The organism is Neoluteolibacter marinus (assembly GCF_014904755.1).
Lineage (GTDB): Bacteria > Verrucomicrobiota > Verrucomicrobiia > Verrucomicrobiales > Akkermansiaceae > Haloferula > Haloferula marina.
The window spans coordinates 1-57,671 of the sequence record NZ_JACZFQ010000100.1 but is presented as its reverse complement, the minus strand read 5'-3'; the positions used below and the strand labels follow the sequence as shown (position 1 = coordinate 57,671).

Here is a 57,671-nt window from a genome sequence, read left to right as displayed (position 1 = left end):
ATGACGAATGGGGAAATTCCGAATGACGAAGGAAGTGTGAGGAAGAATGGCTTTTTCAGAACCCGCGCGAAGCGCCACGGCATTCGACATTCGGAAATTCTGAATGCGTCATTCGCTCAGTAGCCGGATGAGTCGTCGCTGAAGGTGTAGGGTGCCTGATAGGCGCCGCTGCGCTGGGTTTCGAGCTGGCGGAGCAGGTCGTTGAGTAGGGAGGACGCGCCGAAGCGGTAGCGGGTGTTGTTGAGCCAGGCGTCGCCGAGGGTTTCCTTGACGGCGACGAGGAATTGCAGCGCCTGCTTGGCCGACTTGATGCCGCCGGCGGGCTTCATCGCGATTTCGGTGCCGGTGTCGAGGAAGTGGTCGCGGATGGCATCGAGCATGACCTGGTTGTTGCCGAGGGTGGCGTTGCCGGAGGTTTTGCCCGTGGAGGTCTTGATGAAGTCGCCCGGCCGCAGGACCCGCATGGCGAGGAAGGAGGCGGCGCGGATGTGGTCGTAGGTTTCGAGCTCGGAAGTCTCGAGGATGACCTTGAGGGTGGACTCGCCGCAGGCCTCGACCACGGCGGCGATCTCGTCCTGCACCAGGCCGAGTTCCCCGGCGAGGAAGGCGCCGCGGTTGATGACCATGTCAATTTCATCGGCACCGTCGGCGACCGCCTGGCGGACCTCGGCGAGGCGCGTCTTGAGCGGGGCCTGGCCGGAGGGGAAAGCAGTGGCGACGGAGGCGATGCGGACGCCGCTGCCTTTGACGTGCCGCGCGGCGTGCTTGACCATCGACGGGTAGACGCAGACGGCGGCGACCCGCGGGATGTCGTCGCCGGGATGAGGACAGAGGGCTTTTCGGCAGAGCGAGGCGACCTTGCCCGGCGTGTCCTTGCCTTCGAGGGTGGTCAAGTCGACCATCGTCACCGCGAGCTTGAGGCCGAAGACCTTCGACTGCTTCTTGATGCTGCGGGTGGTGTATTTGGCGACCCGTTCCTCGATGCCGGTGGCGTCGACGGGGCCGATTTCATCCAAGAGGCGGCGGAGGGCCGGGCGTGTCATCGCCACGCAAGGTGACCGGTCGCGCACGAGGCGACAAGAGGGAAGCGGCGAATCGCGTCCGAAGGTCGGGGGCGGCTACTTCGGGGCGAGGTAGGGGGCGCGGTCGAAGTCGTCCTGCAGGCGGGGATCGTGATTCTCATTCAGCTCCCTCATCAGCCTGCCCGCGAGTTCGGAGAGCTTGCCCTGGTGGTCGTTGTCCCCGGCGAGGTTGTGCATCTGGAACGGATCGGTCCGCAGGTCGTAGAGCTCCTCGGCGGGCCGTTTTTCCCAGGCGAAGGCGAGGAAGGGTTTCACGTCCGGCTCGTCGCGGTGGCGCACCAGCCACGCCTTGGCCGGGGAGGCGTCGATGTCGGCGTAGGCGGCGTAGGTGTCGTTGGCGAGCTTGTTGAAGTTGGGCATGTCCCGCGCGGGATCCGGGGGATCTCCCATCGGGGTGCGGTCGGGTTTGAAATTCCTCACATAGAGGAAGTCCGCCGTGCGCAAGGCACGGACCGGATAGGGGAGCTGCGTGTCGCGGGCCCCGCGCACATGCACCTCGCGGCCGATGAGTGCCCAGCCGCGGAGCGCGGCGTCGCTGCCGCCGGCGGCCAGGGCGGGCAGCAGGGATTCGCCGTTGGGTTCGTCCTTGGATTCCAGTCCGGCGGCGGCGAGGAAGGTTGGCGCGATATCGACGAGCGAGACCGGCGCTCCGACCACGCGCCCGGCGGCGATTCTTCCCGGCCAGGACATGCCGAGCAGCACCCGCGAGCCGAAGTCGTGGACATTGCACTTGCCGCGCGGGAAGCCGGGCGCGCCGTGGTCGCCGCTGATGCAGACGAGCGTATTCGAGCTTTCGCCGAGTGCCTCGAGTTCATCGAGGATCACCCCGCAAGCGGCGTCGAAGGCCATCGCTTCGCCGAGGTAGTCGGCGAAGTCCTCGCGGAACACCGGGTTGTCGGGGAGGAAGGGCGGGAGCTTGCCCTTCAGGCGTTCGGGATCGAGCCCCCACAGCGCCTTGCCGGAGCCGCGGATCCACTTGCGGTGGGTGTTGGTCGGATTGAAGGAGTAGAAGAAGGGCTGGCCTTCTTTCCGCTTGGCGAGGAAGGCGCGGAAGTTGCCGCGGACCTCGTCGAGGATGGCGGCTTTCGCGGCGGCGGGATCCGGGGCCTTGGAAACGACCTGGGAAAACTGGTTGATGCGTCCGCCGCGCGGCGAATACTCGTTGGACTTCCCGCCGATCAGGCTTTCGCGCAGGTGCCACTTGTGGCTCCAGCCGATGTGATAGCCGGCCGCGGCCAAGGTGTTGGGCATGCCGGTCACCGTGGCGAAGGGGTCCGGCGCGTCGCCCTGCCACGGGTTGTGCAGCTGGGATGCGGAGCCGTTGCGGAAGAAGTGGCGACCGGTGTAGAGCGAGCCACGCGAAGGAGTGCAGGACGGTGCCGAGACGAAGGCGTTGTCGAAGCGGGCGCCGGACGCGGCGATGCGGTCGAAGGCCGGCGTGCGGATCACGTCGTTCGGCGACGGGTGCTGCGGGTCGGCGTAGGCGGAAGCGTAGCGGCCGAGGTCGTCGGCGAAGAGAAGGAGGATGTTGGGCCTTTCCGCGGCACCCAGGTGCAGGGTCAGGAGGGCGAACAGGAACAGGGTTTTCACGCGGTGGAGGGTTCGCGACCGGGACCGCGATTCTTTCGGATCACAGGACGACCCGCTGGATTCGGCCCGGCGAATGGGCGAGGAAACGGCGGGCGAGATCCTCGAACTGGTCGGAAAGGTCGGTGAGGTGAAGTTGCAGCGATCCTTTTCCGGTCGTGTCCGAAAGCAGGTCGAGCTTGGTGAGTTCGCTGCGGACCAGTTCCGCGCAGGTGGTGGCGGAGTCGACGATGCGCACTCCTTCCGGCAGGAAGTCCCGCAGCACGGGAATGAGCAGCGGGTAATGGGTGCAGGCGAGCATCAAGGTGTCGATGCCGCGGTCGAGCATCGGGTCGAGGTAGGTGTGGAGCACGGCCCGGGTGGCGGGATGGTCGAGCCAGTTTTCCTCGATCAGCGGGACCAGCAAAGGGGCCGGGGTGGCGTGGATGATCAGGCCGGTGCGGCGCAGGGCGAGGGCGTGCTGGTAGGCGTGGGAGCGGATGGTGCCGCGGGTGGCGATGATGCCGACGCGCTGCGCGGCGGGGTCGGCGAGGACGGCATCGACGCCGGGCTCGATGACCCCGATGACCGGCACCTGGTAGCGCTCCTGGAGCGACGGCAGGGCGTGGGCGGTGGCGGTGTTGCAGGCCACGATCACCATCTTGACCTCGCGGTCGAGCAGGAAGCGGGTGTCCTCGTGGGCGAACTGGCGGATGGTTTCCGGGCTCTTGGAGCCGTAGGGGACGCGGGCGGTGTCGCCGAGGTAGACGATGTCCTCGGCGGGCAGGAGTTGTTGGACGGCATTGACGACGGTCAGGCCGCCGACACCGGAGTCAAAGAAGCCCAGCGGGGCGTTGCGCATGGGCGGGACGATGAACGGCGGAATCCGAAGGTCCAATCCCGAACTGCGGGAAGCGTATTCGACTTTGCATGCCAAGGCGTTCGTCGCTACGGAAGGACGCGTGAAGCGAAACATCGACGTTGCAATCGTGGGCGCCGGCCCGGCGGGATGCACCCTGGCGGCATTGCTGGCTCAGCGCGGGATCCGCACGGTGGTGTTCGACGATGACAAGCGTCCCGACCTGCTGGTGGGCGAGTCGTTGTTGCCGACGGTGATCGGCCTGATGCGTCGCCTCGGGATCGAGGAGCGGGTGGCAGCGTTTTCAACCTACAAGCCGGGTGTCGGTTTCCTCTCCCGCGACGGCAGCCGGCTGGACTTTTTCTTCCCGCAGAAGGCGATCAAGGGGATGCCGAACTACGCCTACAACATCCCGCGGCCGGAGTTCGACAACCTGCTGCGGGCGCGCGCCGAGGAGCTCGGCGTGGTCTTCGTGAAGCAGCGGGCGAAGCTCGAGATCGGCAGCGAGGGGCGGGAGATCCAGCTCGCCGCGGAGAGTCTTGAAGCGGCGCCCGAATTCGCGGGGCAGCATCCCAAGCTGCTGGTGGATTCCACCGGGCGGGCCCGGGCCTTTGCCCGGCTGCTGGGCGTGGGGGCCACCCGCGGCACCCGCAACGATGTCGCCTATTTCGCCCATTTCGAGGATTTCGAGGATGAGTCGGCGCGCGACGGCCAGGTGGTGATCACCACCTTGAAGCGCGGCTGGAGCTGGCGCATCCCGCTGCCGGGCCGGCTGTCGGTCGGGGTGGTGATCGACAAGTCCGCGCTCAAGGGGCACGGCGAGACGGCCGAAGATCGGCTGGAGTCGATCATCGATTCCGAGCCGTCGCTGGCGGCGGCTGGCAAGAACCGGCGCCGGGTCACCCAGGTGATGACCTACACCAACTACCAGTTGATCTCCGAACGCGGCCATGGGCCCGGATGGGTGGCGATGGGCGATGCCTACGGCTTCGTCGATCCGATGCTGTCGCCGGGCCTGTTCATGGCCATGCATTCGGCGGACCTGCTGGACAGCAAGGTCTTTGCCCAAGGGCAGGGGATCCTCGACCAGCCGGAGAAGATGGCGAAGGGCTTCGACAAGATCTTCCGCGAGCTGCGCGATTGGCACGAAGCCTGGGGCGAGATGATCGAGTACTTCTACGACGGCCGGATGTACGCCCTGCACGCCGCGGGGGAACAGCTGTGCCAGAAATACGGCGAGCGGGCGTTGCCGCGGATGATGGAACGGCACCTGACCTCACAAATCACCCGCTTGTTGTCCGGGGTGGCGACGCGCAGTCCCTATGGCCGGAACCTGCTCAAGTTCTCGGTGAAGCATCTGGTCTGGGACGTGGCCCCGCCGGAGGAATACGCCATCCGTGCCTGACACTCAGTGGATCTCGTGCCAGCTGGCCTTGGATCCCCGTGGGTAGCCGTCGATCGGGAGATTGGATGCCTGCAGCACCGTCCATTCGACGGAAGGGCGGTTCATTGAAAACGTGTGGGCCAGGCGGGTCGGGAACAAGGCGACCGAATAACGGTGGGTGCCGTAGATCGTGGCCGTGAGCTGGCGGCGTGAACCTTTGCGGGAAATGCCGGTCACCAGGAGCCGCGCTCCCGAGGGCGTGTAGATTTCCTGTCCGACCGGCGAGTGGATCGGCTCCCGCGGCACGTCAACGGTGATCTCGTGGCGCCCTTCCACCTGTACCCCCACGGCGGTGGCGACGTAAAATCCGGCGGAAACCAGCAGGCTGAAGGCAACGATGGCGAGGATAGGCTTGGTCATAGGCTGCTAATGTGTGCCGATTAGCAGCCCATGTTCCAAAGCCCGCCGGATCGCGCAGATTCTGATGTGGATCCGTCGATCGGCGGGGTGACGGGGCGATCAGTCCGGTTTCTGGATGTAGTTCCAGATCGCCTCGAACTGCTTGGCGGCGTCGCCGTCGAACTCGGAGCGCTGGGACTCGCCCTTCTCGCTGTAGCGCGGCATTTTCGAACCGGGGGTGACCGAGACGGGGTTGTCCATCCAGCGGACGAACCACTCGTGGCGGAGCCGGTCGTGGGCGAGGGCGAAGTTGATGCCTTCCACCTCGAAGGCCGCGGTCGGCTTCATGTCGCCGACGCCGTGGCAGGTGGTGCAGCCGAAGCCGTCGGAGCTGATCAACAGCTTGCCGACCTTGGCGAGTTCCGCATCCGGGGTGGCCGGTGCCGGTGCGCCCGGTTCGACCCCATGGATCCGGGCCAGGCCGTCGGCCAAGTCTTTCGCGTAGCTGGTGAAGGCGGGCATCCGCATGTCCAGCCACGGCCGCGGCCGGCCGCCCGTCGGGTTGCCGCCGAGCATCGACTCGATGTACGACGAATGCAGCATTTCCCCGATGTAGGTGAGGTGCGGGCGGGACTGGTCGAGCTTCTCGTTCTCGCCCTCGACGTGGGCGACGAGCGACTTGGAGTCGAGGTGGACGGAATCGAGCAAGGACGGGGTGCCGTCGATGCCGTGGCAGCTGGTGCAGTGGAGCGATTCCAGCCTGGCGGCGGCGGATTCGGCCGGGACGTGGCGGCCGAGGGATTCGGCGCCCTTCTTGGCGAATGCGATCAGGGCGTCGCGTTCTTTGTCGCTGAGTGCCAGGGTCGGGGTCTTGCCGCCAGGGGTGGTGGAAACGCAGCCTGTGGTGGCCCAGTCCTTCTCGAAGATCGCCTGGAGCGGCGGCAGGGTGGCGTTCAGGATGCCGCTGCCGGCGTGGCAGGCGCCGCAGTTCAACTCGTTGGCAAGCGCGGCACCCTTGGTGGCGTCGCCTTTCGGGAAGGCCGCCGGCTTGTGTTCGACCTTGCCGGACGCGTCCAGTAGGTAGGCGGCGAGGGAGTTCGCCTCCTCGTCGCTGAGGGCGAAATTGGGCATCCGGATGTGGGGATACAGGGCCTCAGGCTTCTTCAGGAAGCCCGCGAGGGCTCCCGGCTGGAACTTGAAGGCAACGTTGTCGAGGGAGAGCCGGCCGGCGGCGTGCTCCGCACCGGGCAGGGTGTGGCAGGCGACACAGCCGAGGCGGTGGAAGTGCTCACCTCCGGCCTCGGCGAGGGCCTTGTCGGGGGCGGGCGGGACCTCGCCCATTTTCATGGTCATCAGCCAGGCGGCGAGGTCGGCGGCCTGCTGTTTGCCTTCCGGTGTCGAGCCGTCGACCAGCGCGGGCATGCGGGTCTCAGGGCGGTGGGCGGCGGGATCGGCGATCCAGGCGGCGACCCATGCCTCGTTGAGGCGCGAGCCGGTGGCCGGGAGCAGCGGGCCGTACTCGGTGAGCTCCGGCATCGTCGCGGCGCCGATGTGGCACTTGCTGCAATGGTTTTCGGCAAAGGCCATGCGGCCGGCTCGAGCCGGGTCGGCGGGCACCTCGGCTTGGAAGACGGTCGGCGGGACGCTTTGTTTCGGGAACGAGCGTTCCTCCCAAAACAGGCGGAAGCGGCCGGAACCGTCGGGCTTGGATTGATAGGTGACGGTGAAATCGTGCTCACCCCGGTTGAGGCGGGTGCTCTTGGAGGCTTCGCTCCCGAGTGTGCCCTCTTCGGACAGCAGTTCCTTGCCGTCGATGGTCAGCGTGGCCTTGCCTTCGCCTTCGAAGGAGAAGGAGAGGCGTTGGCGGTCCGACAGCACCAGCTTGCCGCTCCAGGTGACGCCGAACTCGCCGGCCGGAAGGAACGGGGTGGGCGCTTCACCTGCCTTGACCAGAAGGGCCGGCAGGCGGTCGGCGCGGGTGTCGGTGGCACCGCCGGAACTGAAGGTGGCGGCGAGATCGGCCCGGGCGATGCCGGAGGCGAGGGCCAGGGCGGAGAGAACAGGGGGAAGCGCTTTCATGGCGTCAAAAGGAAAATCTGCGGGAGGTTACCCTCCCGCAGATCATCGATAAGGTCGAACGTTTTAGGCTTATTTGCCCATCTTGCGGACAGTGGCGTGCAGGTCGCCTTCAAGGATCTCGCCGTCGGCGTCCTCGAGATCCCAGCCCACCTTGAGGGACATCGACGGCTTGTGGCCTTCGAGGTCGATCTCGACGGTCTTGCCGTCTTCCAGCAGGCGGGCCGCGCTGATGGTCACGTCGTCACGCTTGTGCTGGTCCTTCGACTCCTTCTCCAAGGCCACCTTGCGGGCTTCGGCATCGACGTTGTCGACGGAGAATTCACCCGAACCGTACTGCGGGCCGCGGACGTAGTCCCAGCGCTGGGCCGAGTAGCTTTCCGGGTCGGTGGCAAGTTCCTCGTCGAGTTCGGTTTCGAAGCGCAAGCGGACGCCGGTCGCGGTGATCTCGAGCTTGTCGGGGATCGGGATGGTGGCACCGGTGTAGCGGATGCGCTGGAAGCCGCTTTCGTTGGCGGCATTGGTCTGCCAGCCGCGGAAGCCGGAGACATACAGCGAGCCGTCGGTGTGGAAGCGGGCGCGCATCGCCGAGGAGGCGAGCTTCACCGGCAACTTGACCACGCCGCCCTGCAGGGTGTCGTCGACGGAGGCGTCGAGGACGCGGTAGATCGAGGAGGTGCCGTAGGAAAGGTGCAGCATTTCACCCGGTTTGAGGCCGAACTTGGTGTCGCCCTTGGGCACCCAGACCTGGGAACCGCTGGAGTTGTCGACATCCATCGGCAGGTAGCAGAGGGGCTCGGTGTAGGGCGAGTCCTTCAGCGCGTGGCGGCTCGGCTCGGTGCCGAAGAACATCGGCCGCTGATCGGCCTTCATGAAGTTGATCTTGCAGCAGGGCTGCCAGCTGCCCTCGTTCTCGCCGGTGGTGATCTCACCGTTCGGGCCGACGCCGAGGCCACCCGGGGCGCGCAGGCCGGTGGCGACGACCTCGAAGCTGGAGGCGTCCTTGGAAAGGCGCATCACCGTGCCGTGGCTCGGGTAGATCGTGTCGAAACCGCGGCCGCCGGGGCGGACCGGGGAGGCCTTGGAAAAGTAGAAGTTGCCGTCGGTGTCGGTCTGCAGCTCGAAGGCGAACTCGTGGAAGTTCGGGGACACCGCGACGCCGTTGAAGAAGCACTCGAAGTGATCCGCTTCGCCGTCGCCGTTGAGGTCGTGGAGCTTGGTGATCTGGTCGCGGCCGTGGACATAGATGACGCCGTCGACGACCTTCAGGCCCAGCGGTTCGAAGAGACCGGCGGCGTAGCGCTTCCAGGTCACCTTGTTCCAGTTGCCCTTGAGGCCCTTGACGACCCAGACGTCGCCGTTCCAGGTCGTGATCGCGGCGGAGTCCTCGCTGAGGAAATCGAAGCCGCAGAAGCGGATGTTGGACTTCCACGGGTTGTCGTCGGGCAGGCCGAGGGTGTCGGTGACCCAGGGCGACTTCTTGTCGTTGGAGACATCGCACTTGGCCGAGATCTCTTTCTTCCAGAGTCCTTCGCCACCCTTGGTGGCACCGGCGACGTTGAAAGGAGCAACCGGCTTCGCCGCGCCGTCGCGGCGGTAGGAAACGGTGAAGGTGGTGGTCTTGTCGGACGGGGCGAGGGTCGCGATCAGGCGGCTGGCCATGTCGCCGGCGACGCCGAGCGCCGCGCCGGATCCGCCGGTCGCGACGGACAGGCCGGACGCCGACTTGGCGCTGCCCTTTTCGACGGTGAAGTCGGACGAATCGTCGGCGGCCAGCATGACCAGCGGCTTGGCGTGGGCGGCGACCTCGAAGTGACGGACGAAGCCGTCCTTGCCGGCCTGCAGGTGTTCGAGGACCCGGGTCCCGTTCACGGTGTACTCAAAGACGATCCGTTCACCGTGGCGGTAGAAACCCTTGTACTGGGCCTGCGGGATGTTGCCCCAGGCCTGGGCGTCGTTGCCGATGGCCTTGCGGGAATCCGCGAAGGAGCCCGAGGCATCCGCCCAGCCGGGACCGGGCACGGTGTTGAAAATCACGTCGTTCTCGTTGGCAATCCGCACCAGCTGGCCGTGTTGGCCGGTCCATGGCGTGCCGCCCCAGTGAAAGCCGCCCTTGTAAGCGCTGACGATGCGCATCGTCTCCGTGTCGAAGAGCGCGTGGGCGCCATCGCCGAGATCAACCAGCACGCCCTTGACCGCGGCGGTTTGCTGCTTCCCGTCGAAGGTTCCGGCGAAGGAATTGCTCCAGGCGGGGCCGATTTGCATTTCTTCATACCATTCGGCGGCGGAGACGACCGCCGGCATGGCGGCGGCGAGTGTGAGGCAGGGAATAGACGGGTGCATGGAGTTGGTTAACGTCGTTGGAACGGGTCTGGTTTATCGCCCGGGTGCAGAAGCACGCCGGTATGACAGAATCGTCTGGCTTTTAGCGCCGGAGCGTCGCGATTACGTTCACCTTCGCGCTGAATTTGCAAGAACCTGCAGGCGGGAAAGCCTCGACCGGAGGGCGTTCGCGCCTATCGTCCCGCCGCGATGTGGGAAATGATCAGCCAGTGGAGTGGTTGGGGCTCCGTGGGATATGTCATGGCGTGGATCATCACCGGCTCCCTCTTGCTGGCCGGGTTGGCAGGCTGTGTCATCCCGGTCCTGCCGGGGCACTTGATCCTGGTGTTGGCGGCGATCGGTCACCGCCTGATGCTCGGTCGCGAGGAGTCAGGCGTGGAATGGTGGACCTTCGTGGTCCTGGTCCTGATGCTGGCGGTTTCCCAGGCCTTTGAATTCGCGGCCGGCGCGGCGGGCACCCGCTGGTTCGGCGGCACCCGCTGGGGCGCCTGGGGTGCCTTGCTCGGGGGGATCGTGGGGATGTTCTTCTTTCCCTTCGGTCTGCTGATCGGGCCGTTGGTGGGCGCATTCGCGTTTGAGCGGGGCTTCGCGAAAAAAGAGCTCAAGCCGGCCGCCTATTCCGGGGTCGGCTCGGTGGTCGGCACCCTGGCGGGGATGGGCATGAAGGTGGCCGTCGGCGTCGCCATGATCCTCTGGTTCATCATCGACAGCTTCTGGATCGGTTGAAGCTGGCGTCAAGGGGCTCCGTGGGAGGGTTCCGCGGGATTTTCGCTTATTGGCACTTCCCAAGCCGGGGGATTCCGCCGCAGGCTCGCCGGGCCGCTCTCCGGGCGATCGCGGCCTTGCTTGCAAGGTCGAGGAAAGTCCGGACACCGCAGGGCAACGCGCCTCGTGAAAACGGGGGATGGCCGTTTCAAGACGGCTGGACGGAAAGTGCAGCAGAGAGCATACCGCCGATGGCCCGCAAGGGATCAGGTAAGGGTGAAAGGGTGGGGTAAGAGCCCACCGCGTGTCCGGGCAACCGGCGCGGCACGGCAAACCCCGCGTGGTGCAAGACAGAACAGGGGAATGGGTTGCCCGCCCGTCGTATCCCCGGGTATTAGTCGCATCCCGCGAAAGCGGGAAGGTCCCTGGCAACAGGGAGTTAGAGAAATGATCGTCACCGCGGGAGGCAGGCTCCCGCGGCACAGAATCCGGCTTACAGGAGAGCGGCCCGCTTCCTTTTTCGGGGGTTCAGAACTTGGAATCCAGGTCGGTGGGTTTCCGGGCGAGGGTCCTCAGACCTTGGATGAGGGCGGGGATCCCGATCAGGAGCAAGATCCAGCTCGATCGCCCGTCGCGGAGCCAGCCGATGGTGTAGACGAGCCAGGGCAGGCAGCCGCAGATGCACCAGATCGCTCCCAAGCGCCGGTTCCTGCGGAGATTCCGCTGGATCAATTCCCGGGCCCGGCCGACCGCCTCGGCCATCAGGTCGGCACGTTCATCGGCAGTGAGTCCGGATTGTGGCAGGCAACGGGCCGCTTGCCTTGGGGTTGCGCCGGCAGCCAGCTTCAACGCGGCATGCTCGATGGCTGCGGCGTGCTTCTGTGCGATGGTCGGGAGTTCGGATGCCGGGAATTCCATCCCGGCAACGAAGCCCCGGAACGGGCACAAGTCCAGCGGGTCGTGACGCCTGCGAGCGGAGGATTGGCCTTTTTGATGGAAAAATCTCGAGTTTGGGCTTGCACCGGTTCGCTCATGAGCTATTCACCGCGCCCCGAATTATGGCTAAGAAGAGCTGGATTGCCCGCAATGAGCGCAAGGCGCGCACCGTCGCCAAGTATGCTGACCTCCGTCACAAACTGAAGGCGGAGAAAGATTATATTGGTCTGACCATGCTGCCGCGTGACGCCAGCCCGACCCGCCTCGTGAACCGTTGCGAGTACTCCGGCCGCCGCCGTGCGTTCCTCCGCCGCTTCCGTCTTTCCCGGATCAGCTTCCGCGAGCTTGCCTCGCACGGGATGCTTCCCGGCGTGACGAAGTCGAGCTGGTAACCCGGCACGCCGTCCGCTACGTTTGACGGAAGGCGGTAACCGCCCGACCTTCCGTCCTATCGATGCCTATCTACGAATATCTTTCCGAGAGCCCCGAAGATCCGGAGCGATCTTGCCGGATTTGCCGGCAGGGGTTTGAATTGCGTCGACCAGTCGACCGGCCTGCCCTTGAGCAGTGCCCGCTGTGCCGATTCCCGGTGCGCAAGGTGATTTCCAAGGTCAACACGCCGCGGATCGCCAAGCCGCTCTCCGTGAGCGATGCCAAGTCCGCGGGTTTCACCGTGCTTGAGCGCCGTGACCAGGGCGTTTACGAAAAGCTGTGATCAGGAATGAGCATTCTTCCTGATCTCCTCGTGCTGGCGTCCACCGGTGGTGAACCGACGACCCATTTGCCCTCGCTGGGGGCCAGCTTGCTCTACCTGCTGGGCATCGCGCTGTTCCTGCTGTTGAACGCGTTCTTCGTTGCCTCCGAGTTCGCCATCGTCAAGGTCCGCCACAGCCAGCTCGAGGCAGTGGACAAGGAAAAGCCGGGCCGCGCCACCACGGCGCGCCACGTGGTGAACAACCTCGACGGTTACCTCTCCGCCAACCAGCTCGGAATCACCATCGCCTCGCTGGCCCTTGGTTTCCTTGGCGAGCCGTTCGTGGAGGCCCTGGTTTCCCCCTTGCTCCTGATGGCCGGGGTTCCGGTCAGCAGTGAATTCTGGGGCATCACCATCAAGCCGGTTTCGACCATCTCGTTTGTCCTCGCGATTGCGTCGTTCACCTTCCTCCACGTCGTGGTCGGAGAGCTGCTGCCGAAGTCGATCGCGATCCGCAAGGCGGTCGAAACGACCCTGTTGCTGTCGGGTCCGCTGCACCTCTTCTACAAGGCGTTCCACGGCGCCATCCGGATCCTCAATGGCACCGCCAACTGGCTGCTGAAGCACCTCTTCCGCATCGAGCCGGTGGCGGAGGGCGAACATTTCCATTCGGCCGATGAACTCGCGCTGTTGGTGGCAGAAAGCGAACGCGCCCAGGAAGTCACCGAGACCGAGCGCGAGATCCTGATCAACGCCCTCGAGCTGAACGAGCTGTGGGTCCGCGACGTGATGACGCCGCGCCAGGAAGTGGTCGTGCTCGATGCGGATGATTCCTACGAGAAGGCCCTCGAGATCGTCCGCCGCAGCAAGCACACGCGCTTCCCGCTGGTGAAAGGCGGCCACCTCGACAATGCGATCGGCCTGATCCACATCAAGGATGTCCTGAAACTCGTCGGAACCCCGGATCCGGACCTGATGCGGATCAAGCGGGAGCTGAAGATGGTCCCGGACACCATGCCGCTGGACGTCCTGTTGAAGTTCTTCCTGCTCGAACGCGCGCACCTTGCGATGGCGGTCGACGAGTTCGGCACTCCGGTCGGGATCGTCTTCCTCGACAACGTGATCGAGGAGCTGGTCGGCGACATCCAGGACGAGTTCGACAACGAGAAGCCGGAGTCGAACTGGATCAACGAGAATGAATTCGTGATCGAGGGCTCGATGACCCTCAACGACCTCCAGGGCATCGACGAGGAGCTCGAGCTTGAGAGCGGCGAGGTCACCACGGTGGGCGGGTACATCACCCAGCAGCTCGGCCGCTTCCCGGAAGTCGGAGAAATGATCGAGATCAACGGCTGGGAGGCCAAGGTCACCAGCACCGACGGCCGCCGGGTGGGTCAGATTCATTTCCGTCGCCTTGAGCCGGCGGCTGCGCCGGAACTGGTGGAGGCGGAAGATTAAGCTTATCGCAGGGAGCGGGATCGACATGAGACTCCTCGCTTGGTTTGTCGCCGTTTCAGCGCTCGTTCTGGGAGTCTGGCTGATCTGGGGCGCAAGTTGGGAAGCGCGTTTCACCCTGGCCGGTTCGGTCGCATGGATTGAAGGCGCGGGTCCGTGGGCCTGGGCCGCGGGCATTGGATTGTTGGCGGTGGACCTGTTGCTGCCGGTGCCGGGAACGGTGGTCATGTCGGCGCTGGGGTACATCTACGGAACCGTCTTGGGTGGAGCGGTGGCGGCCGCCGGGTCGATCGTCGCCGGACTTTGCGGATACGGGCTGGGGCGCTTGATCGGGGAAAAGGCGGCGCGGAAGCTCCTGGGGGACCACGATTTCGAGCGGGGCAAGCTGTTGTTTGCCCGCGGCGGCGGTTGGATGGTGGCGCTTTCTCGCGCTCTGCCGATTCTGCCCGAGGCGCTGTCCTGCACGGCCGGACTGGTGAGGATGCCGTTCGGGCGATTCCTCGTCGCGCTGGCTTGTGGCAGCCTGCCGGTGGGGTTCTTGTTCGCCTGGATCGGCGCGGCGGGCCGCGAAGCGCCGGGTTGGGCCATGGTCTTCAGTCTGGTGGTGCCCGGTGTCCTATGGTGGCTGGCGCGGCACTTACACCGTGGGTAGCGGCTGCATTCACGTTTGCCGCGGGGAGTTCCGGTGGTCTAGCGTCGGACATGACGAGAAGTTTTTTCGGGGTGGCGATCATCGCCGGCTGTTTGGCGGGCTGCGGAAAGAAAGAGAGCTCCGGGAGCGCGGAGGTGCCCGCGGTGGAGGAGGCACAGGCCGTGCTTCCCGCCGTGGCGACGCATCTCGGATTTGCCACGCGGGTTCCCGCCGACGCCGATTTGTTCGTGGCCGGCTACGGGGCGGCCGACTGGTTGAACGGGCTTTCCGATACGCTGGAAACCATCGGGATCATTGAGCGGCAAACTATCGTGCTCGGGGACCCTGATGCGGAGGCGCCGGAGCCACTGGAGGACGCCGAAGAGCCCGCCGGGGATCTGCTCGCAGACATGGCCGGCTATGTGGGGGATGAATGGTTCGTCTTCGTCGGTCCCGGGACGGCCGGGCAGTTGCAGATGGTCGGGGCGAGCTATCGCGAGCTGTCGGCGGCGTGGGGTGGTTTTGCCATCGGGCAGATGCTGGACATGGCGGCCGACAAGGAATTCGACCTCTCCGAACTGGAGGACGGGCTATCCGGGGACCTCCTGGACAGGTGGGTGTCGGTGCTGGAGAAGGATTCGCAACTCCGCGTGCCCGCCGTGGTGATGGGCTGGAGGCCGGATGCGGCGAAGTTGGAGGAATGCCGCGATACCCTGGTGAAGGGCATCCGCTCGGACTCCGGGGAAACATCGGAAATCCGCGAAGTGAACTTCGAGGCATGCGGCTGCGAACTTGCCGGAATCGAGATTGCGGGCAGCGACGTCTTCGAGGAGTTCCTGACCAAGATCCGCGCGGAGATCGCCGCCCAAGGGGCCGGGGCGGAAGCCTTGGAGATGATTTCCCCTGAACAGATGGAGCGTCTCCTGACCGCGCTGGAAAACGTGAAGTTCACCGTTGCGGCGGGAACGGTCGATGGTCGCGTCGTTCTCTACCTCGGCAACGGCGCGGAGGGATTCCAACTGGCCGGAACGCCGGAGGCATCGCTGGCGGCCACCCCGGACCTGACCTGGACCAGCGACTTCGACAAGGACCCGGGCACCGTGATCTACTTGTCCGAGCCGATGGTCCGGGCGGCGCTGCCGTGGCTGGACACCTCCGACTACTGGGACGCCTTGTCCGCGGCGGTCCGGCCGCCGGTCCGCGAACAGCGCGTCTTCCGCGACCTGTTGTCGGGCATCGCTTCAACCGGCCGGGAGCTCGCACGGCGCGACGCCTCGGCCTGGTCGGCGGTTTTCATGCAGGACGACGGCTGGCGCCTGGAGTCGCGTGGCGGCTGGCCGAATCCCGATCTCGACTACGAGACGCCGCTGAAGATGACCGATGCGGCGAGCTCGCAGGAGCCGGCGATCCGCGCCCATTGGGTTCAGAAGCGCGATCGCAAGGATCTCGGCTGGCGCCAGGTCGAGCAGTTCGGGCTGCTGGCCGATGCCACTTATGAAGAAATCAAGGCGAACGCCGGCGAGGTCACCGCGATGATCCCCGAAGGCGTGGTCCCGCGCCTGATGGAGGAGGTCCGCGGATTCAACCGCACATATCGCGAGGAGTTCCGCGCCGGGGTGGGCGACGAGATTGCCGTGGTGGTGGATTTCAAAGGGGAAATGCCGCCGGTGCCCGGGCTGTCCGAGGAAACCCTGAAGGACGCCAAGGTGCCGCGCTTCATCGTCGCCCGGCCGGTGACGGATCGCGCGAAACTCGATGCCGCCGGCACGTCGCTCGCCGAGCGCTGGAAGGGGCTCACCGCCTGGGCGTCCGAACTTTCCGGGGAAGAGCTGCCGCTGATCCTGCCGCAATCCGTGGAGTCGAACGGGCTCGTCACCTGGTATCCGCCCTTGCCGTTCATCGGTGGAGATTTCCTGCCGGGCGTGACGCTGAACGACGAGCTGTGGATGCTCGGTACCTCGCGGTCGATGGCCGGCGGCTTCTCGAAGTCGATGGCCGCTGCCAGCGAGGGCGGGGAAACGGGGATGATCGTCGAGATCGACTTCGAGCCGGTCCGGCAATGGCTCCGCGACCTCTATCAGCGCAATGAAGCCGAGGCCGAGGGGCTAGCCGGGGACGCGCCGGATGCGGTGAAGGGACTCGCCAGCGAGGAGAATCGCGAGAAGCTCGCCCAGGCCGCGGACCGGCTCAAGGGCCTGAGCTACCGCCAATGGCTTGCCGACGGCACCCCGCGGACGAGCCTGCGGGTCCACGTCGAAGCCGCGGAATGAGCGTTCTTCGGGTTTGCAGGGCTCTTGCCGCGCTACCTATGCTCGCCGCATGTCCCAGCCGCGCTTCGTCATCAAGGTTTTCCTCTACCAGATCACCCCGCAGATCTGGCGGCGCCTGTCGGTGCCGGCGTCGTTCACCTTCCTCCAGCTCAACGACGCCATCCAGGATGCGATGGGCTGGGAAAACAAGCACCCGCACGAGTTCCGCCACGGCAAGGGCAAACGATTGACCGACGTCATCGGCCCGGTCGGCCTCGCCGACCAGGTGCCCAAGGGCGGCGAGTTCCAGGACGAACTGAAGCTCACCGTCGCCGAGTTCATCGGGAAGAAGCGCCTGCCGATCCGCATCCTCTACCGCTACGACTTCGCCGAGGACTGGCTGCACGAGATCGTCTTCGAGAAAAAGGAGGAAGGCGACGACGAGGGAGCCGTGATGATCGATGGTGCCCGCGCCTGCCCGCCGGAAGATTTCGGTGGAGCATTCCAATACATGGAAGCGCTGACCGGACAGATCGGCTGGTATCGCGGTGAATACGACCCCGAGGCCTTCGATATCAAGGAGGTCGTCTTCGGCGGCAAGAAACGCAACCCGAAGAAGCGGAAGCTCCTTTGAATCAAACGAATCAAAACGAGGCGCCCAGATGGGGGAATCCTGCTGAATTCCCAATGACGTGATGTAGCGTTCCGGTGAATCTTGGCGAGCGGTCACAGAATTGACAGACATCGGACGGTGGAGTAAGGCGACCCGGTAAACACGGTAATGCCCTTCTTTCTTGACGGGAGTGCCGAATGGCGTGGATCGACCCATTTCATCCGGGCCGATTCTTTCGTCCCCTCGGAATGAGCCGTCTCCAATAACTTCATTTGAACCATGATAGTCCGCCACCTCGTGCGCCAAGTCCTCGGTTGCCTCCTTGCTTTTCCAGCCGTTGCGGACATCAGCGACCTGCCCGCCGCCGACGGCCTGGAATATGACGTGATGGTCCAAATCCATGAAGACGCGCTTGCCGCCGTCGACCAACCGCTCACCAAACTCGGCGACAATTACAGGGCTGCCATTGTGAGGCGCAGGGCAGCGGCCCAAGCTGCAGGAGAACTCAAAAACGTCATCGAAGCTGATGCCGCACTCGAGTCCTTTTCTGCCGAGAACCTTCCCACCGGCACCTCCGCCGATCCCGAAATCGCAAGACTCGGCAAGCTCTACCTTGCCGAGCGCGAAAGAATCCTGACTGCCTTGAAAGCTCCCCGGGCCATCGCATGGAAAAAGCATCGGGCCGAAGTGGAGGCCTTTGTGATCCGCCTCACCAAAGAGGACAAGATTGAAGAGGCCAAGATCGTAAGCGAACAAATCGGCGTAATTGATCAAACGATCGCCGCCTTGACCGGTAAGGCGGCGCCTCCAGCTTCAATGCTGTACGACACCAAATGGAAGAACACCGATGATGGAGCCACCATCACTTTCAATAAGGACGGAACAGCGAAGGGATCATGGGGAAGAACAATGAATTGGAGGTATGATGGCGGCAGCAAGGTAATGATAACATTTGATAAGGAGGAAGATTGGAAGTTTGGTCCTGATTTTAAAATGATGACCAATCCTGCAGGGGTCAAATGGAAGCGTGTCAATTGATCTTCATTCCTCTGTAGTCATGATCCTTTCGCTCGCCCGCTGAATGCACCATGAAGTCATGGCGTTTGAATCCCGTGTGTCATGCTTTCCATGGAGCGGACCTCGACGCATTGCTCTTGAATCTCGTCATATTCCATCCGCAACAGCTTGAACGGGTTCAGGTCCGGGTATGGTCCTTGGTTCGTCCGCTGGCCACTGGGATCTGGGCCCGTGGACTTCCGTCGGTTTCGACCTAGGGAACCGTCGGTAAGGGTGCGAACGTTCCTTCTGCCAAGCTCGCCGAGCGTCGCCACCTGAGGGTGGTCTGTAAGGAAAGCAAAAGCGCGACAGGGGGCAATTTCATGACCTCCAGCGATATCCGAGTCGCGAGGCGAGTCCGGCCTGGCTGTTTCCCGGCATCACGGGGTGAATCGTCATCGACGCGGCCTGGCTTTTCCCCAAGCCTTCCGCCATGGCCCACATCGGCGAACGCGCCTCCCTGACCATCCTCCGCGAGCAACCCTTCGGTCTCTTCCTCGATGCCGGCGACGAGCTGGGCGAGGTGCTGCTGCCGCGGCGTGAAATGCCCGTGAAGTGGCAGATCGGCGGCGAGGTCGAGGTCTTCCTCTACCACGATTCGGAAGACCGGCCGGTGGCAACGATGAAGCATCCGGGGGTGATGCCCGGGAACTTCGCCTACCTCGAATGCCTCGCCATCACCGGCGTCGGGGCTTTCCTCGACTGGGGCTTGCCGAAGGACCTGCTGCTGCCCTTCCGCGAGCAGAAGGAGCGGCTCGAGCCCGGCAAGTCCTATGTCGTTCATGTGCACGTCGACGAAGCCAGCGGCCGCATCGTCGCCACGCGGCGGCTCAACAAGTTCCTGGGACCGGCGCCCGCCGGCAGGTACCAGGAAGGGCAGGAGGTCGAGCTGATGCTCTACGGTAAAACCGAGCTCGGCTACAAGGCGATCGTCGATGGCAAGCACGGCGGCGTGCTCTTCGCCAACGAGGTCTTCCGCCGACTGCGTGCCGGGGAGAAGACCAAGGGCTACGTCGTCCAGGTCCGCCCCGACGGCAAGATCGACCTTTCCCTCTACCCGCCCGGCCGGGCGCGGATCGATGACCTGGAGACGCGCATCGAGGAGGAACTCAAGGCCCGTAGTGGCTTCTGGGCACTCAGTGACAAGAGCCCGGCCGAGGAGATCCACAAGGCCCTCGGGGTGAGCAAGAAGGCCTTCAAACAAGCGGCCGGCGCGCTTTTCAAGAAGCGCAGGATCGAGCTCTCCGACGAGGGGATGAGGCTGGTCGATTAGCTCATTCCAGCACGATGATCCCGCCCTCCGACGGGAACTCTTCCGGGTAGCGCAGGTCGAGGCGGAAGAACTCGCGCGGCTTGTCGATGCGGTAGAAACGTCCGGCGGGCTCGCCGAAGCCGACGCCACCGTCGGGCGAGGTGTCGGTCCAGGTCGACAGGTTGGTGCTGGCCTTCATGCGGTAGTGGAGAAGCGTGACGGAGTAGGGCAGGGAGGGGGGCGACCACTCGAGCGCCGGCCAGGAAGTACTGCCATTGACGTAGGTCGTGCGGTTCATGGCGAAGGCCGGGCGGCTGGCGGCGGACATCGGGTCGCCGCCGAGCCCGAACTCGGTCAGGTTGTCCTCGCCGTCGCCGTCCGGGTCCTGGGACGGCAGCCATTCGGTGAAGGCCGCTCCCTGCGAGGCGGCCCAGGTTTCGTAGGATCCGGAACGGACCACCCGGACCGCGCCGGTTCCCGGGCCGCGGTCGCTGGCGCCGGGCAGGCCGATGAAGCTGTGGATGCCGTTTGCCCCGACGGCCGTCCCGGCGGCTTCGCCGCTCGCACCGCTGTCGCTGTGATAGAGGCCGAGCACGAAGGGCGAGCCCACCAGGCCATAGGTGAAGGTGGTGCCGCCGCTGCCGGTGGCCGGGGCTCCGACCACGACCCTGCCCAGTGAGGTCGCGATCGAACTGCCAAAGCTCGGACCTTCGCCGCCGGTGCCAGTGGTGGCAAAGACCTGCATCCAGCTGTTCGTGTCCGCATCGAAGAAGTAGAGATAGGCGCGGCCGTTGCCGCTGGTGGCCGTGGCCCCGATCGCGAAGAAGGGGATCTCGGGCGAGGCGGCCAGCGACGAGGGGAAGCCGGCGGGCGCCCCGGCCGGGGCCGCGAGGATGGCGAGATGGCCCCAGTTGTCGCTGCCACCGGTGGAGCGCTCGTAGAGGAATACCTTGCCGGTCGAGCCGGCGGCCGGCCGGGTGGCGGCGAGGTGATTGGTGGTCATCGCCACCGCCGTGCCGAAGCCGGTGCCGGTCTCTCCGGCGGGCATCAGGCGCTTCGCCCGCTGGCCCCAATTGAGGGTGCCACCGAGATCTTCCTCGAAGAGATAAACCGCCCCGGCGTTCGCCGCCGATTCGTCGTCACCCGGTGCACCGACCGCCAGCCGGGTCTCGCCGGCCAGCGAGACCGAGCTGCCGAAGGCATCGTCCGCGTCCAGTCCCACAGGCGCGATGCGGATCGGTTCCAGGACGCTGCCGATCACCCGGACCAGATGGAGGTAAACCGCGCCGCTCCCGCCATCCTCCCCGGGAGCCCCCACCGCCAGCCAGAAACTGGACCCGCTGCTGTCGGCGGGAAGGAGCGAAAGGGACGCGCCGAAGCGCTGGCCGGCGCCTGGGTTGGGGGCTTCAAAGCGGCCGACTGGCAGCCAGGTGGAACCGTCGGCGGCGGGGAACTGCCACCACAGCATCACCGCGCCCGATTGCGCACCGTGGCTGCTTTCGTCCGGCATGCCGACCGCCACCACGGGGCCGCGGGCGGCCATCGTGCTGCCGAAAGCCAGCGGAGCGTCCGGGCCGGAAAGCGATTGGGCCAAACCCCAGGCACTGGCGCCGCCGGTGCCGCGGCGGTGGATCGAGGCTTCCCAGGACGATGCGGTTGGGGTGGCGTCGCCGAGACCGTGCAGCAGGTCGTTGCCGCTGAGGGCCAGACCGGGCAGGGTGAACCCGTAGCCGGCGAGTGGCCCGGCCGTCCCGGAATACTCCTGGATCCAGCTGCCGGAGGAGGTGGCAAAGACCTTCAGGGTCGTGGTTGCCGAAGGCACCATGACGGTGAACTGGCCGGGTCCCAGTGCCGCGAGCCGACCGGTTGCCGGGTCGGCGGTCAGCTGGAATGCGGTCGGTCCACCGCTGCTGGCGGCAATCAAGGTGGCGGCGTGGCCCCAGGCATTCGCGCCGCCTTGGTTGCGGTTGAAGGCCTGGATCTCACCCGCCGCGCCATTGCGCGAGGAAGCGGCCAACTGGTCGCCGTCGAGCGCCAGCGAAAGCCCGAGGTCGTCCCAGTTGGCCGGGTCTCCGTCGATGCTGGCCACGGTCCCCCAGGCGTCCGTGCCGCCTTGATTGCGTTCGTGGATCTCAATGAGATTCTCGGAGGAAGCTGCGATTGCCAGCCGGTCGCCTTGCAGGTCGAGGTCGTTGATCACGCTGTTGTCGCCGCCGATGATGACACCACCGGTCGCGAGGATGGCGAGTTCCCGGGTGAGGTTCCAGGTGCCGCTGTTGTCGTAGATGCGGGCGACTTCGCCTTCCAGCGCCCCGTCGTAGGGCTTGTCGACGACTGCCGCGATCCGCGTCCCTTCCATGTCGATCTTGCGGGGGATCTCGTCCAGAGCGACGGGCGGCCCGGTCAGCAGGACATATTTCGTCGGGCTGAGCCGCTCGTAAATCGTGATGCGGCCCGGATAGCCGACAGCGATGTAGGGCGGGCTGACCGCGACACAGGTGTAAGGGAACTGCCCGAAATCGTAGGTCTGGGACCAGATCCCGGCCCCGTCCCGCTCCCAAGCCGTGGCAACCGGCAGACCGCCTCCCGTCGGCAGGACCATCACCGCCAGTGTGCCCTCGGCGTCCAGCAGCACCGGCCGGTTTTGGCCCGCGGGCAGCAAACGACCATCCGCAAAGGGCCGGGCCACCTGGGCGGCGAGGGGGAGAATCGAAAGCAGGATCGCCAGAATTCCTGGAAATAGCACGGGCGATTTCATGATTAGAGAATGCGAATTACTTGGATACCCCAAGTTTGTCGATCCAACAGCGTCATTAGGAAAGATCACGGATGCCCGCCACGTCCCATCGGTTCCCATGAAAACCCTGGCCTGCTCATTCCTGCTCACGCTCACGCCCTTGTTCGCCGAAGGGCCGTATCCGGTTGATCCCGCGTCGGTGCGGCAGGAAGGGGTGCCGAAGGGCAAGGTCGAGAAGCACGATTTCAGGAACAGCAAAGTCTACCCGGGGACGGAACGGACCTACTGGACGTATGTTCCGGCCCAGTATGATCCGGCGAAGCCCGCCTGCCTGATGGTGTTCCAGGATGGCGGCAGCTACGTGAACGAGGGCGGTGCCAGCAAGGTTCCGATCGTCTTCGACAACCTGATCGCGAAGGGGGAGATGCCGGTGACGATCGGGCTGTTCGTCGATCCCGGCGTCGTGCCGGCGGCGAACGACCAAAGCCAGCCGCGTTTCAACCGCAGCTACGAATATGATGCCTTCAGCGGGGACTACGCGAGGTTCCTGATCGACGAGCTGATCCCGGAGGTGGCGAAGGATTTCAATCTCAGCGACAACCCCGATCACCGGGCCATCTCCGGCGCCTCGTCGGGCGCCATCGCAGCCTTCAATGTCGCCTGGCAGCGTCCGGACGCCTTTCGGCGGGTCTATTCGATGATCGGCACCTTCGTCGGCCTGCGGGGTGGCGACGAGATCCCGACGATGATCCGCAAGACCGAGCCGAAGCCGCTGCGGGTGTTCCTGCAGGATGGTTCGAACGACAACGACATCTACTGCGGCGACTGGTGGATGGCGAACCAGGCGATGGAGCGCGCGCTCGTGTTCTCCGGCTACGAGGTGAACCACGAATGGGGCGAAGGCCAGCACTCCCACCAGCACGGTGGCGCGATCATGCCCAAGGCGCTGCGCTGGCTGTGGAAGGACTTCCCACAGCCGGTGGACGTTCACTACGGCGCCTGTCGTAGCCGGGCGGAGGAAATGCTGGTTCCGGGCGAAAATTGGCAACTGGTCAGCGAGGGTCACGGCTTCACCGAGGGGCCGGTCCCCGGTCCGGATGGCAGCGTCTATTTCACCGACATCCCGAAGAACCTCATCCATCGCATCGCCCCCGATGGCGGGGTGTCCGTCTTCCTGGAGAACACGCGCGGAACCAACGGCCTCGCCTTCGGTCCCGACGGTCGCCTCTATGGCTGCCGCACGGGAAGCGGCGAGATCGTCTCGTGGGACATCGGGACCAAGGAGGAGAAGGTCCACGCCTCCGGTCTGAAGGCGAACGACCTGGTGGTCGCGCACGACGGCACCATCTATGCCACCGAACCTGACAAGAAGGCCGTGTGGATCATTCGTCCCGGCCAGGACAAAGTGCTCGGCACCGACAAGTGCAATGGCGTGAACGGCATCATCCTCACTCCCGACCAGAGCCGGGTCGAGATCGCCGATCCCGGCGGCCGGTACGTCTGGTCTGCCGTCCGTGCCAAGGACGGCTCTCTAACGCACGTTCAGCCCTATCATCACCTCCATCTTCCGCCGGCCGATCCCGATCCGCGCAGCCGGGCCGACGGCATGGCGATGACCCGCGACGGCTGGTTGCTGGTCGCCACCGCGCTCGGCGTGCAGATCTTCGACCAGCCCGGCCGCGTGAACCTGATCCTGCCGGCGCCTCCCGGGGCTCGGTTTCCATCAAACCTCTGCTTCGCGGGGGCCGACATGACGACGCTTTATGCCACCGCCGGCGACAAGATCTTCAAGCGCAAGACCAAGCTCACCGGGGTAAAGGCCTGGGAAAAGCCGGTCATGCCGCCGAAGCCGGGATTGTGAATTCCGTCTCGTCTGGCTTTTGAAATGCGTCAGCATCCCTGCATGAAGATCCCGCTCGTCGTGCTCGCTTTGGCTGGCTTCGTGACTTTCGCCAAGGAAGCTCCCGCACCCGGAACCAGCGTCAAGCCGGGGATCAATGAGAACTTCCTCGATCCCGACCTGAAGGTCGACGAGTGGCTGCAGAAGTTCGAGGTCGAGAGCCGGGAGGTGTTCCACCACCGCAAGGAGCTGCTGGCCGCGTGCGGCGTAAAGCCGGGCATGACTGTCGCCGACATCGGTGCGGGGACCGGCCTCTACACCCGGATGTTCGCCGGGGCGGTCGGCGCGGGCGGCTGGGTCTACGCGGTCGATATCAACGGCCGCTTCCTCGAGCACATCCAGGCCCGTGCCAAGCAGGAGGGGCAGGGGAATATCACCGCGGTTTTGTGCCCGCAGGACTCGGTGTCGCTGCCGCCGGCTTCAGTGGACGTCGCCTTCATCTGCGACACCTACCATCACTTCGAGTATCCGGCATCGACGCTGGCCTCGCTGGTCGCCGCGCTCAAACCCGGTGGCACGGTGGTAGTGGTCGACTTCGAGCGGATCGAGGGCGTTTCCAGCGACTGGATCATGGGCCACGTGCGGGCCGGGAAGGAGGTCTTCCGCAAGGAAATCGAGGACGCGGGGCTGAAGTTCGTGGAGGAGGTGGAGATCGACGGGGTGAAGGAGAATTACGTCCTCCGTTTCAAGAAGGACGGGGACTGATCCTGGCCACGGGTTGCGCCGGGATGTCAGGGCGTCCAGGGCTTGAACTTCGAGAGCGCTTTCCGGGTCGCGGGGGTGACGTGGAAGTGGACGCTTTCGAAATAGGCGCAGACGTCGCGCTCGACGGTTTCCCCGAAGCGGCGGACCCATTGGTCTTCGCATTCCTCGGAGGTAAACTTCGGTGCGTCACCGCTTTTCGCGTCCTTCTCCCAGTAGAGGCGGAACATCCGTGTGAGGCTGTCCATGCCGAACTCGTCGATGAGCGGGAAGAAGACGGCGAGGTTGGTCCAGGCGTCGGTTTCGCCGGCCATGCGCTTCTTGAGCAGGGCATCCGGGTCGGCCAGCGCGCCGTGGCCGAGCTTGGGATCGCGCTTGGGCAGGATCGCCGACTGGGCGGCGAGGCTGAAGAGGTTGACCGTGGATTCGCTGAAGCCCTTCGGCGTGATGCACAGGGGCTGGTGGTTGTGGCCGATCTCGTGGAACAGGCCCCAGCTGCCCCTTTCGGAGATCAGCTTGAGGTCCAGCGTCTCGGCGGCTTGCGGGAGATGGACCATGATCGGGTAGCCGGAGTGCATGAAGCCGGCGCTGATCTGACGGTCGAAGCTGATGCGCATCGGGGTGACACGGGGACCGGTGTAGCCACCGAACTTCCACTCCGCGTCCATGACCGTTTGCCAGAATTCGGTGAGTCCCTGCGGGTCCTTGGCCTTCCTGGCGATGTCGGCCGGGACGCAGAGACAGAGCGTCCCGAAGTCCATCTCGGCCCACGGGGCGGGCTTGGCGAGTTCCTTGCGCCAGTCGGCAGCGGCCATGCCGGGCCGCCACCACGGCATCTCGACGGCGCCGGCGATGACGAGGGTCTGCGGATCCGGGGCTGGGGCCTTGGCGAAGGTGCGGATCACCATGCCGTGGGCCGGGACGCGGAGGTCGCCAGTGTTTTCACCGACCGGAACGTCGATGTAGATGGCCCCGCCGAAGGGGTTGCCGACCGTCACGCGGCCGTCGTCGAGCGGGAAGGAATTCGAGATGATGGGGAATCGCTTCAAGCCCTTGGCGGAATTGCCGCTGGTGCGGGAAACATTGTCCGTCTGGGCGCCGATGCGCACTTGCAGGCCCTTTCCCCGCAGCCGGCTGGGAACGCGCAGCGTGATCGCCTCGCCGGGCACGGCGTAGAGACCGGTGGCTTGCCAGCGGGCCCGCGCGAGATCGATCTGGACCTCGCGCTCCACCCGCGGGGCCTTGTCGGAGACCTTGCCCGGCAGGTCGGCGGACCCGGGGTGGGGCAGCAGGACCTCGGCGGGAAGGTTGAGATAGGCCTTGGCCCGCTTGGTCCATTCGCTGGCTTCGGATTCCGACTCCGCTTTGATCGGGGTTTTCTCGCCGGGATTGAACTCGTGCGCCCAGCGGACCAGCTCCTGGACGCTGTCGAAGCCCGCGAGATCGACGTCGCGGCCGGTCTTCGGCAAGTCGTCGATGGCGACCGCACGCGCTTTCGGTTCTGCACCGGCAAGCGGTTTGTTTCCTTGGCGGATGTCGAAGATCATGCGCCCGAGGGTCAGGGCGTTCCCGGTGGTGGAAGGGTCCTGCCCCTTGGCAAAGTGAGTGAGAAGCTTGGTGATCTCCTCGTCACGGGCCAGGGCCTCGAGGGCCGCGTCCTCGACCGGACCGCCGGTGGCCGCGGCACCGAGGAGTTTGACGTAGGTATCGGTGAGTTCGTAGCTCCGCGAGCGGTTCTGGATCTTGATGCCCGGGGTCTCCGGCAGGGTCGCGCCGGGGCTTTCCTCGATGCGTTTCCAAAGGTCGCCGAGCAGTCCGAGCAGGAGCTCGGGATGCGACTCGCCCAGCGTGCCGCCCGGCGTGCGGCCGTTGCGCGGGGTGTAGAGCCCGCGGAGGAAAGCGCGGACTTCGGACTCCGCTTGGGCCGGATCGCCGGAGATTCGTTGATGGGTTTCGGCCAGGATGCGGTCGATCTCGGGTGCCGCCGCTGCCAAGGTGAGCGCTTTCCCCGCGGGCTCGGGATTCTCCATCACACGAGCGGGTGCCGGAGGCTCCGCCGCGGTGACGATTGTTTCCTCCGGCATGAGCGGTTCAACTGCGGGAGCTGGAACCACGGGGGCGGGAGCCGGGGCCGCGCTCGCCTCGACGACCGCCGGGGCCTGCGCTTGCGGCTGCGTGACGGGGGCCGGCCCTTCTTTCGAACCGGTGTCCGGCAGCAGTGCTTCCCGCCAAGCGGGGACCAGGGTGACCGCGGCGGTTCCGATGACCAATGCACCCACGACGAATCCCGCGACCGCTCCCGAGTTCGACTTCACCGGCACCGGGCGCGGCAGAGGAGCGATGACGGCCTGGGATTCAGATTGCGGTGGGATCCCGGCCTCAAGCACGGTGATCGCGCCGGACTCCTCCACCAGACACTTGGAATTGCATTCCCCGCAGCGGATTTTCGCCGGAAAGCGCGGAATTTCGACGGCGTGCGGGTGGGCGCAGATCGGGCAGGTGAGGAGCATCAAGATGTCGGGCTGTCTTCGAGAAACGATACGTAGAGAAACCGCAGGTTTTGGCTCGAATCCAGTCGAAAAGCGCCATTTCGACGAGGCCGGCCGCCTTTTGGTCATCACGCGGCTTCGACCGGAGTCCGTGCTGCCACCGTCATCGGTGGGCAAGATTCACCGTGCGACCCGCAAGATAGGCCGCAGCAAGGCACTCAACGCCGAAGGCTAAGACTCCGAGCACGGGAAGATTCCGGACCCTTAATCCTTCTTCTTCAGCAGCGGGAACAACACCACGTCGCGGATGGTCGGGGCGCCGGTGAGCATCATGATCAGGCGGTCGATGCCGATGCCGATGCCGCCGGCCGGGGGCATGCCGTGTTCGAGGGTCTCGATGAAGTCGTAGTCGACCTTCTGCTCCTCCTCGCCGCCGGCCTGGTGCTCGAGGCGGTCGCGCTGGACATCGGGGTCGTTGAGCTCGGAGTAGCCGGGGCTGATTTCCTGGCCGTTGATGATGAGCTCATACACTTCGACGGTCTTGCCGCCGGGGCTGACCTTGGCGAGCGGGACCAGTTCGCTGGCGACGCGGGTGACGAAGCAGGGGTCGAAGGTGTGCTCCTCGACCTTCTTTTCGAAGACCTGCTGGATGACCTCGTAGTCTTCCATGCCGTCGGAAATCTGCACGCCGAGCTCGTCGCACTTGGCGCGGCGCTGCTCCGGGGTGATGTCGAAGAAGTCATCGCCGGCGACGCCCTTGATCAGGTCGTGGTAGCTGGCTCGCTTCCACGGGCGGGTCAGGTCGATGGTGCGGGTGACGTTGCCGTCCTCGTCCTTGTGATCGATCTTGAGGCCGCCGCAGAACTTCTCGGCGAGGTGGCAGGTCAGGCTCTCGACCAGCTCGGCCATGATCTCGAAGTCGGCGAAGGCCTGGTAGGCCTCGAGCATGGTGAACTCGGGATTGTGGCGGCGCGAGATGCCTTCGTTGCGGAAGTTGCGGTTGAGTTCGAACAGCTTGGTGAAGCCGCCGACTAGCAGGCGCTTGAGGAAGAGCTCCGGGGCGATGCGCATGGTCAGCGGCATGCCGAGGGCATTGTGATAGGTCTCGAAGGGCCGCGCGGCGGCACCGCCGGCGACGCTTTGCAGCATCGGCGTCTCGACCTCGAGGTAGCCGCGCTCGTGGAAGAAGCTGCGGATCTCCGCGACCATGCGGCTGCGGGTGACGAAGACGGCGGCGCTTTCCTCGTTCGACATCAGGTCGAGGTGGCGCTTGCGGTACTTGATCTCGCGGTCGGCGACGCCGTGCCACTTGTCGGGCATCGGGCGCAGGGACTTGGAAAGGATGGTGAACTTCTCGACCTTGACCGTGGGCTCGCCGGTGCGGGTCATGAAGGTCTCGCCCTCGATGCCGAGCCAGTCGCCGCGGTCGAGGCAGTCGTAGACGGCGCGTAGTTCGTCGGTGAGGGTTTTGAGGGCGATGAAGCCCTGGATCGCGCCGAGGACGTCGGCGACGTGGAAAAAGCAGGAGCGGCCCATGTCGCGCAGGCCGGTGATGCGGCCGGCGACTTTGACCTGCAGGCCTTCGGCGAAGTTCTCGCGCAGCTCGGCCGGAGTGTGGGTCGTTTCGAAGGCCGTGCCGAAGGGGTCCACGCCGAGATCGCGCAATTTGCCGAGTTTCTCACGGCGGACGGCGATGAGTTCGGCTTCGGTCGATTGCGGCTGAGTGGTTTCGGACATGGCGGGGCAGGGAGTAAAGCCGGGCGCGCCAAGTGGCAAGAGTCCAATGTACTGCCCCGGTTGAGGTTTTTCCATCGGGAGAACGGTTCTCCGCTCCCTGATTTTCAACCACAGATGGACGGGATGACCGCAGATAATTGCCGGAAGTCCGGGTTCCGGGACGAGGATGAGGGCTTTTCCGCGGACGGGCACACCACCTACCATTCGTGACGGCGTCGGTCGAAATCCTCCAGTTCCTGCCGCTGAATCCGTTGTTTTTTCTCCTTCATCTCCCATTGCTCGGTCTCGAGCTGTTTTTGGAATGCGCGACTGGCCTCCCTGCTTTTTGCTGCGTAGTCGAGTCTCAGTAAAACCGTGTCGATGTCGTTCTCGGCGTTGGCGCGGATGGCTTCGTTGATCTTGGACAATTTCCAGTGGGTCGCCTTGTCCCGCTCATCCTGATCGAGGGCTTTCAGATGGATGTGCCGCTGCCGGACCAGTTCCGCGTTCCGGGGCAAAGCATCCATTGCCTTGATCCACGCCTGCTGCGCCTCGTTGGCGAGTTTTGAAAGCCGTCGCGTTTCGGGATCTTGGATCTCGGCTTTGGAGACAGAGACTCTGATGGTCCGGGGCTTGGACGACGGGTCCGCATTTCCCAACAACATGCGCAGGAGGTCGTCTCCTTCCGTGGGTTGGGGCGAAAGGCTGGTGAAGAAGCCCGGTTGGAACCTGTCGGGAACGTCCCAAGGGGGCGCGATCCGTGCGCCCGCGAAAATGGTGACGAAGACTCCGGCTTCGACTTCACCGAAGGAAACCGCCGTGGAGGCTCCTGATGGCAGTTCGAGCCGGGCCGATTTCTCAACCTGGTGAACCTGGTTCCACGGAATGGCATCGGAGGGCACAAGACCGGGTGCGAGGTGCTTGCCGGGAACGAAGGCATAGGCGGCTTTGATCGACAGGTGGATCGCATCGTCCGAGCCGTGTCCATTCCAACCGACGACCCAACCGACGAAGGGCTTGGGGCCCGGCTCCCCGTCCCATGCGAGATCCGCACCTGCCGAGGCGTCGTTCCTGATGCAGTTCGACTGGCTCCACGACATCTTGCTTCCGGTCTCCGCATCCTGACAGATCGATAGCAGTTCTTGGATGTCGGTGATGCGCTCGCCGATCCGACCCTGAAGTTCCTCCTCCGTGAGGATTTCATCGGGCTGAAGCAATGGTTTTGAGGATTTCACGATGGCCATCGTGACCGAGAATTCTCGGGGGCGGGTTCAGGATCTCGTCGAGCGTCAGAGCGCCGGAGGATCGTGGATTGGATGCCTTGGTTTCGAACGCGAACAAGGACGTCCACGCCAGCGATGCGAAGCAAACCGCCGCTCCGATGGCGATCTGGAGTTTCGAAGTTCGTGCCGGGACTCCTGACGGAGCTTTGAGGAGCGATGAAATGCGCCTTTCGAGGTTTCTCGCCACACCGGGATTCGCCATGGCCAGCGTCAAGGGGCGCTTGGTGCGGTGGATGGCCGCCACGGAAACGAGGAACGAGCTGTAACCGGATTTCTCATCATCCTCTTGTGCCGCGATCCGGTCGCAGGTTTGTTCCCGGTCATTCGACCAGGTCCACGCCAGGAAATGCATCATGGGATTCCACCAGAAGAGCACCCTGAAGAACAAAGTGGAGCACACCCAACGGGAATCGTGGCCATCCAAATGGCCGATTTCATGGCGAAGCGCCCAGTGCAATTCCCGGACCCGCGTTGGGTCGAGGAGGTGTTCCGGGATCACCACCAGGGGTTTCCGGAAACCGGTGACGCAGGGCGAAGCGTTTCCGGAGTCGATGCGGAACGAGCTCCGGGAGATTTTCCGGGGCAGGGCAGCCTCGAGAATCTCCCATTGGGAGTCGTCCGGTGGAGAGAGCGAACGTTGCCAGCATTTCGCCCTTCGGATGGATCGTAGGAACAAGCCGCTGCCGACGAGAATTCCGGAAATCCACAGGCCAATCAGAACCGCGCTTGGTTTGAGCCGGGCGAGACCGGGTGCGGTTGGTGAAGCTCGCTCGATGGGGGGAACCGCGGCAGAGGTTGATGGCGGTTCGCTGGCTATCGGACGGACGGGGGACGGCATCGTCCTTTCGACTTCCGTGATGGGAACAACGAAAGCCTTTTGGGTCGAGGGGCGCAGAGGGGACAGCCAGGAAAGGCTGCCGACACCGACAAGGCAGGCGAGTGCGAATACCGCCTGGACGCGAACATTCCTGATACAGACCACCATCGCGAGCGCCGGCAGCGAAAGGATGCCCGCATGCGCGGCGACGGATAACAGGTATGTCGTCGCGCTCACGACTTGCCTCCCTTCCGATGGCTCTCGATCAGTTCATTGAGCTCCTTGATCTCCGCATCGTCCAGACCGCCTTCTTCAACCAGGCAGCGGACGAGCGACAGCCCGGAGCCGCCGAAGAGGCGTTGCTTGAGCTCGGCAAGGACTTTGCCACGGCCCCGGTTCTCCGCGACGGCGGCGCGGTAGAGGCGGACGCGGTCGCTTTCGTCGCGCTTGAGCCAGCCCTTGGCTTCCAGGCGGGTGAGCTGGGTTTGTAGCGTGTTGCGGGTCACCGGCTCGCGGCGGGTCGCGTTCACCCGTGCGAGCAAGTCGGCGACCGAGACCGGCTGGTGGGACCAAATCAGGTCCATCAGGGCCTGTTCGGCGGGCGAGAGGGCGGGCAAGGACTTCATGATCGCCTTCCTTGCTGACGACAAATGTCGTGTGCGTCGAGAGAAAAGTAACGACGTTTGTCGTCAGGGGGTGCCGGCCTTCCGGGAAGGAGCGATTCAGGAAGGTTCCGGCTGCTTTCTCCGCGGGTTGCTGCGAGCTGCGCCGATCGCGAAGAGGATGAAGAACGCGCAAAGGAGAAAGTTTGAGATCCCGAGGATATAGGAGCTCGCCTTGAAGAACCCATTGATGAAGGTCGGCAGCGAGAATCCCGCTTGGTAGAGGAGCAGCAACGCCCAGTCCGAAAGGAAGTAGATGCCGTGGAGACCCAGGAATCCGAGCGCAGCGAAACGTGCGAGGCGGAACGCCCGGTCGCGGGAGATTCCGGCGAGGCGATGGCAGGCCAGGGCCGCGAAGGCGATGGCCACCCAATAAGCAAGGGTGCCGAAATGAGAGAGAATCTGGTGCAGCTGGGGATTCATCGCGGATCAGCAGGGACATGGGCCGGGATCGCGACCTTGTTGGCGTGGCGCACCAGCCCCAGGGAAAAGACGGCCATGCCGATCCACCCGAAGAGACGGCAGTAGGTCATGACACGGCTGCCGGCAGTTTCGAATTCGCGGGTGTAGGGGTTCAGCTTCGAGGGTTCGATGATGAATCCGGCATAGCGGTCCAGCACGTCCCAGCCAAAACAGTAGACGAACAGTTCAGGCAGGCTCAGGGCTACCACCAGTCCGAGTCCCGCGGACGCGACGGCCAGATGCCGCGAGCCGGTGCGCTTGTGCCAGAGCAGGCAGCTGCCGAAGGCACCCGCGAGTGCGGCGAACCAGAGGGGCACGGGGAGGAGCATCGCCGAAACTGGTGCGGTTGCCGGCGAGCGGTCAAGCGCGGCGGGGAAGGCTCACTTTGTCCCGAAGGTCGACAGCTTGACCTCGCTGTTCTCGCCCCAACTCTTCCGCCGCTTCTTGCCATCGATCTCGAAAACGATGGTCAGCCCCTTGTTCCAGCCGGGATTCGGGTCGGCACCGAGGTCCCGCGGCGTGACGTGGAAGTCGCGCTGGTCCTCCTCGACCAGCTTGGCGACCCGGGCGGTGACGTCGGCGTCCTTGCCGCCGGTGCCATAGGTGGCGGAGATGACCTTGATGAGCGGGAGCGAGGTGTCGATCTTCCGGGTCACGCCCTCGAAGGACTCCGCCCAGCGGTTGGTGTCGGCGGCCGCGGCAATGGCGGCGGCGTGGGCGCGGGCGAGGTCGATCTGGCCGCGCTCGAAATCCGCGTCGCGGATGGCCGCGAGACGCTCCACATAGGCATCGCGGAGGACGGCGGCCTTGGCGGTGAAGGCGTCGTCGATCGACTTCTCCTTGGCGAGGGCGTCCTCGACGATCTGGATCATGCGCTCGGGGTAGCGCCTCGGGGGATCGCCGGTGCTGCGCGGATACTTTGCCGGGATGCGGTGCATCCGGATCATCGACTTGATCAACTCGACCCCCGGGCGAAAGCGCAGGACGTCGCCCTTGCTGTTGCCGCGGAGCCATGAATCGAGCCGGAAGACGAAGGCCTTGGTGTTGTCGGCGAGGTCGGATTGCCGCTCCTTGTCGTGTGCCGCCAGCAGCTCGCCCGCCTTATCCCGCAACTCGGCGGGGCTGTCGCCGTCGGGCGAGGCGGCGGGCGCGGGATCCTGGCTCCACTCGATGACGAAGCCGGAACCCGGGACCGCCGGGTCGGCGTCGCGCCAGCCGCGGCCGGGGACGAAGGCGAGTGCGGTGAATTCACCGGACGGGCAGTCGCTCGCCCAGCGCGCGAAGGTCCAGCTTTCCCCGGTGTCCCACTTCCACTCAAGGTCGTCGCGGTGGCCGCCGATCCACAACCCGTCCGCGGCCGCTTTGCCTTCGAGCTGGTGCTCGAGCCAGTCGGCTTCGCTGGCATCGGACGGGACGAAGAGGTGCCCGCCCCCGAGATCGGCGAGCTCGCGGGCCCTTGCGGCGGTGACGGCTTGGCGGGAAACCAGGACGCGGCGATCGCCCGCGCTGAGGGTGCCGGGGGGAAACACCAGCGCGGCGGTGGCGAGGGACTCCTTGGTCCGCATGAGGATCTCCGCGAGGCTTGTCGGATCGCTGCCGTCGCGATGCCACTGGATCAGAAACGGATGGGTGGCCGAGTCCGGTTCGGCGATCGCGATGCCGTCCGCGCCGACCGCCGCGCGGGTGCCTTCGCCCTGGGGCGGAGCCGGCAAGGGCCAGGGTGAGGCATCCTCGCACTGCCAGCCTTGGTCGGGGCTGTGGCTGACGCCGAGCCAGTGGCTGGACCGCTTGCGGTCACCGGTTTCGTCGATCCGTCCGGCCAGCCATTCGAGGTCCTCGGCGGATGCGACGACCGGCAGATGGCCGCCGAATGAGCGGGCGAAGCGCTTCGCGTCGGTCCAGCTCATCGGCAAGGTGACGAGGAAGAAATCGGAATCCCCGCGGGTCACGGTGCCGGGGGGCATTTCATCGCGCTTGCCCGCGGCGAGCTTGTCGCGGAGGCGGACCAGTGCCTGGGCCGGCGATTCCACGGGCGGCTTGGCGGCTGGATTGGGGGAAAGGTCGGGCTCCGGGGCAATCTCCGGAGTCTCCGGGCCGTCGCTTTCCGGAAGCGGGGCGGGGACGACCGCAAGTGGCGGCGGAGGCAGCGGCTGCGGCTTCGCGTTCTTGGCGGCGGTTTGTTGGTTGAGGGCAGTCCGGTCGGCCTGGACGCGCTTGTATTCCTTCCAGGTGATGGCGATGGCCACGATCAACATCGCGATGATCACCAGGTTGCGCGCGAGGCTCCAGTTGGTGCCGACGCCGGAGGCACCGCGCCGCTTGCGTCCGCGGCGGCGGCCTCCGGGCGGATCCGGGGCGTCGCTGCCACAGCGTTCCAGCGCACTGGCCATGGCGCTGGCGCTCGGGTAGCGGTCGGCGGGATCCGGCCGGGTGGCGGTTTCCCAAATGACGTCGAGCGCGGGATCGGCGCCGCTGATTTTCGACGGGGGCGGGCAACCCGGTTCCGGCGAGCGGCCGGTGAGGAGTTCGTAAAGGATCACGCCGGCGGCGAAAATGTCGGAGCGCCGGTCGGCGTTGTCCGGATTGGCAGTGACCTCCGGGGCGGTGTAGCCGGGGGTGCCCATCGACAGCCCCTGGCTCGCGGGGCCGGCCTGGCGGGCCAGGCCGAAGTCGCCGAGTTTCGGTTCGCGCTTCGGGGTGAGCAGGATGTTGGCCGGCTTGACGTCGCGGTGGATGATCCCGTTGTCATGCGCGTGCGCCAGGCCGCGGCAGATGCCGGTGACGAGTTCGACCGCCTGCGCGGGATCGATCGCGCGGTTGTGGGCGGAGTGGAACAGCGACTTGCCGCGCACGAACTCCATCACGATGTAGAGCAGCCCGCCGGCTTCGCCCGAGTCGAACACCGAGATCAGGTTGGGATGGTTGAGCCGGGCCATCGCGCGGGCCTCGGTCTCGAAGGACTGGCGGAATGCCGGATCCGCGCCGAGTTCCCGCGGCAGGATCTTGATGGCGACGTCCCGGTCGAGCGAACGCTGGCGGCCCTTGTAAACCGCGCCCATGCCTCCCTCGGCGATGAATGCCTCGATGTCGTAACCCGGCAGCAGGGCCGCGATGGTTTCGAGTGACGGGGCTTCGAAGGATGATTCGCTCATGCGGTGGCGGGACAATAAGGGGCAGCAGCAGGTTTTCGACCCATTTCCGGGGGGAATTGACCGGGCCATTCCGGGTCGGTACGTGTCAGCGGGCGAAACTTTGGCGGCAAGGGCCGCGTTGAAGGCGGCATGCACCCGGTGATCCCACTTTTCATCGCGCTGATCCTGCCGGCCGCGGCGCAGTTTCGCCGTGACGATCCCTATCCGCGGATCCACGACCCATCGACGGTGGTCGAGGACCATGGCAGCGTGTGGTGCCTGTCGACAGGCGGCGGGATCGACCTGCTGAAGCGCGAGGCCGACGGCCGCTGGCGGCGGGCGGCGCGGGTGTTTGAAAAGTTCCCCGAATGGCACCAGAAGGAAGTGCCGGCAAATCGAGGCCACCTGTGGGCGCCGGACATCATCCGTTCCGGCGACCGCTGGTGGGTCTACTACTCGGTCTCGAGCTTCGGCTCCAACGAGTCGGCGATCGGCTTGGTGAGCGGCAAGACGCTGGATCCGGCCTCAAAGGACTACGGCTGGAAGGACGAAGGGCTGGTGATCCGGTCGCGGAAGAATGACCGCTTCAATGCGATCGACCCGGCGTTGATGGAGGATGGCGGGAGGCTGTGGATGAGCTTCGGCTCGTTCTGGGACGGCATCATGCTGGTGGAACTGGATCCGACGACCGGGCTGATGAAAGAACCGGGGTCGAAGCCGATCCATCTGGCGCGGCATGCCGAGATCGAGGCGCCGTTCATCTGCAAGCACGACGGCTGGTACTACCTCTTCGTGAACTGGGGCAAATGCTGCCGCGGCACGGATAGCACCTACGAGATCCGCGTCGGCCGCAGCAAGGCGGTCACCGGGCCGTACCTCGACCGGGACGGCACCGACCTGAAGGACGGCGGCGGCACGCTGGTGTTGGAAAGCGACGGCCGCTTCATCGGGCCGGGACATCCGTCGATCCGCGTTGAGGACGGCCGGGAGATGCTGGTCCACCACTACTACGACAAGGACCGACGCGGCCGCTCCGACCTGCGGATGCTGCCGCTGAAGTGGCAGGACGGCTGGCCGGCGGTGGGAGAGGGCGGTGATTGAGCACCGGTCTGTCGAAGCCGGATGAATCCGGCGCTCCGCTTGAAAGGGCTACCAGCTCCAGCCGAGGCCGACGGTGAAGCCGAGCGCGTCGATGCCCGGGTTCGGGGTGGTCTGTCCGCCGTTGGAGTGGTGGATGAAGTAGGCCCCGGCCAGGACCGAAAGCTGCGGTGCGATTTCCTGCCGCAGGCCGAGTTGCCAGAACCAGTTCAAGGTGAAGTCCTGGCCCTGGCCGCCGGCTTCGCGGGTGGAGTTGATCAGGCCGACCCCGCCGCCGATGGAAAAGAACAGCGAGGTCTTTTCATTGGGGAACCAGTACTCGATCGAGGGCGCACCGGAGATGCCGAGATAGAAATCCTCGGGGCCTTCGACGATCGACTCCATCAGCAGCGAGGCGCGGCTGCGGACGATGAGGCGCGAGCCGTCGTCTCCTTCGAACCAGTTGAGGACCACCGGGCTGCGCAGGGTCAGCTGGGTCGGCGCGATCTCGTAGTCGATCGGGGTGTTGGAACCGACGTTCCAGAGATAGCCGGATTCGAGCGTGAGTTCCCAATGGTCGGCGGGATGTCCGAACGGCTTGAACGCATCGCTTTCACCCGCCACCGCGGCCGGGCCGGCCAGGAAGGCTGCGGGGACGACAAGGAGGGCGCGGGCGGATTTCGGGATCATGGGGTTCGGGTTGTTGTTGCCGCGACGGTTCCACGAAGCGGCATGGCATGCAAAGTCCATTCGCCCCCGAAAAAAAAGCCGCCCGGGATCCGGCGGTGCCGGACGCCCGGGCGGCGGGGTAACCCAACCCAAGACGGAGACGAGAGGGTTTACTCGACGACTTCTTCCAGGCGGTAGAACTCGCGGGCTTCGGAGGCCTCGCTGGCCGGGATCGTTGCCTGGCCGGCACCGCTGATGTCGGTCATCACCGATTGCGGCACGGTCAGCGGCCCGAACGGAGTGGTCAGGTCCGGGGACTTGGTCACGTCGTAGCTGGTGATGGCCTTGCCGAGGAAGTCGATCACCAGGTTGTGGCTGCCGTCGAAGGCGACCGAGGTGATGACGGGCGCCGCTTCGCCGGCGATCTCGCTGAAGTCGGTCACCAGCGCGATGTTGTCGAAGGTGCCGGCGACGTCGTCGTTGTCGAAGAGCCGCAGCGTGTCGATCCGAACGCCGTCACCGATGTTGTAGCTGGTGGTCAGCGTCGGCACCGCGGGCAGCTCGGCCGGGATCTGGTCGTCGGGGAAGATGTAGGCGTTGAAGGTCTCGATGCCGCCCGGGGACGGATCGAAGATGATCTCCAGCACGAAGCGGACCGGGGTCATGGCCGTGGCGGTGCCGGCGGCCGTGCTGCGGTCGTTGGCGTTGCCGCTGCTCGCCCCGTCGAGGCGGAAGAAGTCGTTGCGGATGCCGAGGAAGGTCCACTCGGTGCCGGTGGTGCCGCCCGAGAACAGCGAGATGCCCGCGGTGGAGATGCCTCCGGGATTTCCCGAGGTCGGCGAGGTGGCGGTGACGGACGCGCTGAAGGTGAGGTAGAGCGTTCCCGACCCCACCTCGGGGAAGCTCCGGAAGGCGCGGTCCGTCGCGAAGGTGGTGGTGTCGCCCGGGGCGCGCTGGGATTGACCCGCGGCGGCGCCGTCGGTCACCACGTACTGGCCGAGATCGTTGAACCAGGCGGTGATCCAGCCATCCCCGCCGCTCAGGGCGTTGATGGGGGTGGCCTCGGCGTAGTCGAAGTTCTCGGTGGCAAGCGATGCGGGCAGCTCCGGATGGACCGACTCGTCCGTCGGGTCGAAGTTCTGGCTGAACTCGGCGCCGTCGCTGAAGCCGTCGAAGTCGGAGTCCGGAAGATTGGGGTCGCTGCCGGAATTACTGCCTGCGGCGTAGCTCGTGTCCGGGTTCTCGTCACCGTCGTCGATGCCGTCCCCGTCGCTGTCGGGGATGACCGGGTTGGTGCCGGTGGCCGTCATGCTGGCCCAGCTGCCGTAGTTGTCCTCGGCCTTGTCGCTGTAGCCGTCGCCGTCGGTGTCGAAGAGGTCGGCCCGGGTCCGGGGGCTCAAGGTGTTCGGGCCCTGGAACGGGTCGAACTCCGCGATGTTCTCCAGGCCATCCACGTCGCGATCGCCATAGGGATCCTGGGTCGCATCCGTGGTGCCGTCGTCATTCGGGTCGAGCGCGGTGCCCGGGGTGTTGCAGGTCAGCTCGTAGCCGTCGGGCATGCCGTCGTCGTCGGAGTCGTCGTCGAGGGGGTCGGTGGCGGCATTGGAAAATGCGACATTGAGGACGCCGTTGTGTTCCTCGACGTCGGTCACCCCGTCGTTGTCGCCGTCGACCGAGTTGGGGTCGCTGGCGAAGCCGCTGGGGTGGAGAGCCTTCACCTCGATGCCGTCGCTCAAGGTGTCGCCGTCGCTATCGAACTCCTGGGGATCGGTGCCGTTCTGGTATTCCTCGAGGTTGGACAGTCCGTCGGGTCCGCCGTTGGCGTCGTTGTCGATTTCCCCATCGGGGACGTCTGGATTCGTGCCGTGGGCGATTTCCCACAGGTCAGGCATTTCGTCGCCGTCACTGTCGCCTTCGAGGGAGCGGCCGGGGTTGTCGAAGAGCGCCTCGATTTCGGTGTCGGCGAGCACCTCGTCGTAGACCTGGACATCATCGATCAGCCCGTTGAAAAAGTCGGCCGGGGACGATCGTCCGAGGCGGCCGATCTCGACATCGTTGAGCGGCGACGGCGGCGTGTCGGCCTGGGTCAGGGTGTTGGCGAGCGCACCGTCGACGTAGGTCTTGATGGTCTTGCTGCCGCCCGTGATCTCGATGGTGGTGGCGAGGTGGTGCCATTCGCCGTCGGTGACCACCGTGCCGAGGGCCTCGGTGAAGTTTCCCGAGCGGACCACGCCGCGGGCCTCGCCGTTCGGGTTCTTGGTGGCGAGCTGGTAGTACTGGTCGCTCGCGCTATTGGCGCCGATGAAGATCACGCTCTGCGCGTTGGCGACATTGGTGGTCTTGATCCAGCCGGCCATCGTCAGGGCCGGGGTGGCCGTGAGATCGGGAAGGAACGTGGCGCTGCCGATTTCCACCCGGCCGTTGGTGGTGCCGTCGAACTGGTAGGCACCGCCGGCCTTGCCGGGCTGGTTGATGGTGACGCCGCCGAAGGCGGTGCCGGGATTGGCCGCCTTCTCGTCGGCGGCGACGGTTCCGGAGGTTTCGTCGAACTTCCAGTGGCCGACGAGGCCGGCGTGGGAAAGGCTGGCGCAGGATGCCAGGGCGAGGGCCGCGGGCACGATGGAGGAGATGGGTTCTTTCATGGGTTCGGAATGCGGCGCGCGGGACACTTGGACGCCCGCTTGCCACACCGGAATAGAACGGGACCCGGCCGGGTTTCGGAAAATCGCGGGTTTTTGCGCGGGAAACTCAATCGCGGCCGCCCGCGACCCGGTTCTCCTGATAAAGCAGCTGGACCTGCTCCTCGCTGAGCGCGCCGGCGAAGACGTAGGCCTCGTCGATGACCCCTAACAAGGTCGGCAGGTCGCTTTCCGGAACCAGCGCCGTGAGGCCGAAGCGCAGCGGCTGGGAGTCGGGCCCGTGGCTGCGTGTCGATACCGGTTCCGGCGAACGGGCGCGGTCGCGCCAGTAATGCGCGTGGTGGGCGACGCCGTCGACGTAGTGGACGATCTCCGCGGTGCCGTCGTCGCGGGTCTTGCCGGTGTAGACGCTGGCCAGGTGATGCCAGGTGCCGTCGAGCACCTGGGTTGGCGTGAACACGCCGCCGTCGTGCGGGGCCCAGCGGGTGAAGAATCCGTAGTCGCCCGACTCGAGCATCGGGAAATCCAGCGACCAGGCTTCGCCGGGGCTCGCCCAATCGCCCCACGACACCACGTTCCGGCGCGGCACGTTCTTGCGCTGCCCCGACCAGACGGCCTGGTCGGGCGCGGGGATCTTGATCCACAGCGCGACGCTGCGCGGGGCATTGCCGGAAATACCCGGCCAGGTCGTCTCCGCCCAGTCGCCGGCCGCATGAAGGGCGAGGGCGCCGCCGAAGCGGCCGGGCGCATGGTTCTTCGCGACGTCGACGGGTTCGCGCAGGTGGTTCATGACGGCGGGATAGCGGTCGGCTCGCGGCAGGCTGCCGGTGGAGGCGAAGGTGTCGCCGCCCGGCTCGTCGAAAGTCCAGTGCAGGTAGGGCAGGGTGGACGGCAGTGATTTCTGGAAGGAATCGCCGGCGGCGGGAACGCGGACCCATGCACCGTCCACCACCTTCACGCCGTCGCCGGCGCGGAGCTCGAGGGTGGCGCTTTGTCCCTGCAGGCTCGCATTCACCCGGCCGACCTCCACGTGGAGCGACTCCGCGTCGCCGGACTCGGGACCGGGGATCCGCACGCCGAACTCGGTGCCGAGATCGACCGCGGTAAACGACGGTGCCTCCACCGTGAAGCCGCGGCCGTCATGGCCGACGCGGAACCAGGCGGCGCCGCGCACCAGGCGCACGGTGGACTTGTCCACGATCTCGAGCTCCGCCGGGCCGGACAGCAGGCAGCTGACGTCACGCGGCAGCGCCAGGTCCACGGTGCCCTGGTCCACGGTCAGCCGCGACTTTTCGCCGAGGACATCGTCGGGGTCACGGCGCGGGCCGTCGCTGGAGTGGACCGCGCTCCAGACCGTGCCGGGCGAGGTCCGGAAGGTCACCTTCATCCCGCCGCGGACGCGGATGAAGGCCGCGGTCACCGCCAGCGCCATCAGGCACGCGGCCGCGGCCAGCCCGGACAGGACGATCCGGCGCCGGGAACTCCCGTCCTTGCGGTCGGAGAGCGAGGACAATTTGCCGAGGATCCGCCGGTTGTGGGCCTCGTGGCGGAGGAAGCCGCTGAGCCGGATGTGCTCGAGGTAGAGTTTCCGGACCTCCGCGCTTTGTTCTAACAGGCGCACGAAGCGGTCATGCTCGGCCTCCGACAAGGTCTGGTCCTCGAAGCCCTCGATCAAGGACTGCACTTCACGTGGTGACGGTCGCGGGTCCATGGCTCAGCCGGCGGGCAGGTTCTTTTTCAAGCACACCCGCAGCGCCAGCCGCAGGCGGTGGAGACTGCTCTTCAGGGCGGCTTCCGATCGTCCGGTCATCACCGCGAAGTCGCGCAAAGGGGTGTTCTTCCAGTAGCGCTGGATCAGCAGCTCGCGGTCCGCCTTCCCCAGCTTCTCGAAGCACACCCGTAGCACCTGGTGATGTTTTGCCAGGAACGCGGGCTCTTCCTCCGCGGCGTCGGCGGCGAGCAGGTCGATCGCCTCGTCGCTCAGCCGGTCGGTCCGCCGCAGTGCCATCTTCTTGCGGTAGGCCATCACCTGGAAGCGGCTCACGGTCAGCGCCCACGCCCGGAAATTGCTGCCTGCCTCGAAGTCGTCGCGCTTGCGCCACAGCACCAGGTTGATCTGTTGCACGATGTCCTCGACGTCGGGGCTGTGCGGGGCGAGCGACAGCACAAAGGTGTGGATCAGGCTCTGGTGCGCCGTCAGCAACTGCACGAACTCCGCTTGCGGGTCGGCGGAAGGATGGACATCGGGTTTCATCACGGCGGGGCTCCGTCCATGACATAGCCCGGGAACGGCCGCGGTTGCGGAAAAAATCCACCCGGCCGATCAAGGCAGGTCGTCCTCGTCGCCCGGCACCGGCGGGATGAAGTCCTCGCGCTGCAGCAGGCGCTGGAGGTCGAGGTCGTCGAGCAGGTCTTCCGGGGTGCGGATCACCGTGATGGCGTAGGGCGCGAGGCGGTCGAGCTCGGCCACGGTGCAGTGGACCATCGACGAGACGATGTCGGCGTCATAGCGGTCCTTGTCGAAGAGGTTGGTGATGCGGAACACCAGCCGGTCGCGGTCGAGGTCGAACTCGAAGCCGCCGAGGTTGAGCGACTTGTTGGCGCGGACCAGCAGCTCGAGCAGGTAGGGCCGGTGCTCGTCGTCCAACGGCATCGGCACCTCGCCGATGACGGCCAGCGCGTTCATCGGCGGATAGGCCTGCACGGTCATCTCGATGCGGGTGTGGTGGCCGGAAAAGACCGCGCGCAGCACGTCGCGGCCCTCGACCAGCTCGCAGTGCCAGCTTTGCTGCCCGAAGGCGTCTTCGACGGAAAGGATCTGGCGGGATGGCGGGCGCATGGGAAAGGCGGGTGATGGCGGTGTTAGGGAGTCGGCCCCTGGAAGCGCCCTTCAATGGCCCGGGCGAGCAGCGCGCGGCGGTCCTTGGCGATGGGGGCGAGGGACAGGTGGATGCCGGAGGTCTTGTCCGGGGAGAAATGCAGCGTCAAGACGTTGTCGCCGATGTCCACGGCGGCGATCTGTTGCCAGGGGACGACCTGCATGTGCTTGTCCGGACGGAAAAAGGGGAACACCTCGACGCCGATCGGGCTGAGCAGAATGTAGGCGTGCTTGGTGCAGCGCCAGGCGGTGCGGACGAGCAGCGCGGCCAGCGCCAGCGGGACGAAGCCCCACGCGGGGTGCGGCAGGGCCGGGTTGTCGGCGCGGTGCGGGGTCAGCAGGAAGAAAACGAGCCCGGCCATCACGCAAGCCGCCGCCGCGACCCAGAAGATCGCCGCCTGCCCCGCGCGGGTGAAACGCAGCTCTTTCTGGGGTTCGGCGACCGGCATGGGGCGAGGCTGAGTCGCCGTCGCGGGCGTGCCAAGCGCCAAGCGGGGGCCGGCATCGCCGGAGGGAGGAAATGAAAATCAACTTGCGGAAGCGGCAGTTAGGGAGTTGGTAAGGCGCGTGCGCAGCTGGTTTTCATGGCTCCTGGTGTTCGGCGTGATCGTCGGGCTCGGTGGCCGTGTGCTCGCCCTGGACCATTCCCATGGCCATGACCACGCGACCGAATGCTGCGGGCACGATCAAGATTCCCACGGGGATCACCACGGCCCGGATTGTCCTCCGGGCCCGCATGAACACCACTCGCACGCGTGCTGCCACCCGGCTCCCTTGGCCGGGGTGGAGATCGCCTGCAACCGGGTGCCGGTGCTGGCCCACAGCTGGCTCGGCGTGACCTGGTGGACGGCCTTGCCGCCCGATGCCCCGGTCTTCGAGTTGGACAAGCCGCCGTTGATTTGAGCGCCGCTTGATGGCGCTCCGGCGTGCCCGCGTGGCTCGCCGTCCCTTCGCATGGCCCCTTTGCGGCCGGCGGATTCCTTGTCCGATTTCTCCTGTCCGTGGTCCCGGCTTTTGCGGGGCGGACTCTCATTTTACCCATATGATTTCTTTCAAATCTCCCGCCATGATGGCGATGGCGCTCGCGGTCTGTACGGCCGCCGGCGCACAACCCGGTCTGGTCGTCTCGCTAGCCAGCGTGGGCGACCGGGTCCGGGCCCAGAATCCCGACCTGGCCGCCGCCCGGCTCCGCATCCGCGAGGCGGCTGGCCGCATGAACCAGGCCGGCCGCTTGTCCAACCCGCAGTTGGAGGCAGGCTTCGAGCACAACCGCAACTTCCGCGAGCGGACCTTCGAACTCGGCTTCTCCCAGCGCTTCCCGGTGACCGACCGGCTGCGCCTCGAGAAGTCGGTCGGCGCCGCCGAACTGGACGCCTCCGAGGCCGAGGTCCGTGAGGCCGAACGCCTGCTGGTGGCTTCGGCCCGCGAGAGCGTGGTCAAGGTGCTGGCGATCCGCGAGCGCCGCGAGCTGCTCGACCGCCAGGCCGGGCTCGCCGGTGAGTTCGCCGGCTTCCTGAGGGAACTCGCCGACAAGGGTGAGGGCTCCAGCCTCGATGCCGGCCAGGCCCGGCTGGAGGCAGCCGGCCTGCAGGTCTCGATGCGGCAGCTGGATGCCGAGGAAGCGACTGTCACCGGCGCGCTCAAACCGCTGCTCGGCATGCGTCCCGACGAGTCGCTGGTGGTCGGCGGCAAGCTTCCTGCACCGGTGAAGGTCGGGCAGGCGGCGGATCCGGCGAAACGTCCCGACTACCAGGCCGCATCGCTCGAGGTCGCGGTCGCCGACCGGCAGCTTGCCGTCGAACAGGCAAAGCGCTTCGAGGATCTCGAGGCTGGCATCTTCGCCGCGGCGGAACGCAGCGAGGATGCCCCGGACGGCTACGAGACCGAGGGCATCGTCGGCCTCCGCGTGAAGATCCCGCTGCCGCTGTGGGACAAGAACGAGGGGGCGATCGAGGAAGCCCGGGCCCGCACCGAGCGGAAGCGGCTGGAGGCGGACGCGCTGGCGCGGTCGATCCGCCTCGAGGTCGGGGCCGCCCGCGCCGAGATGGACGAGTGGGCGGCGCTGTTAGGAGAGCTGGACGGCACCCTGATCCCCCTCGCGGAGGAGCAGGTCGCGGCGGCGGAGAACGCGGTGAAGAACGGCCAGGGTGAGATCCAGGCGGTCTTCCGCAACCGCGAGAAACTGCTGCAGCTCCGATCCTCCGGGCTGGATGCCCTGAGGGAATTCAACCTCGCCCGGGTCCGCCACCAGGCCGCGCTGGGCAAACCGTGAACCTTTGATTTTTCCATGAGATTTCCCGTACTACTGCTCCTTGTGGCAGCCATTCTCCCGGCCGCGGCCGCGGAGGACACCAACACCATCGTGTTGGACGAAACCGGCGTGAAGAACCTCCGGATCGAGACCGTCGAGGTCGAGGAGGCCGACTTCGAGGAGACCTTCTTTTCCCTCGGTCACATCGAGGCGATCCCCGAAAAGATCGCCGGTGTCAGCAGCCGCATCGCCGGACGCATCGTCGAACTGCAGGCCCATCCCGGCGATACCGTCGAGGCCGGCCAGGTGGTGGCGAAGATTGAGAGCCGGCAACCCGGCGATCCTCCGCCGGTGATCCCCCTCGAGGCACCGATCGGCGGCCTCGTGACCAAGGCCATGGTCCGCCTCGGCGAACCGATGAACCCGGACCAGACGCTGTTGGAAATCACCGACCTCGGCGAGGTGTATGCCGTCGCCAAGGTGCCGGAACATTTCGCCGGCCGGGTCAAGGCGGGCACCCAGGCGCACATCCGGGTGGTCGCGTTGCCGGAAGAAACCTTTGACGGCGAGCTGGTCCGGTTCGGCACTTCCGCCGACGAGGAAAGCGGCACCATCGACGCGATCTTCCTGCTGCCCAACGAGAACGGCCGGATCCGCGCCGGCATGCGGGCCGAGTTCTCGGTGGTCCTCAGCAAGCGGCCCGGGGTGCTGAGCATCCCGCGCTCCGCCTTGCAGGGCGAGGCCAGCAACCGCTTCGTCTACGTCCGGCACTTCGACTTGCCGAACGCCTTCATCAAGACGCCGGTGCAGGTCGGCCAGATGAACGATCGCTTCGCCGAGGTCGTGGGCGGCTTGTTTCCCGCCGACGAGGTGGTGACCCGCGGCGGCTACTCGCTGTCCTTCGCCGGCACCAGCAGCGTTTCCCTGAAGGAAGCGCTCGACGCGGCGCACGGCCACGAGCACGCCGAGGACGGATCGGAACTCACGCCCGAAAAGGCGGCCGAGATGGAGGCGAAGAAGCGGGCCGAGGCCGGACTGCCGCCGGCCGGGGCCCCGCCCGGCAATCCGCTGTGGAAGTACGCCACCGGGGTGCTGTTCGTGCTGCTCGTGATCTCACTGGTCACCCGCAAGCAGGGAGCCGCGGGGGAGGAGTCCCCGCATTCTAACAACCCGCCGGAGGATCGCTGACCATGCTCAACAAGATGATCCAGTGGTCGCTCGCCAACCGGGCGATCATCATCGCGGTCTCGCTCCTGATCATGGTCATGGGCATCCGCACCGCCACCGAGCTGCCGGTCGAGGTTCTGCCGGACCTCACCAAGCCGACGGTCGTCATCCTGATCGAGGCCCCCGGGCTTTCGCCCGAGGAGGTCGAGACCCAGGTGACCTTGCCGGTCGAAAGCTCGCTGATGGGCGTCGCCGGTCTGACCCGGCTCCGGTCTAACAGCGACGTCTCACTCGCCCTGGTTTACGCCGAGTTCGACTGGGACACCGACATCTATCGCGCCCGGGTGCTGGTGCAGGAGCGCTTGCAGAGCGCCCGCGAGCAACTGCCTCCCGGTGTCGAGCCGTTCATGACCCCGGTCGCCTCGCTGATGGGGGAAATCCTGCTGGTCGGGGTGCGCTCCACCGTCCCGGAGGGCGAGCCCGGTTACATCGCGCCCGGGGAGGTCCGCTCGATCGCCGACTGGACGATCAAGCGCCGCCTCCAGAGCGTCCCGGGAATCGCCGAGATCCTCAACATGGGCGGCGGCGTCCGGCAGATCGAGATCCAGCCGGACCCCAACCGCATGTATGCCAACGACGTTAGCTTCGAGGAACTCGAGGCCGCGGCGGAGAATGCCGTCAACCGGACCACCGGCGGTTTCCTCAACACCGGGCCGACCGAGATCATGGTGCGGAACCTCGCCATGACCGTGCAGCTCGACGACATCGCCAACACCGTCGTCAAGAAGGTCAACGACCGGCCGATCTCGATCGGCGACGTCAGCGAGGTGGTGTGGGGGATCGAGCCCATGCGCGGCGATGCCACCGTCAGCATGAGCCCGGAGAAATCGCCGACCTACGGGGTGATCATGTCGATCACCAAGTCTCCCGGCGTCGATACCCGCCACCTGACCGGCGAGATCAAGAAGGCCCTGGCCGAACTCGCGCCCGCGCTGCCGGCGGGCATGGAGACGACGACCCTGTTCCAGCAGCAGGACTTCATCGACCACGCCATCGGCAACCTCACCGAAGCGATCCGCGACGGTGCGATCATGGTGACCATCGTGCTGTTCCTCTTCCTGCTGAACTTCCGCACCACCTTCATCACCCTGATGGCGATGCCGATGTCCTTCGGGATCACCATGCTCGTGTTCAAGTTCTTCGACGTCAGCGTCAACTCGATGACGCTCGGCGGTCTGGCCGTCGCCATCGGCATGGTGGTGGACGACGCCATCGTCGACGTGGAAAACGTCTTCCGGCGCCTGCGGGAAAACGCCTCGCTGGAGCGGCCGGCGCCGCGGCTCGGGGTCATCGCCAGGGCTTCCGGGGAAGTGCGGAACTCGATCTTCTACGCGACGGTCCTCATCATCCTCGTCTTCCTGCCGCTGCTCGGCCTGAGCGGGGTGGAGGGCAAGCTCTTCGCGCCGATCGCGATGGCGACCATCGTCTCGATGATCGCGTCGTTCGTGGTTTCGCTGACGGTGATCCCCGTGTTGTGTTCGTTGCTCCTTCATCCGAAGGCCGGCCACAAGCACGAGGACGGCCGGCTGGTCCGGGCGATGAAGTGGCTGCTCGAGCGGACCTTGCTGCGCTTCGCGCTCAGCCAGCCGCTGACCGTGCTGCTGCTGGCCTTCGCGTTGCTGGTGGCCGCGGTTTCACTCTATCCGCGGATGAACAAGGACTTCCTGCCGAAGTTCGAGGAGGAAACCGCGCTGGTCGCCGCGACCTCGGCGCCGGGGACTTCGTTGGAAGAAATGAACCGCATCTCCGATGTGATCGAACAGCAGATCCTGTCGATTCCCGAGGTCCGCAAGGTCGGCCGTCGCCTCGGCCGCGCGGAACGCGGCGACCACGTGGTGCCGGTTTCCACCGCGGAGTTCGACGTCGACTTCCGCGAGGCGGAAGGGGAGGGCGGTGGCCGTTCCCGGAAGGAGATCCTCGCCGAGATTTCCGCGAAGGTGAAGACCGTGCCGGGCGTGTTTGCGGTGGTCAGCGGACCGCTCGCCGACCGCATCGGCCACATGCTCAGCGGGGTGTCCGCCCCGGTCGCGGTGAAGGTCTTCGGTCCCGACCTGGAGAAAATCCGCGAGATCGGGATCGAGGTGCAAGAGATCGCGAAGACCATCCCCGGCTTCGAGGACGCCAAGCTCGACCAGGCCTCGTCGATCCCGCAGCTGCGGATCGAGGCCGACCGCAGCCGCGCGCTCGCCTACGGGATCTCACCCGGCGAACTCAATAACGAGCTGTCCGCCTTGCTCGGCGGCAAGCAGGTCGCCGAACTCTACGACGGCCAGCGGGTGGTCAACCTGGTCACCCGCCTGCCGCTCGAGTGGCGCGACTCGCCGGAGAAGATCTCGCAACTGCCGATCCAGGTTTCCGACAAGCAATGGGTGCCGCTCGCGCAGATCGCCGACGTTCGCGAGGCGAAGGGGCCCAACGTGATCTTCCGCGAGAACAGCCAGCGCCGCTTCGCCATCGGCATCAAGCCGACGGTGCGCGACGTTTCCAACCTGGTGGTGAAGCTCCAGGAGAAGGTGGCGGAAAAGGTGAAACGGCCGGAGGGCTACTTCATCGTGTTCGAAGGCGAGTTCCAGGCCCAGCAGGAGGCGACGAAGCGGATCGTGATCTTTTCGTCGCTGGTCTTCGTGGCGGTCTTCATGATGCTCTACGGGTACTTCCGTAGTGCCTCGCTGGCGCTGCAGGTGCTGGTGAACATCCCGCTCGCGCTGATGGGCGGGCTGGCCTTCACCTGGCTCAAGCTGAACAACATCAGCATCGCCACCCTGGTCGGCTTCATCGCCGTCGGCGGGGTCGCCGCGCGGAACGGGATCATGATGATCTCCCACTACCTGCACCTGATGCAGCACGAGGGCGAGGGGTTCACCCGCAAGATGATCATCCGCGGCACCCAGGAACGGCTGGTGCCGGTGATGATGACGGCGCTCGCCGCCGGCATCGGGCTGATCCCGCTGGTGATGGCGGCCGACCAGCCGGGGAAGGAGATCCTGCACCCGGTCGCGGTGGTCATTGTCGGCGGCCTGATCTCCTCCACCTTCCTCGACATGGCGGTGACCCCCGCGATGTTCTGGCTGATCGGCCGCAAGGCCGCGGCCAAGTCGATCCTCCACGGCGCCGCCGGTGCGCAATGAATTCACCGGCTCCATTCACGTCAAAACCAACCACAACCATGAAAACCAACATCAGTATCCTGTTCGCAGCCCTTTGCCTTGCCATCACGCCGACGCTCCGCGCGGAAGATGATCATCATCACCACGAGAAGCACGAAGCCGGCCCCAACGGCGGCCGCGTCATCGACAAGGTCGAACCTCACTTCGAGTTTTTCGTCATGCCCGACAAGAAGCTCAAGCTGACCTTCCTCGGCGAGGACGGGAAGGCCGTCGCCCTCAAGGAACAGACGGTCACCGCGATCGGCGGCGAACGCTCGAAGCCCACCCGCTTCACTTTCGCCAAGGACGGCGATGCCCTGGTCTCCGACAAGCCGCTGCCGGAAGGCAAGCTCGTGCCGATCGTGCTCATGGTAAAGATGACTCCCGACGCGAAGACGGTGACCGAAAAGTTCAACGTCAACCTCGCGGAGTGCCCGACCTGCGAGCACATGGAGTACGCCTGCACCTGCGACCACTGAGCCTGCGAGGCGCCTGCGCTCATCACGGGCGCAGGCGCGCCCTCAACCCCTCGATTTCGTGTGGGCGGCTGCGTCCAGACAGCAGCCTCCCCATTCGCCGGATTCGAATGATTCGTGGTGCCTCAATCGCGACGAACCGGCGAGTCGATCATCATCACTCCGCCTCCAGCCACGGCAGCAAGGGCCGGAGCCGCGACACGCAGGTGTCGCTGTGGGCGAGATTCTTCAGGAACGGCAGCGCCTCGCGCTTGCCCCGGAAGGCAGCGGCAACGGCAGGGCGCTCGTTGCGGTCCAGCAGGCGCAGGCACAGCTCGGAGAAGCGCAGCGCGGCATTCATCCGCAGCTCCGGATGCGAAGGGTCGGCCAGCACGTCGGCGAAGTTGCGCAGCGCCGCGGGGTAGTCCCGGGTGCCGGCATCGAGCGCGCCACGGAGCAGCAGGATGTCGGCGCGATAGCGTCCGGCGGGGAAGCGGGCGTCAAAGGCGTCCAGCTCGTCGACCAGGCCCGCGGCGACTTTCGGGTCCAGGTCCGGCACGCCCTCCAGGCGCTTGTAGCCGCCGGGAATCGGCGCATCGGGGAACGGGAAGGCCTCGACCTGGGGAATGGGGCACACCGCGCGGACCTTCAACCGCAGCAGCCGCAGCGTCGCCGCTTCCGTCTTCGGGCCGTCGGGATAGTCCGCGAGGTAGTTTTCCCACGAGGCCACCGTGTCGTTGTTAGGAACCCGCCATTCACCGGGGCGGTCGACCGGGCGGATCCGGTCGATGAACGCCAGCCACGGTGCGAGTGGTGCCCATTCCTCGTCGATCTCGGCGGGCACGGTCCGCGCGAAGCGCAGCCTGGCGTAGCGGCGGAACATCTCGTCGCTGATCCCGGGCTCCGCCGCGACGCTTGCGAGATCATCCAGATCGTCGACCAGGCCGAGGATCCCGGACTCGTTCATCAGTCGGCGATTCGCATCGAAGCGACGGCGCAGCCCGGCCAGGGCCTCCCGGCCGCTGCCTTCGCCGTCCGCGGGGGTCTTGCTGATTTCACGGAGTTCCTGGCGGATCTGCGCGGCCAGTTCGTCCCCGGGTGACTTGGACCAGCGCCGTGACCGCCTGGCTTTGGCATCGAGGACGCCGGCGGCGATAAGGTCGGCAGAATTCCCCGGCGAGTAGTCCCCGGGCATCCACGGCTCGAGCAGGGCCGGGGCGGAAAAAGTCCAGGTGACCGCGCGCCGGCTTTCGGGGCGATCGGGAAAGTCGCGCTGCAATCGCGCCACCAACTTCGCGGACAGGGCCGTGTGATCGCGCTCGAACGCCCGCGTCGCGCCGTAGAGGGAAAACTCGGCCAGCCGGAACAGCGCCTCGTTCGCCTCTTCCAGGGCGGCCGCCACGACGTCGGGATCGGTGCCGGTTTCCGCGGCGATCATGAAATGGCGGAAGGCATGGAACATCTCGTCGCGCGAATCGAGTTCCGCTTCGACCTCGTCGCGGCTGAAGCCGAGGAAGATGGCATTGGTTCGCCGCAGCAGTTCGAGCTTCTCGCCTTCGCTCTGCGAGTAGTCGTTGAGCCACTCGCTGGGCATCAGCACGGTGCCGCGCAGCTTCTTCCAGCGGCGGCCGATCTTGAGGTGGCCGGCGGCGTTCGGCTCGTCGCCGAGCAGCTGGGTGGCACCGGCGAGCGACTGCAGTTCCTTCTGCCAGCGGCTGCGGTCGAGCGGCAGGTTGCGCGGGAGGCTCCAGCGCAGGTGCAGCGGGACCGGCACGTCCGGATCCAGCGTCGGGTCGAGATAGCGCTGGGCGAGCGCGAAATCCTCGGCGGCCAGCGCCCGGCTGCGGACGATGCCACGCAGCATCCGCGCCCGCAGGTCGTCCGCCGGCAGCCGGACCAGCGGCGCGGACAGCTGTCGCAGCGGCGCGAACTGGGCGATGGTGTCGATCCATTGCGGCACCTCGAATTCCGGCTGCAGCATCCCGCCCGGTGCGCCGCTGTCCTCGTCGCGGATCGCGATCAACATCAGCAGCGCCTCGCCCGCCTCGCCGGCGTGGAAGCGCGCGATCGCGTGTTCGAAGGCGACCGATTGCGTCAAGCTGCCGTCGGGGAACTCGCGGACCAAGTCGTCGAAACAGGCCGCGGCTTCCTGATGGCGGCCCAGCGCGGTCAGCGACAATGCCCGGCCATGCAGCAGCGAGTCTCCGGGGCCATTGGCGAGGGCCTGGTCGAACAAGGCCAGCGCCGTGCTGGCCTCGCCGTTGCGGTACGACGACCAGGCGAGCACACCCAGCGAGAAGACGTCCGGGGCCGCGCCGGCGGAGCGCCGCGTGATCGCTTCGCCGAGGCGCGACAGGCATTCCTTGGCCAGCGGCAGCGGCCGGATCAGGCGGGCTTCCAGATACTTCAGGGCGGAGCGGTCGCTGGAGAAGTTTTCATAAGCCGACGGCATGCCGGCCATGGCCGCCGGGTCCAGCGAGTGGTGGACGAACAAGCGGCAAACGTCCGGATGCGCGGCGATCTCGTCGAAGGGCAGCCCGCTGCCGTGGTAGGCGCGGTCCGGTTCGGCGGCATAGAGGGTGGTGAAGAAGCGGTCGCATTCGCGCAGCACCGAGCGCCGGACCTCGCGGGTTGGTTGGAGCTCCAGCCGCTGGAGCTGGCGCCGGATGCCTTCGCCCAGGTCTCCCTGATCGGAGGCGACCGCGGCCAGCCAGCCGCAGGCGTCGGCGGCGAAGCGTCCCTGCGGTTCCCGTTCGAGACAGGCGAGCAGCTCCTCGCGGGCCTGGCGGCGGAGGCGGATGATCTCTTCCTCCTCGCCGGGCTTTGGGTTCGGGACCCGCGCCTTGCTCCTTGACAGGTCCAGCGAACAACGGCCGGTCATCAAGCGCGCGGCGCCGGCCCGGGGATGGTCGGGATTCGACTCCACCACCTCTTGGAACAAGTCGCGGGCCTCGGCCTTGCTGCCGTATTCGAAAAGCATCGCCGCCTTCTGCACCTTCAGGTTCGGCAGGAGCACCGCCGGACCGTCCGCGATGGCCGCGTCCAGCCATCCGGTCGCGGCTTCCAGCTTGTCACGGTAATCGCGGAGGGCGTCCTGGTAATCATCGTCGTCCCAGTCCCAGCGCCGCGCCGGTGCGGAGCGGGTGAAGCCGGCCGGCAGACCGAGGCGTCCGATCCGCCACTCGAGGTAGGGACCGGCGGCGGCGAGGGTGGCATCGTCGGCCGCCAGTTCCCGCAGCTCGTGGAGGAAGTTCGCCGCCCGCAGGCGGAAGTCGCCCTCGCGGTTGCGCCGCAGCATCTCGTCGATCTTTGCCCGCCGGGTCTCAGCCGGCAGGGCGGGCAGGGCCTTCACCAGGTCCGAGCAGGCCTGGATCATCCCCGGGGCGCTTTCCGCGTCCGCCGGCGCGGGGCTGGCGTCGTGGAAAACATCGAGCCAGTTCTTCCCCGGGATCCGCCGCGGGTAGTTCTCCAGCGGCGGCGGCGCCTGATAGAAAAAGGGTCCGCAGGCGAGCAGCAAAGGGGCGGCAAGCAGGTAGCGGCGTTTCATGGCAAGGGCAGCGGTGCGGCGCCGTCGACGGACCAGTGGAGCGTGCGGCCGGCGACCAGTCCGGCCTCGGTGGCGATCTCTGAACCTACGTCGAGTTTCGTGAATGTTAGGATGATATTCTTTGAAAAGTTCACCGGCAGCGCCGATTGCCTCGCGGCGAATTCCCCGGGTCCCGCCGCGCTGAAGGCACCGGGACGGCCGGCCGTGATCTCGAGGCGGTGGAGCTCCGCGCCGGGCTGGATTGCCAGGTCGCCGGGGCCCTTGTTGCGGAGCACGACGCTGCCGTCGTCCCGCCGCATCGCTTCCAGCGACGGGGCCGGGATTTCACCGCGGGCCAGCGCCGCGAGATGGGGCGGGGTGTGCACCGCGCGCAAGCCCGGGCCGGGCAGGGCGAACCAGACGATCCCGCGCGCGCCGGCGTCGAAGGAACTGCGGACCAGGTCGACCAAGGCGGCATCGTCCGGCGCCCGCCACACCAGCAACTGGCCGGCGGCCAGCGCGGTTCCGTGGTAGCGCGCGTCCTCCTTTACCCGGTAGGCCGCGCCGCCGGCGAAGCCGGGCACGGCCACAAGCACCGGTGATCCGGCCAGCGTCTCCGGCGACCAGTCGCGCAGGTGGCCGACCAGCGACCCGTCGCCCGCGAAAAGGCTCAGCCGCTCGAAGTTCGGCAAGCCCGCGCGCCACGCGGCCGGGCAGGATTTCCAGCGGCCGATCCAGCGCTTGCCGTCATCGCCGGCCATCGGCAGCGCCTTGCCCGCCGCGATATCGCGCGGCGGGTCGGCGCTCAGGTCGTAGAACATCGGCACCAGCTCGTCGGTCGCCTTGCCGAGACGCGGCAGCGCCGGGGACTCGATCCACGATGCCAGGGCCGTCACCGAAAGCTCCCGGAGTTTCAGCTCGGCCCGCAGTTCGGAAAGGAATTCCGCGTAGCGCCCGAGCAGGCGTGCCGGACAGTCGTGGTCGATCTGCAACCGATCCGGCACCGCTTCGCCGAAGTGAAAGCGGATCCACTTCGCCAGCGAAGCCGCGGCATCCGCCCGCTCCATCACCGCCGGTCCCGGATCCAGCCGGACCACCGGGATCGTGTCAGGGGATCCGGCGACCACCGCGGCCGGGCACACCGCGCGCGCCGACCAGCCGTCGTCGCTCCAGCCGAACTCCCCGACCTGCCGGTAGATCCGCTGGCTGCCGGCCTGGTCGAGCCGCGTCTGTTCCGCGGAGGACAGCGCACTCGACCGGTGCCAGATCCAGAAGGCCGGTGTCCGGTCGGCAGTCACCGCGGCCGGCTGCTCGCGGCAAGCGGCCAGGGCCAGCAGGGTCGCTGCCAGCAATTGCCTTTTCGATAGAGAAGAAGTCAGCCACCGCGAAATCACGCGGAACGACGCGAAAATGGAAAGCATTGGCGCCCCTCCAATCGAGGGTTCTTCCTTTCGCGTCCATTCGCGCTTTTCGCGGTTCCTCTTCCTCCCTGCCTCGGTCCGTTGGTCGGGCGAAAGCCCTGCCTCGCCTTCGTCAACCGGGGCTTCCACCATTCGTCCAATTCGGAAGATTTGACCTGCAGTCCATCTCCGCTCCGCTTCGATTGTGGTGCCTCCCTCCATCTAACGAACTGCCCCCGGGCCGTGGCTTTCACCGGATCCTCTCCAGTTCCACCTTGCGGAACTCCACCTCCGTGCCTTCCGCCTGCAGCGCGATCTTGCCCGTGCTGGCTGTGCAGCCGGTTCCGGCGTTCACCTCGGTGCCGTTCACTTCGACCGTCACCGTGTCGCCCTTGCAGGTGATCACCATGGTGTTCCACTCGCCGAGCGGCTTTTCGGAGTCGTCGGTCAGGTTCTTGATGTTGCGCGCGTCCTGCGGCCCGCCGCCGAACTTCTGCCCTTCCTTGTGCGGGCGGCGCCGGTCCATGTCCGGGACCTCGATGTTTTCCCCGATGCACCAGAAGTCGCCGGCTTCACCCGACTGCATCTGGACCTCGATCGATTGCGGGAACATCCCGTAAAGCGCCCGCGGCTTCGAGGCGTGGACCAGCACCCCGCAGTTGCCGCCTTTCCCGGGGAAACGGTATTCCACCACCAGCCGGTAGTTGGCGTATTCCTCGTCGGTCACCAGGTGGCCCAGCGGCTTGCCCAGCGACACCAGCAGGCCGTCGCGGACGATGAAGCTCGGAGCGATGTCCGGCTTCTTGTCGGCGTCCGGCACGTCGGCGGTCCAGCCGCTGAGATCCTTGCCGTTGAAGAGGGCGATCGGTTGGGCGAGGGCGCTGCCGGCGAGGGCGAGGAAGAGGACGGGATGGAGTTTCATGGGTGGCTGCTTACGCGGCAGGGGCGGGGGATCTTCCCCGCGGCTTCATGGAAAAGCGTCGCGGTAGGCGCGGGCGATTTCGGCCACCTCATCGTCGGTGTAGGCGGCCTTGCCATCGTGGCTCCACACCACCCCGGGCCAGGCCGGGTCAGCGGACGAGCGGCCGACCACGTGGATGTGCATCTGCCGGACCTGGTTGCCGATGCAGGCGACGTTGAGTTTCTCCGGCTTGAAATGGCCGCTCACCCACTGCGAGACGGCGCGGATCACCGCGGTCACGTCGGCGTAGCGGTCGAGGTCGAGCTGGTGCAGGTCCTCGATGCCTTCCTCCACCTCGGGCACGATGATGATCCAGGGAAAGAGCGCGTTGTTCTTCAGCAGGACCAGGCAGCCGCGCTGGGCGCCGAGCTGGACGCCGCCGGCCAGCAGCCGGGGGTGGAGGGTGAATGCCATGGTCCATGGAAACCCCGCGGCCACCGCCACGCAAGCCCGGTCAATGACGTGTCGCCGACCCGCCGCTTGTCCCCGTTTCCGGGGACGACACAATTCTGATTTCCCTTTCCCGGGTCTCCCACTAGACCATGGGGAATGCATCTTCCACTTGGCCAGTTTTCGCCCGACGTCACCCTTGGTTTCGTATCCGCCTCCCGCAACTGCTTCCCGCGTGAACTCGCCGTCGAACGCTCGGAAAAGCTGATCGCCGCCGCCAAAGCCGACGGAGTCGGGCTGGTCGTGCCCCAGGGCGAATGCGCGGTCATCGAGACCCGCGCCCACGCTGCCGAGGCCGCCGCCCAGCTGGTCGCCGCCGGGGTCGATGCCGCGGTGCTGTTCCTCGGCAACTTCTCGCCGGAAATCGAGGACGCCGCCTTCGTCAAGGCCTTCCCCGGGCCGGTGATGGTCATCGCCGCCGCCGAGGAAAGCGCCATCAACCTCATCCAGAAGCGCGGCGACGCGCTCTGCGGCCTTCTTTCCGCCGCCCTCGCCATCCGCAAGCGCGACCTCCAGGACCGCGTCCACATCCCCGAACTGCCGATCGTTTCCGCCGAGGAGGGCGCCGCCGAGATCGGCCACTTCGTGAAGATGATCAAGGTGGTCAAGGGCATCCGCAATGCCACCCTCGGGCTCTTCGGTCCGCGCCCGCGCGACTTCGAGACCTGCAACTACAACCTCGCTTCGATCCAGTCCGTCGGCATCGAGATCGAGGAACTCGGTCTCTTCGACCTGCAGAACGAGATCAAGGCGATCCAGTCGTCCACCGACGACATCGCCGCGGAGCAGAAGGCCGAGATGCCGTCCATCCCCGAGGACAAGGAGTTCTCCCACCGCCTCTCCGACTACGAGCAGGCCGTGCGCAATTTCCGCGAACGCCTCAAGCTCTCCGGCGCCGCCACCCAGTGCTGGTCGGAGCAGGAGATGTCGCTCAAGCACGTGCCCTGCTTCATCAACGGCCGCATGGCCGACAAGGGCTTCCCGGTCGCCTGCGAGAACGACGCCTACTCGCTGGTCGCCGAGCTGATGGCCCAGTACGCCAGCGACAACACCGTCACGGTGCTCGACATCAACCACTCCATCCCCGGCAACCTCCACGAGTCGCTCAAGGACTACCCGCTCAAGGACATGGTCGGCATGTTCCACTGCGGCAACACCGCCAGCAAGCTGCTCAAGAACCCGGAGATGAAATACCAGCTCATCATGAAGCGGATGATGGAGCCCGACAGCGATCCCGACATCACCCGCGGCACCATCGAAGGCCAGATCTCCGCCTCACCCATCACCGTCTGCCAGGTCCACGGCCACGGCGACAAGCTGCGCGCCTACATCTGCGAAGGCCACTTCCTCGACCTCGATCCCCGGACCTTCGGCTGCACCGGCACCGCCTACATCCCGGGCTTCCACCGCTTCTACCGCCACGTCCTGTTAGGCAACTACCACCACCACGCCGCCGTCGCCTTCGCCCATGTCGGCGCGGTCCTGTTCGACGCCTTCAAGCTGCTCGGCATCGAGGTCATCGACACCCCCAACCCCGATGGCATCCCGTATCCCGGCGAGAACGTCTTCCGCGCCGGCCTCGTGCCCCGCGGCCGCGCGTGATCCGCTTCTCAACGCCCGTCCTCGTCCTCCTTCTCGTCCCTCGTCCTCGACCCGCACCGGTCGAGTGATTCGAGGAGGAAGGACGAGCACGAGGACGAATTCAGAGACCTCGGAGCACCCGATGGGGGCAAGTGGTCGGTGGCCGGTGTCCAGTGGTCAGAGAAAAGCAGTAGACCGGGGCTGTTCCATCT

45 protein-coding genes and 1 other RNA gene are annotated in these 57,671 nt (G+C 66.1%); 20 read left to right on the top strand and 26 right to left on the bottom strand.

Annotated features, from left to right (window positions below; translation table 11 throughout):
* Positions 1 to 116: 116 nt before the first annotated feature.
* The 3 genes from deoC to murI all read right to left on the bottom strand — a co-directional run bounded on the left by deoC (position 117) and on the right by murI (position 3,510).
* Positions 117 to 1,043, bottom strand: a complete 927-nt coding sequence (gene deoC / locus IG178_RS19725) for a deoxyribose-phosphate aldolase (RefSeq protein WP_193214303.1) — start codon at positions 1,041 to 1,043, stop codon at positions 117 to 119.
* Positions 1,044 to 1,118: 75 nt separating this feature from the next.
* Positions 1,119 to 2,672: a sulfatase-like hydrolase/transferase gene (locus IG178_RS19720; protein WP_193214302.1), complete on the bottom strand. Its 1,554-nt coding sequence runs from the start codon at positions 2,670 to 2,672 to the stop codon at positions 1,119 to 1,121.
* Between the two features lie 40 nt (positions 2,673 to 2,712).
* Positions 2,713 to 3,510: a glutamate racemase gene (gene murI / locus IG178_RS19715; protein WP_193214301.1), complete on the bottom strand. Its 798-nt coding sequence runs from the start codon at positions 3,508 to 3,510 to the stop codon at positions 2,713 to 2,715.
* A gap of 100 nt (positions 3,511 to 3,610) precedes the next feature.
* Here murI and IG178_RS19710 point away from each other — a divergent pair, with 100 nt between their 5' ends.
* On the top strand, positions 3,611 to 4,912 hold the full coding sequence (locus IG178_RS19710) for a tryptophan 7-halogenase (RefSeq protein ID WP_193214300.1): 1,302 nt from the start codon (positions 3,611 to 3,613) through the stop codon (positions 4,910 to 4,912).
* A 3-nt stretch (positions 4,913 to 4,915) separates the two neighbouring features.
* Here IG178_RS19710 and IG178_RS19705 read toward each other — a convergent pair whose 3' ends face one another.
* The 3 genes from IG178_RS19705 to IG178_RS19695 all read right to left on the bottom strand — a co-directional run bounded on the left by IG178_RS19705 (position 4,916) and on the right by IG178_RS19695 (position 9,709).
* Positions 4,916 to 5,311, bottom strand: coding sequence for a hypothetical protein (locus IG178_RS19705; protein ID WP_193214299.1), 396 nt, complete (start codon positions 5,309 to 5,311; stop codon positions 4,916 to 4,918).
* Positions 5,312 to 5,410: 99 nt separating this feature from the next.
* Positions 5,411 to 7,369 carry a c-type cytochrome gene (locus IG178_RS19700; protein ID WP_193214298.1) on the bottom strand — a complete coding sequence of 653 codons (1,959 nt, stop codon included), beginning with the start codon at positions 7,367 to 7,369 and terminating at the stop codon, positions 5,411 to 5,413.
* Positions 7,370 to 7,438: 69 nt separating this feature from the next.
* Positions 7,439 to 9,709 (bottom strand): DUF6797 domain-containing protein, encoded by a 2,271-nt coding sequence (locus IG178_RS19695; RefSeq protein ID WP_193214297.1) that lies wholly within the window; start codon positions 9,707 to 9,709, stop codon positions 7,439 to 7,441.
* Positions 9,710 to 9,898: 189 nt separating this feature from the next.
* Here IG178_RS19695 and IG178_RS19690 point away from each other — a divergent pair, with 189 nt between their 5' ends.
* Together IG178_RS19690 and rnpB are read left to right on the top strand one after the other, a co-directional pair.
* Positions 9,899 to 10,435, top strand: coding sequence for a DUF456 domain-containing protein (locus tag IG178_RS19690; RefSeq protein WP_193214296.1), 537 nt, complete (start codon positions 9,899 to 9,901; stop codon positions 10,433 to 10,435).
* 92 nt (positions 10,436 to 10,527) lie between these two features.
* Positions 10,528 to 10,926: RNase P RNA component class A (gene rnpB, locus IG178_RS19685), an RNA gene on the top strand.
* A 16-nt stretch (positions 10,927 to 10,942) separates the two neighbouring features.
* Here the strand turns inward: rnpB and IG178_RS19680 are convergent.
* Positions 10,943 to 11,332, bottom strand: coding sequence for a hypothetical protein (locus IG178_RS19680; RefSeq protein ID WP_193214295.1), 390 nt, complete (start codon positions 11,330 to 11,332; stop codon positions 10,943 to 10,945).
* A gap of 140 nt (positions 11,333 to 11,472) precedes the next feature.
* On the opposite strand from IG178_RS19680, the gene rpsN reads away from it, so the two are divergent.
* The 8 genes from rpsN (at position 11,473) to IG178_RS19640 (ending at position 19,321) form a co-directional block, all read left to right on the top strand.
* Positions 11,473 to 11,742 carry a 30S ribosomal protein S14 gene (gene rpsN, locus IG178_RS19675; RefSeq protein WP_193214294.1) on the top strand — a complete coding sequence of 90 codons (270 nt, stop codon included), beginning with the start codon at positions 11,473 to 11,475 and terminating at the stop codon, positions 11,740 to 11,742.
* A gap of 140 nt (positions 11,743 to 11,882) precedes the next feature.
* Positions 11,883 to 12,065 carry a zinc ribbon domain-containing protein gene (locus IG178_RS19670; protein ID WP_226895613.1) on the top strand — a complete coding sequence of 61 codons (183 nt, stop codon included), beginning with the start codon at positions 11,883 to 11,885 and terminating at the stop codon, positions 12,063 to 12,065.
* A 6-nt stretch (positions 12,066 to 12,071) separates the two neighbouring features.
* Entirely contained in the window at positions 12,072 to 13,502 is a 1,431-nt protein-coding gene (locus tag IG178_RS19665; RefSeq protein ID WP_193214292.1) for a hemolysin family protein, read from the top strand.
* Between the two features lie 25 nt (positions 13,503 to 13,527).
* The gene (locus IG178_RS19660) at positions 13,528 to 14,151 is read left to right on the top strand and encodes a TVP38/TMEM64 family protein (protein WP_193214291.1); all 624 of its coding nucleotides are present in this window, start codon (positions 13,528 to 13,530) and stop codon (positions 14,149 to 14,151) included.
* Positions 14,152 to 14,201: 50 nt separating this feature from the next.
* Positions 14,202 to 16,400, top strand: coding sequence for a hypothetical protein (locus IG178_RS19655; RefSeq protein ID WP_193214290.1), 2,199 nt, complete (start codon positions 14,202 to 14,204; stop codon positions 16,398 to 16,400).
* 49 nt (positions 16,401 to 16,449) lie between these two features.
* Positions 16,450 to 17,013, top strand: a complete 564-nt coding sequence (locus IG178_RS19650) for a plasmid pRiA4b ORF-3 family protein (RefSeq protein ID WP_193214289.1) — start codon at positions 16,450 to 16,452, stop codon at positions 17,011 to 17,013.
* A gap of 258 nt (positions 17,014 to 17,271) precedes the next feature.
* The gene (locus IG178_RS19645; RefSeq protein WP_226895612.1) at positions 17,272 to 18,030 is read left to right on the top strand and encodes a hypothetical protein; all 759 of its coding nucleotides are present in this window, start codon (positions 17,272 to 17,274) and stop codon (positions 18,028 to 18,030) included.
* Between the two features lie 451 nt (positions 18,031 to 18,481).
* Positions 18,482 to 19,321, top strand: a complete 840-nt coding sequence (locus tag IG178_RS19640) for a CvfB family protein (protein ID WP_193214287.1) — start codon at positions 18,482 to 18,484, stop codon at positions 19,319 to 19,321.
* A 1-nt stretch (position 19,322) separates the two neighbouring features.
* On the opposite strand, the gene IG178_RS19635 is transcribed toward IG178_RS19640, so the two are convergent.
* Positions 19,323 to 22,058, bottom strand: coding sequence for an FG-GAP repeat protein (locus IG178_RS19635; RefSeq protein ID WP_193214286.1), 2,736 nt, complete (start codon positions 22,056 to 22,058; stop codon positions 19,323 to 19,325).
* Between the two features lie 97 nt (positions 22,059 to 22,155).
* Between IG178_RS19635 and IG178_RS19630 the strand changes: the two genes are divergently transcribed.
* Positions 22,156 to 23,898, top strand: a complete 1,743-nt coding sequence (locus IG178_RS19630) for an SMP-30/gluconolactonase/LRE family protein (RefSeq protein WP_193214285.1) — start codon at positions 22,156 to 22,158, stop codon at positions 23,896 to 23,898.
* Positions 23,899 to 23,940: 42 nt separating this feature from the next.
* Complete coding sequence (locus tag IG178_RS19625; RefSeq protein ID WP_226895611.1) at positions 23,941 to 24,642, top strand: class I SAM-dependent methyltransferase; 702 nt, start codon at positions 23,941 to 23,943, stop codon at positions 24,640 to 24,642.
* A 26-nt stretch (positions 24,643 to 24,668) separates the two neighbouring features.
* Here the strand turns inward: IG178_RS19625 and IG178_RS19620 are convergent, their stop codons facing one another.
* From IG178_RS19620 to IG178_RS26045, 8 genes are all read right to left on the bottom strand, one after another.
* A complete protein-coding gene (locus IG178_RS19620) occupies positions 24,669 to 27,149 on the bottom strand; it encodes a M60 family metallopeptidase (RefSeq protein WP_193214283.1) in 2,481 nt (826 codons plus the stop codon).
* Positions 27,150 to 27,392: 243 nt separating this feature from the next.
* On the bottom strand, positions 27,393 to 28,865 hold the full coding sequence (lysS, locus tag IG178_RS19615; RefSeq protein WP_193214282.1) for a lysine--tRNA ligase: 1,473 nt from the start codon (positions 28,863 to 28,865) through the stop codon (positions 27,393 to 27,395).
* A 197-nt stretch (positions 28,866 to 29,062) separates the two neighbouring features.
* Entirely contained in the window at positions 29,063 to 30,088 is a 1,026-nt protein-coding gene (locus IG178_RS19610; protein ID WP_193214281.1) for a hypothetical protein, read from the bottom strand.
* Entirely contained in the window at positions 30,045 to 30,965 is a 921-nt protein-coding gene (locus IG178_RS19605) for a M56 family metallopeptidase (RefSeq protein ID WP_193214280.1), read from the bottom strand. The genes IG178_RS19610 and IG178_RS19605 overlap by 44 nt, the downstream gene beginning before the upstream one ends.
* 212 nt (positions 30,966 to 31,177) lie before the next feature.
* Positions 31,178 to 31,570 carry a BlaI/MecI/CopY family transcriptional regulator gene (locus tag IG178_RS19600; RefSeq protein WP_193214279.1) on the bottom strand — a complete coding sequence of 131 codons (393 nt, stop codon included), beginning with the start codon at positions 31,568 to 31,570 and terminating at the stop codon, positions 31,178 to 31,180.
* A gap of 96 nt (positions 31,571 to 31,666) precedes the next feature.
* Positions 31,667 to 32,029, bottom strand: a complete 363-nt coding sequence (locus IG178_RS19595) for a hypothetical protein (protein WP_193214278.1) — start codon at positions 32,027 to 32,029, stop codon at positions 31,667 to 31,669.
* Complete coding sequence (locus IG178_RS19590) at positions 32,026 to 32,385, bottom strand: hypothetical protein (protein ID WP_193214277.1); 360 nt, start codon at positions 32,383 to 32,385, stop codon at positions 32,026 to 32,028. Before IG178_RS19590 ends, IG178_RS19595 begins: the two co-directional genes overlap by 4 nt.
* A gap of 63 nt (positions 32,386 to 32,448) precedes the next feature.
* Positions 32,449 to 35,220, bottom strand: a complete 2,772-nt coding sequence (locus tag IG178_RS26045; protein WP_193214276.1) for a protein kinase domain-containing protein — start codon at positions 35,218 to 35,220, stop codon at positions 32,449 to 32,451.
* 138 nt (positions 35,221 to 35,358) lie between these two features.
* On the opposite strand from IG178_RS26045, the gene IG178_RS19580 reads away from it, so the two are divergent.
* Positions 35,359 to 36,300 (top strand): family 43 glycosylhydrolase, encoded by a 942-nt coding sequence (locus tag IG178_RS19580; protein WP_193214275.1) that lies wholly within the window; start codon positions 35,359 to 35,361, stop codon positions 36,298 to 36,300.
* A 48-nt stretch (positions 36,301 to 36,348) separates the two neighbouring features.
* Here IG178_RS19580 and IG178_RS19575 read toward each other — a convergent pair whose 3' ends face one another.
* From IG178_RS19575 to IG178_RS19550, 6 genes are all read right to left on the bottom strand, one after another.
* Entirely contained in the window at positions 36,349 to 36,966 is a 618-nt protein-coding gene (locus IG178_RS19575; protein ID WP_193214274.1) for an acyloxyacyl hydrolase, read from the bottom strand.
* Between the two features lie 149 nt (positions 36,967 to 37,115).
* On the bottom strand, positions 37,116 to 39,587 hold the full coding sequence (locus IG178_RS19570) for a LamG domain-containing protein (RefSeq protein WP_193214273.1): 2,472 nt from the start codon (positions 39,585 to 39,587) through the stop codon (positions 37,116 to 37,118).
* Positions 39,588 to 39,693: 106 nt separating this feature from the next.
* Entirely contained in the window at positions 39,694 to 41,295 is a 1,602-nt protein-coding gene (locus tag IG178_RS19565; protein ID WP_193214272.1) for a LamG-like jellyroll fold domain-containing protein, read from the bottom strand.
* 3 nt (positions 41,296 to 41,298) lie between these two features.
* Positions 41,299 to 41,838, bottom strand: a complete 540-nt coding sequence (locus IG178_RS19560) for a sigma-70 family RNA polymerase sigma factor (RefSeq protein WP_193214271.1) — start codon at positions 41,836 to 41,838, stop codon at positions 41,299 to 41,301.
* Between the two features lie 69 nt (positions 41,839 to 41,907).
* On the bottom strand, positions 41,908 to 42,423 hold the full coding sequence (locus tag IG178_RS19555; RefSeq protein WP_193214270.1) for a YbjN domain-containing protein: 516 nt from the start codon (positions 42,421 to 42,423) through the stop codon (positions 41,908 to 41,910).
* Positions 42,424 to 42,446: 23 nt separating this feature from the next.
* Positions 42,447 to 42,911, bottom strand: coding sequence for a hypothetical protein (locus tag IG178_RS19550; protein WP_193214269.1), 465 nt, complete (start codon positions 42,909 to 42,911; stop codon positions 42,447 to 42,449).
* A gap of 118 nt (positions 42,912 to 43,029) precedes the next feature.
* On the opposite strand from IG178_RS19550, the gene IG178_RS19545 reads away from it, so the two are divergent.
* The 5 genes from IG178_RS19545 (at position 43,030) to IG178_RS19525 (ending at position 49,565) form a co-directional block, all read left to right on the top strand.
* Complete coding sequence (locus tag IG178_RS19545) at positions 43,030 to 43,365, top strand: hypothetical protein (protein ID WP_193214268.1); 336 nt, start codon at positions 43,030 to 43,032, stop codon at positions 43,363 to 43,365.
* 139 nt (positions 43,366 to 43,504) lie between these two features.
* Complete coding sequence (locus tag IG178_RS19540; protein ID WP_193214267.1) at positions 43,505 to 44,734, top strand: TolC family protein; 1,230 nt, start codon at positions 43,505 to 43,507, stop codon at positions 44,732 to 44,734.
* A gap of 15 nt (positions 44,735 to 44,749) precedes the next feature.
* Positions 44,750 to 45,901 carry an efflux RND transporter periplasmic adaptor subunit gene (locus tag IG178_RS19535; protein ID WP_193214266.1) on the top strand — a complete coding sequence of 384 codons (1,152 nt, stop codon included), beginning with the start codon at positions 44,750 to 44,752 and terminating at the stop codon, positions 45,899 to 45,901.
* Positions 45,902 to 45,903: 2 nt separating this feature from the next.
* Positions 45,904 to 49,068 carry an efflux RND transporter permease subunit gene (locus IG178_RS19530; RefSeq protein WP_193214265.1) on the top strand — a complete coding sequence of 1,055 codons (3,165 nt, stop codon included), beginning with the start codon at positions 45,904 to 45,906 and terminating at the stop codon, positions 49,066 to 49,068.
* Between the two features lie 38 nt (positions 49,069 to 49,106).
* Positions 49,107 to 49,565: a hypothetical protein gene (locus tag IG178_RS19525; RefSeq protein ID WP_193214264.1), complete on the top strand. Its 459-nt coding sequence runs from the start codon at positions 49,107 to 49,109 to the stop codon at positions 49,563 to 49,565.
* A 154-nt stretch (positions 49,566 to 49,719) separates the two neighbouring features.
* On the opposite strand, the gene IG178_RS19520 is transcribed toward IG178_RS19525, so the two are convergent.
* The 4 genes from IG178_RS19520 to IG178_RS19505 all read right to left on the bottom strand — a co-directional run bounded on the left by IG178_RS19520 (position 49,720) and on the right by IG178_RS19505 (position 55,842).
* Positions 49,720 to 53,088, bottom strand: a complete 3,369-nt coding sequence (locus IG178_RS19520; protein ID WP_193214263.1) for a tetratricopeptide repeat protein — start codon at positions 53,086 to 53,088, stop codon at positions 49,720 to 49,722.
* Entirely contained in the window at positions 53,085 to 54,488 is a 1,404-nt protein-coding gene (locus IG178_RS19515; RefSeq protein ID WP_193214262.1) for a DUF3142 domain-containing protein, read from the bottom strand. The genes IG178_RS19520 and IG178_RS19515 overlap by 4 nt, the downstream gene beginning before the upstream one ends.
* 229 nt (positions 54,489 to 54,717) lie before the next feature.
* Positions 54,718 to 55,389 carry a 3-keto-disaccharide hydrolase gene (locus tag IG178_RS19510; protein WP_193214261.1) on the bottom strand — a complete coding sequence of 224 codons (672 nt, stop codon included), beginning with the start codon at positions 55,387 to 55,389 and terminating at the stop codon, positions 54,718 to 54,720.
* A gap of 45 nt (positions 55,390 to 55,434) precedes the next feature.
* Positions 55,435 to 55,842: an HIT family protein gene (locus tag IG178_RS19505; RefSeq protein WP_193214260.1), complete on the bottom strand. Its 408-nt coding sequence runs from the start codon at positions 55,840 to 55,842 to the stop codon at positions 55,435 to 55,437.
* Positions 55,843 to 55,977: 135 nt separating this feature from the next.
* Between IG178_RS19505 and IG178_RS19500 the strand changes: the two genes are divergently transcribed.
* A complete protein-coding gene (locus IG178_RS19500) occupies positions 55,978 to 57,480 on the top strand; it encodes an L-fucose/L-arabinose isomerase family protein (protein ID WP_193214259.1) in 1,503 nt (500 codons plus the stop codon).
* The last annotated feature ends 191 nt before the right edge of the window (positions 57,481 to 57,671 follow it).

Bases quoted from the DNA above. Each gene is read 5' to 3' on its own strand.
- deoC (WP_193214303.1), bottom strand. From the start codon at position 1,043: ATGACACGCCCGGCCCTCCGCCGCCTCTTGGATGAAATCGGCCCCGTC.
- murI (WP_193214301.1), bottom strand. From the start codon at position 3,510: ATGCGCAACGCCCCGCTGGGCTTCTTTGACTCCGGTGTCGGCGGCCTG.
- IG178_RS19705 (WP_193214299.1), bottom strand. From the start codon at position 5,311: ATGACCAAGCCTATCCTCGCCATCGTTGCCTTCAGCCTGCTGGTTTCC.
- IG178_RS19700 (WP_193214298.1), bottom strand. From the start codon at position 7,369: ATGAAAGCGCTTCCCCCTGTTCTCTCCGCCCTGGCCCTCGCCTCCGGC.
- IG178_RS19695 (WP_193214297.1), bottom strand. From the start codon at position 9,709: ATGCACCCGTCTATTCCCTGCCTCACACTCGCCGCCGCCATGCCGGCG.
- IG178_RS19690 (WP_193214296.1), top strand. From the start codon at position 9,899: ATGTGGGAAATGATCAGCCAGTGGAGTGGTTGGGGCTCCGTGGGATAT.
- IG178_RS19680 (WP_193214295.1), bottom strand. From the start codon at position 11,332: ATGGAATTCCCGGCATCCGAACTCCCGACCATCGCACAGAAGCACGCC.
- rpsN (WP_193214294.1), top strand. From the start codon at position 11,473: ATGGCTAAGAAGAGCTGGATTGCCCGCAATGAGCGCAAGGCGCGCACC.
- IG178_RS19665 (WP_193214292.1), top strand. From the start codon at position 12,072: ATGAGCATTCTTCCTGATCTCCTCGTGCTGGCGTCCACCGGTGGTGAA.
- IG178_RS19660 (WP_193214291.1), top strand. From the start codon at position 13,528: ATGAGACTCCTCGCTTGGTTTGTCGCCGTTTCAGCGCTCGTTCTGGGA.
- IG178_RS19655 (WP_193214290.1), top strand. From the start codon at position 14,202: ATGACGAGAAGTTTTTTCGGGGTGGCGATCATCGCCGGCTGTTTGGCG.
- IG178_RS19650 (WP_193214289.1), top strand. From the start codon at position 16,450: ATGTCCCAGCCGCGCTTCGTCATCAAGGTTTTCCTCTACCAGATCACC.
- IG178_RS19645 (WP_226895612.1), top strand. From the start codon at position 17,272: ATGATAGTCCGCCACCTCGTGCGCCAAGTCCTCGGTTGCCTCCTTGCT.
- IG178_RS19640 (WP_193214287.1), top strand. From the start codon at position 18,482: ATGGCCCACATCGGCGAACGCGCCTCCCTGACCATCCTCCGCGAGCAA.
- IG178_RS19635 (WP_193214286.1), bottom strand. From the start codon at position 22,058: ATGAAATCGCCCGTGCTATTTCCAGGAATTCTGGCGATCCTGCTTTCG.
- IG178_RS19630 (WP_193214285.1), top strand. From the start codon at position 22,156: ATGAAAACCCTGGCCTGCTCATTCCTGCTCACGCTCACGCCCTTGTTC.
- IG178_RS19625 (WP_226895611.1), top strand. From the start codon at position 23,941: ATGAAGATCCCGCTCGTCGTGCTCGCTTTGGCTGGCTTCGTGACTTTC.
- IG178_RS19620 (WP_193214283.1), bottom strand. From the start codon at position 27,149: ATGCTCCTCACCTGCCCGATCTGCGCCCACCCGCACGCCGTCGAAATT.
- lysS (WP_193214282.1), bottom strand. From the start codon at position 28,865: ATGTCCGAAACCACTCAGCCGCAATCGACCGAAGCCGAACTCATCGCC.
- IG178_RS19610 (WP_193214281.1), bottom strand. From the start codon at position 30,088: ATGGCCATCGTGAAATCCTCAAAACCATTGCTTCAGCCCGATGAAATC.
- IG178_RS19605 (WP_193214280.1), bottom strand. From the start codon at position 30,965: ATGCCGTCCCCCGTCCGTCCGATAGCCAGCGAACCGCCATCAACCTCT.
- IG178_RS19600 (WP_193214279.1), bottom strand. From the start codon at position 31,570: ATGAAGTCCTTGCCCGCCCTCTCGCCCGCCGAACAGGCCCTGATGGAC.
- IG178_RS19595 (WP_193214278.1), bottom strand. From the start codon at position 32,029: ATGAATCCCCAGCTGCACCAGATTCTCTCTCATTTCGGCACCCTTGCT.
- IG178_RS26045 (WP_193214276.1), bottom strand. From the start codon at position 35,220: ATGAGCGAATCATCCTTCGAAGCCCCGTCACTCGAAACCATCGCGGCC.
- IG178_RS19575 (WP_193214274.1), bottom strand. From the start codon at position 36,966: ATGATCCCGAAATCCGCCCGCGCCCTCCTTGTCGTCCCCGCAGCCTTC.
- IG178_RS19570 (WP_193214273.1), bottom strand. From the start codon at position 39,587: ATGAAAGAACCCATCTCCTCCATCGTGCCCGCGGCCCTCGCCCTGGCA.
- IG178_RS19565 (WP_193214272.1), bottom strand. From the start codon at position 41,295: ATGGACCCGCGACCGTCACCACGTGAAGTGCAGTCCTTGATCGAGGGC.
- IG178_RS19560 (WP_193214271.1), bottom strand. From the start codon at position 41,838: ATGAAACCCGATGTCCATCCTTCCGCCGACCCGCAAGCGGAGTTCGTG.
- IG178_RS19555 (WP_193214270.1), bottom strand. From the start codon at position 42,423: ATGCGCCCGCCATCCCGCCAGATCCTTTCCGTCGAAGACGCCTTCGGG.
- IG178_RS19550 (WP_193214269.1), bottom strand. From the start codon at position 42,911: ATGCCGGTCGCCGAACCCCAGAAAGAGCTGCGTTTCACCCGCGCGGGG.
- IG178_RS19540 (WP_193214267.1), top strand. From the start codon at position 43,505: ATGATTTCTTTCAAATCTCCCGCCATGATGGCGATGGCGCTCGCGGTC.
- IG178_RS19535 (WP_193214266.1), top strand. From the start codon at position 44,750: ATGAGATTTCCCGTACTACTGCTCCTTGTGGCAGCCATTCTCCCGGCC.
- IG178_RS19530 (WP_193214265.1), top strand. From the start codon at position 45,904: ATGCTCAACAAGATGATCCAGTGGTCGCTCGCCAACCGGGCGATCATC.
- IG178_RS19525 (WP_193214264.1), top strand. From the start codon at position 49,107: ATGAAAACCAACATCAGTATCCTGTTCGCAGCCCTTTGCCTTGCCATC.
- IG178_RS19520 (WP_193214263.1), bottom strand. From the start codon at position 53,088: ATGAAACGCCGCTACCTGCTTGCCGCCCCTTTGCTGCTCGCCTGCGGA.
- IG178_RS19515 (WP_193214262.1), bottom strand. From the start codon at position 54,488: ATGCTTTCCATTTTCGCGTCGTTCCGCGTGATTTCGCGGTGGCTGACT.
- IG178_RS19510 (WP_193214261.1), bottom strand. From the start codon at position 55,389: ATGAAACTCCATCCCGTCCTCTTCCTCGCCCTCGCCGGCAGCGCCCTC.
- IG178_RS19505 (WP_193214260.1), bottom strand. From the start codon at position 55,842: ATGGCATTCACCCTCCACCCCCGGCTGCTGGCCGGCGGCGTCCAGCTC.
- IG178_RS19500 (WP_193214259.1), top strand. From the start codon at position 55,978: ATGCATCTTCCACTTGGCCAGTTTTCGCCCGACGTCACCCTTGGTTTC.